Origin of the sequence: Loktanella sp. IMCC34160 (assembly GCF_004145845.1) — a bacterium.
Classification (GTDB): Bacteria; Pseudomonadota; Alphaproteobacteria; order Rhodobacterales; family Rhodobacteraceae; genus SELP01.
In genome coordinates, this window is record NZ_SELP01000001.1 from 508,416 (window position 1) to 565,010 (window position 56,595).

52 protein-coding genes and 1 tRNA gene (2 of these 53 running past the window's edge) are annotated in these 56,595 nt (G+C 65.4%); 27 read left to right on the forward strand and 26 right to left on the reverse strand.

The window, feature by feature from the left end; genetic code table 11:
• The 4 genes from EU803_RS02490 to EU803_RS02505 form a co-directional block, all read right to left on the reverse strand.
• On the reverse strand, window positions 1-1,212 hold the 5' portion of the coding sequence (locus EU803_RS02490; protein ID WP_129679417.1) for an aminotransferase class V-fold PLP-dependent enzyme. It extends 222 nt beyond the left edge of the window; 1,212 of the gene's 1,434 nt are visible here — the first part of the coding sequence; the start codon lies at window positions 1,210-1,212; its stop codon lies off the left edge, out of view.
• 127 nt (window positions 1,213-1,339) lie between these two features.
• Window positions 1,340-2,338 carry a LysR family transcriptional regulator gene (locus EU803_RS02495; RefSeq protein ID WP_129679419.1) on the reverse strand — a complete coding sequence of 333 codons (999 nt, stop codon included), beginning with the start codon at window positions 2,336-2,338 and terminating at the stop codon, window positions 1,340-1,342.
• Between the two features lie 70 nt (window positions 2,339-2,408).
• Window positions 2,409-3,413: a TraB/GumN family protein gene (locus EU803_RS02500; RefSeq protein ID WP_129679420.1), complete on the reverse strand. Its 1,005-nt coding sequence runs from the start codon at window positions 3,411-3,413 to the stop codon at window positions 2,409-2,411.
• Between the two features lie 69 nt (window positions 3,414-3,482).
• Window positions 3,483-3,830, reverse strand: coding sequence for a hypothetical protein (locus EU803_RS02505; RefSeq protein WP_129679422.1), 348 nt, complete (start codon window positions 3,828-3,830; stop codon window positions 3,483-3,485).
• Between the two features lie 352 nt (window positions 3,831-4,182).
• Here EU803_RS02505 and EU803_RS02510 point away from each other — a divergent pair, with 352 nt between their 5' ends.
• Both EU803_RS02510 and groL read left to right on the forward strand, forming a co-directional pair.
• Window positions 4,183-4,470 (forward strand): co-chaperone GroES, encoded by a 288-nt coding sequence (locus tag EU803_RS02510; protein ID WP_129679424.1) that lies wholly within the window; start codon window positions 4,183-4,185, stop codon window positions 4,468-4,470.
• Between the two features lie 45 nt (window positions 4,471-4,515).
• Window positions 4,516-6,153, forward strand: a complete 1,638-nt coding sequence (gene groL, locus EU803_RS02515; RefSeq protein WP_129679426.1) for a chaperonin GroEL — start codon at window positions 4,516-4,518, stop codon at window positions 6,151-6,153.
• A gap of 179 nt (window positions 6,154-6,332) precedes the next feature.
• Here the strand turns inward: groL and EU803_RS02520 are convergent, their stop codons facing one another.
• Together EU803_RS02520 and rlmB are read right to left on the reverse strand one after the other, a co-directional pair.
• Window positions 6,333-6,656 carry a hypothetical protein gene (locus EU803_RS02520; RefSeq protein ID WP_129679428.1) on the reverse strand — a complete coding sequence of 108 codons (324 nt, stop codon included), beginning with the start codon at window positions 6,654-6,656 and terminating at the stop codon, window positions 6,333-6,335.
• A 16-nt stretch (window positions 6,657-6,672) separates the two neighbouring features.
• Window positions 6,673-7,449, reverse strand: coding sequence for a 23S rRNA (guanosine(2251)-2'-O)-methyltransferase RlmB (gene rlmB, locus EU803_RS02525; protein ID WP_129679430.1), 777 nt, complete (start codon window positions 7,447-7,449; stop codon window positions 6,673-6,675).
• A 153-nt stretch (window positions 7,450-7,602) separates the two neighbouring features.
• Between rlmB and EU803_RS18490 the strand changes: the two genes are divergently transcribed.
• Window positions 7,603-7,686, forward strand: a tRNA-Tyr gene (locus EU803_RS18490).
• 71 nt (window positions 7,687-7,757) lie between these two features.
• Window positions 7,758-8,258: an ATP-binding protein gene (locus EU803_RS02530; protein WP_129679432.1), complete on the forward strand. Its 501-nt coding sequence runs from the start codon at window positions 7,758-7,760 to the stop codon at window positions 8,256-8,258.
• A 25-nt stretch (window positions 8,259-8,283) separates the two neighbouring features.
• Here the strand turns inward: EU803_RS02530 and EU803_RS02535 are convergent, their stop codons facing one another.
• Window positions 8,284-8,922, reverse strand: coding sequence for a glutathione S-transferase family protein (locus tag EU803_RS02535; protein ID WP_129679434.1), 639 nt, complete (start codon window positions 8,920-8,922; stop codon window positions 8,284-8,286).
• Between the two features lie 49 nt (window positions 8,923-8,971).
• Window positions 8,972-9,490, reverse strand: coding sequence for a hypothetical protein (locus tag EU803_RS02540; RefSeq protein WP_129679437.1), 519 nt, complete (start codon window positions 9,488-9,490; stop codon window positions 8,972-8,974).
• A gap of 87 nt (window positions 9,491-9,577) precedes the next feature.
• Here EU803_RS02540 and EU803_RS02545 point away from each other — a divergent pair, with 87 nt between their 5' ends.
• Window positions 9,578-10,579 carry a hypothetical protein gene (locus EU803_RS02545; protein WP_129679439.1) on the forward strand — a complete coding sequence of 334 codons (1,002 nt, stop codon included), beginning with the start codon at window positions 9,578-9,580 and terminating at the stop codon, window positions 10,577-10,579.
• 75 nt (window positions 10,580-10,654) lie between these two features.
• Here EU803_RS02545 and aqpZ read toward each other — a convergent pair whose 3' ends face one another.
• Entirely contained in the window at window positions 10,655-11,386 is a 732-nt protein-coding gene (gene aqpZ / locus EU803_RS02550) for an aquaporin Z (RefSeq protein WP_277985699.1), read from the reverse strand.
• 161 nt (window positions 11,387-11,547) lie between these two features.
• Here aqpZ and EU803_RS02555 point away from each other — a divergent pair, with 161 nt between their 5' ends.
• Window positions 11,548-12,954: a trypsin-like peptidase domain-containing protein gene (locus EU803_RS02555; protein ID WP_129679443.1), complete on the forward strand. Its 1,407-nt coding sequence runs from the start codon at window positions 11,548-11,550 to the stop codon at window positions 12,952-12,954.
• Between the two features lie 232 nt (window positions 12,955-13,186).
• Here EU803_RS02555 and EU803_RS02560 read toward each other — a convergent pair whose 3' ends face one another.
• Entirely contained in the window at window positions 13,187-14,074 is an 888-nt protein-coding gene (locus tag EU803_RS02560; RefSeq protein ID WP_165352755.1) for a LysR family transcriptional regulator, read from the reverse strand.
• 93 nt (window positions 14,075-14,167) lie between these two features.
• On the opposite strand from EU803_RS02560, the gene EU803_RS18495 reads away from it, so the two are divergent.
• The 3 genes from EU803_RS18495 (at window position 14,168) to EU803_RS02570 (ending at window position 16,174) form a co-directional block, all read left to right on the forward strand.
• Window positions 14,168-14,392 (forward strand): hypothetical protein, encoded by a 225-nt coding sequence (locus EU803_RS18495; RefSeq protein ID WP_165352756.1) that lies wholly within the window; start codon window positions 14,168-14,170, stop codon window positions 14,390-14,392.
• Window positions 14,393-14,553: 161 nt separating this feature from the next.
• Window positions 14,554-15,849, forward strand: coding sequence for an O-acetylhomoserine aminocarboxypropyltransferase/cysteine synthase family protein (locus tag EU803_RS02565; RefSeq protein ID WP_129679446.1), 1,296 nt, complete (start codon window positions 14,554-14,556; stop codon window positions 15,847-15,849).
• 97 nt (window positions 15,850-15,946) lie between these two features.
• Window positions 15,947-16,174 carry a hypothetical protein gene (locus EU803_RS02570; RefSeq protein WP_129679449.1) on the forward strand — a complete coding sequence of 76 codons (228 nt, stop codon included), beginning with the start codon at window positions 15,947-15,949 and terminating at the stop codon, window positions 16,172-16,174.
• Between the two features lie 49 nt (window positions 16,175-16,223).
• On the opposite strand, the gene EU803_RS02575 is transcribed toward EU803_RS02570, so the two are convergent.
• Entirely contained in the window at window positions 16,224-16,964 is a 741-nt protein-coding gene (locus EU803_RS02575; RefSeq protein WP_165352757.1) for an SIMPL domain-containing protein, read from the reverse strand.
• A 175-nt stretch (window positions 16,965-17,139) separates the two neighbouring features.
• Here EU803_RS02575 and EU803_RS02580 point away from each other — a divergent pair, with 175 nt between their 5' ends.
• From EU803_RS02580 to EU803_RS02605, 6 genes are all read left to right on the forward strand, one after another.
• Entirely contained in the window at window positions 17,140-19,821 is a 2,682-nt protein-coding gene (locus EU803_RS02580; protein ID WP_129679452.1) for a hypothetical protein, read from the forward strand.
• Window positions 19,822-19,901: 80 nt separating this feature from the next.
• A complete protein-coding gene (locus EU803_RS02585) occupies window positions 19,902-21,827 on the forward strand; it encodes a monovalent cation:proton antiporter-2 (CPA2) family protein (RefSeq protein WP_129679454.1) in 1,926 nt (641 codons plus the stop codon).
• Window positions 21,828-21,915: 88 nt separating this feature from the next.
• Window positions 21,916-23,010 carry a carboxynorspermidine decarboxylase gene (locus tag EU803_RS02590; RefSeq protein WP_129679456.1) on the forward strand — a complete coding sequence of 365 codons (1,095 nt, stop codon included), beginning with the start codon at window positions 21,916-21,918 and terminating at the stop codon, window positions 23,008-23,010.
• A gap of 27 nt (window positions 23,011-23,037) precedes the next feature.
• The gene (locus EU803_RS02595; RefSeq protein WP_129679458.1) at window positions 23,038-23,556 is read left to right on the forward strand and encodes a class I SAM-dependent methyltransferase; all 519 of its coding nucleotides are present in this window, start codon (window positions 23,038-23,040) and stop codon (window positions 23,554-23,556) included.
• A 33-nt stretch (window positions 23,557-23,589) separates the two neighbouring features.
• Window positions 23,590-24,834 carry a saccharopine dehydrogenase family protein gene (locus EU803_RS02600; RefSeq protein WP_129679460.1) on the forward strand — a complete coding sequence of 415 codons (1,245 nt, stop codon included), beginning with the start codon at window positions 23,590-23,592 and terminating at the stop codon, window positions 24,832-24,834.
• A gap of 233 nt (window positions 24,835-25,067) precedes the next feature.
• Window positions 25,068-25,520, forward strand: a complete 453-nt coding sequence (locus EU803_RS02605; RefSeq protein ID WP_242494276.1) for a winged helix DNA-binding protein — start codon at window positions 25,068-25,070, stop codon at window positions 25,518-25,520.
• A 63-nt stretch (window positions 25,521-25,583) separates the two neighbouring features.
• Here EU803_RS02605 and EU803_RS02610 read toward each other — a convergent pair whose 3' ends face one another.
• The 5 genes from EU803_RS02610 to EU803_RS02630 form a co-directional block, all read right to left on the reverse strand.
• The gene (locus EU803_RS02610) at window positions 25,584-26,303 is read right to left on the reverse strand and encodes a DUF1194 domain-containing protein (RefSeq protein ID WP_129679464.1); all 720 of its coding nucleotides are present in this window, start codon (window positions 26,301-26,303) and stop codon (window positions 25,584-25,586) included.
• Window positions 26,300-26,992, reverse strand: a complete 693-nt coding sequence (locus EU803_RS02615; RefSeq protein WP_242494255.1) for a DUF1194 domain-containing protein — start codon at window positions 26,990-26,992, stop codon at window positions 26,300-26,302. Before EU803_RS02615 ends, EU803_RS02610 begins: the two co-directional genes overlap by 4 nt.
• 20 nt (window positions 26,993-27,012) lie before the next feature.
• Window positions 27,013-27,441: a VOC family protein gene (locus EU803_RS02620; protein WP_129679468.1), complete on the reverse strand. Its 429-nt coding sequence runs from the start codon at window positions 27,439-27,441 to the stop codon at window positions 27,013-27,015.
• Between the two features lie 64 nt (window positions 27,442-27,505).
• Complete coding sequence (locus tag EU803_RS02625) at window positions 27,506-28,891, reverse strand: hypothetical protein (protein ID WP_129679470.1); 1,386 nt, start codon at window positions 28,889-28,891, stop codon at window positions 27,506-27,508.
• Between the two features lie 9 nt (window positions 28,892-28,900).
• The gene (locus EU803_RS02630; RefSeq protein ID WP_129679472.1) at window positions 28,901-29,851 is read right to left on the reverse strand and encodes a thymidylate synthase; all 951 of its coding nucleotides are present in this window, start codon (window positions 29,849-29,851) and stop codon (window positions 28,901-28,903) included.
• Between the two features lie 202 nt (window positions 29,852-30,053).
• On the opposite strand from EU803_RS02630, the gene thyX reads away from it, so the two are divergent.
• Window positions 30,054-30,962, forward strand: a complete 909-nt coding sequence (gene thyX, locus EU803_RS02635; protein ID WP_129679474.1) for an FAD-dependent thymidylate synthase — start codon at window positions 30,054-30,056, stop codon at window positions 30,960-30,962.
• A 141-nt stretch (window positions 30,963-31,103) separates the two neighbouring features.
• A complete protein-coding gene (locus EU803_RS18775; RefSeq protein WP_277985700.1) occupies window positions 31,104-31,751 on the forward strand; it encodes a HEPN domain-containing protein in 648 nt (215 codons plus the stop codon).
• A 227-nt stretch (window positions 31,752-31,978) separates the two neighbouring features.
• On the opposite strand, the gene EU803_RS02645 is transcribed toward EU803_RS18775, so the two are convergent.
• On the reverse strand, window positions 31,979-32,902 hold the full coding sequence (locus tag EU803_RS02645) for a Gfo/Idh/MocA family oxidoreductase (RefSeq protein ID WP_129679478.1): 924 nt from the start codon (window positions 32,900-32,902) through the stop codon (window positions 31,979-31,981).
• Window positions 32,903-33,010: 108 nt separating this feature from the next.
• Window positions 33,011-34,753, reverse strand: a complete 1,743-nt coding sequence (gene araD / locus EU803_RS02650; protein ID WP_129679480.1) for an L-arabinonate dehydratase — start codon at window positions 34,751-34,753, stop codon at window positions 33,011-33,013.
• 107 nt (window positions 34,754-34,860) lie between these two features.
• Between araD and EU803_RS02655 the strand changes: the two genes are divergently transcribed.
• The 3 genes from EU803_RS02655 (at window position 34,861) to pyrC (ending at window position 38,396) form a co-directional block, all read left to right on the forward strand.
• Window positions 34,861-35,778, forward strand: coding sequence for a LysR family transcriptional regulator (locus EU803_RS02655; protein WP_129679481.1), 918 nt, complete (start codon window positions 34,861-34,863; stop codon window positions 35,776-35,778).
• 62 nt (window positions 35,779-35,840) lie between these two features.
• Window positions 35,841-37,292 carry a xylulokinase gene (gene xylB, locus EU803_RS02660; RefSeq protein WP_207209150.1) on the forward strand — a complete coding sequence of 484 codons (1,452 nt, stop codon included), beginning with the start codon at window positions 35,841-35,843 and terminating at the stop codon, window positions 37,290-37,292.
• Between the two features lie 51 nt (window positions 37,293-37,343).
• Window positions 37,344-38,396: a dihydroorotase gene (pyrC, locus tag EU803_RS02665; RefSeq protein WP_207209151.1), complete on the forward strand. Its 1,053-nt coding sequence runs from the start codon at window positions 37,344-37,346 to the stop codon at window positions 38,394-38,396.
• 11 nt (window positions 38,397-38,407) lie between these two features.
• Here the strand turns inward: pyrC and EU803_RS02670 are convergent, their stop codons facing one another.
• Both EU803_RS02670 and EU803_RS02675 read right to left on the reverse strand, forming a co-directional pair.
• On the reverse strand, window positions 38,408-39,292 hold the full coding sequence (locus tag EU803_RS02670) for a LysR family transcriptional regulator (RefSeq protein WP_129679485.1): 885 nt from the start codon (window positions 39,290-39,292) through the stop codon (window positions 38,408-38,410).
• Window positions 39,289-39,936, reverse strand: coding sequence for a DUF2461 domain-containing protein (locus tag EU803_RS02675; RefSeq protein ID WP_129679487.1), 648 nt, complete (start codon window positions 39,934-39,936; stop codon window positions 39,289-39,291). Before EU803_RS02675 ends, EU803_RS02670 begins: the two co-directional genes overlap by 4 nt.
• A gap of 100 nt (window positions 39,937-40,036) precedes the next feature.
• Here EU803_RS02675 and EU803_RS02680 point away from each other — a divergent pair, with 100 nt between their 5' ends.
• Genes EU803_RS02680 through EU803_RS02690 form a run of 3 tightly spaced genes read left to right on the forward strand, consistent with a single transcriptional unit; the run spans window position 40,037 to window position 42,991 of the window.
• Complete coding sequence (locus EU803_RS02680) at window positions 40,037-40,693, forward strand: DUF1007 family protein (protein ID WP_129679489.1); 657 nt, start codon at window positions 40,037-40,039, stop codon at window positions 40,691-40,693.
• A complete protein-coding gene (locus tag EU803_RS02685) occupies window positions 40,681-41,580 on the forward strand; it encodes a hypothetical protein (protein ID WP_129679491.1) in 900 nt (299 codons plus the stop codon). The genes EU803_RS02680 and EU803_RS02685 overlap by 13 nt, the downstream gene beginning before the upstream one ends.
• Before the next feature lie 55 nt (window positions 41,581-41,635).
• A complete protein-coding gene (locus EU803_RS02690) occupies window positions 41,636-42,991 on the forward strand; it encodes an MATE family efflux transporter (protein ID WP_129679493.1) in 1,356 nt (451 codons plus the stop codon).
• Between the two features lie 150 nt (window positions 42,992-43,141).
• Here EU803_RS02690 and glyS read toward each other — a convergent pair whose 3' ends face one another.
• From glyS to EU803_RS02705, 3 genes are read right to left on the reverse strand one after another with little or no spacing between them, the layout of a single operon-like run.
• Window positions 43,142-45,367, reverse strand: coding sequence for a glycine--tRNA ligase subunit beta (gene glyS, locus EU803_RS02695; protein ID WP_129679494.1), 2,226 nt, complete (start codon window positions 45,365-45,367; stop codon window positions 43,142-43,144).
• Complete coding sequence (locus EU803_RS02700; protein WP_129679496.1) at window positions 45,367-45,900, reverse strand: DUF6446 family protein; 534 nt, start codon at window positions 45,898-45,900, stop codon at window positions 45,367-45,369. Before EU803_RS02700 ends, glyS begins: the two co-directional genes overlap by 1 nt.
• A complete protein-coding gene (locus EU803_RS02705; protein WP_129679498.1) occupies window positions 45,897-46,829 on the reverse strand; it encodes a glycine--tRNA ligase subunit alpha in 933 nt (310 codons plus the stop codon). Before EU803_RS02705 ends, EU803_RS02700 begins: the two co-directional genes overlap by 4 nt.
• A 197-nt stretch (window positions 46,830-47,026) precedes the next feature.
• Between EU803_RS02705 and EU803_RS02710 the strand changes: the two genes are divergently transcribed.
• On the forward strand, window positions 47,027-48,772 hold the full coding sequence (locus tag EU803_RS02710) for a trypsin-like peptidase domain-containing protein (RefSeq protein ID WP_347400075.1): 1,746 nt from the start codon (window positions 47,027-47,029) through the stop codon (window positions 48,770-48,772).
• A 232-nt stretch (window positions 48,773-49,004) separates the two neighbouring features.
• On the opposite strand, the gene EU803_RS02715 is transcribed toward EU803_RS02710, so the two are convergent.
• Window positions 49,005-49,649, reverse strand: coding sequence for a cell wall hydrolase (locus EU803_RS02715; protein ID WP_242494277.1), 645 nt, complete (start codon window positions 49,647-49,649; stop codon window positions 49,005-49,007).
• Between the two features lie 195 nt (window positions 49,650-49,844).
• Window positions 49,845-52,403, reverse strand: a complete 2,559-nt coding sequence (locus EU803_RS02720; RefSeq protein ID WP_242494256.1) for a putative PEP-binding protein — start codon at window positions 52,401-52,403, stop codon at window positions 49,845-49,847.
• Window positions 52,404-52,760: 357 nt separating this feature from the next.
• Between EU803_RS02720 and EU803_RS02725 the strand changes: the two genes are divergently transcribed.
• The 3 genes from EU803_RS02725 to glmM are packed head-to-tail and all read left to right on the forward strand — an operon-like array spanning window position 52,761 to window position 56,037.
• A complete protein-coding gene (locus tag EU803_RS02725) occupies window positions 52,761-53,681 on the forward strand; it encodes a dihydroneopterin aldolase (protein WP_129679504.1) in 921 nt (306 codons plus the stop codon).
• Window positions 53,682-53,707: 26 nt separating this feature from the next.
• Complete coding sequence (gene folP / locus EU803_RS02730; RefSeq protein WP_129680150.1) at window positions 53,708-54,685, forward strand: dihydropteroate synthase; 978 nt, start codon at window positions 53,708-53,710, stop codon at window positions 54,683-54,685.
• Window positions 54,686-54,690: 5 nt separating this feature from the next.
• Window positions 54,691-56,037 (forward strand): phosphoglucosamine mutase, encoded by a 1,347-nt coding sequence (gene glmM / locus EU803_RS02735; protein ID WP_129679506.1) that lies wholly within the window; start codon window positions 54,691-54,693, stop codon window positions 56,035-56,037.
• On the opposite strand, the gene EU803_RS02740 is transcribed toward glmM, so the two are convergent.
• Window positions 56,034-56,595 carry the 3' portion of a DMT family transporter gene (locus EU803_RS02740; RefSeq protein ID WP_129679508.1) on the reverse strand. It continues 341 nt past the right edge of the window, so only the last 562 of its 903 coding nucleotides appear in the window; its start codon lies off the right edge, out of view — the gene reads right to left on this strand; the stop codon is at window positions 56,034-56,036. The genes glmM and EU803_RS02740 overlap by 4 nt on opposite strands.

Genomic DNA, 56,595 nt, shown 5'->3' on the forward strand with positions numbered 1-56,595 from the left:
GACCTGATTGGAATGAATCTCGTTCAGAACCGAAATGCCCGGATGCGCCGAGACCTTGGCGGCGATGCGCGCGGCCAGCCTGCAATGCCGGGCGACAAGTTCGCGGACGCCGGCCCGCCCCAGATGCCTGAGAATGGCATAGCTTGGAATGCCACGCGCCCGGCGTGACAGTTCGGGTGTGGAATCGGAGGGTTCCCAATGGGCCGTGGTATCCGGAAGATAGGCCCCGCGCGCAGACATGGAGGCCACCAGCGGCGCGCGATCGCGCACGATCACCATGCCCGCGTCAAACGGCGCATTCAGCCATTTGTGAAGATCGACGGCCCAACTGTCTGCGTCGCCGACATGGGCGAGCCGGTCGCGCAGGTCCGGCACAGCGGCGAGCCAAAGCCCAAATGCCCCGTCCACGTGAACCCAGCCCTTCTTTTCCCTGACAAGGGGTATCAGCTCTGCAAACGGATCGAAGGCGCCGGTGTTGATCTGCCCGGCCTGAAGAACGACGAGGGGCGGGGCATCGCAGTCCGCCAGCGCCTTTTCAAGCGCGGCGGGCTTGATCCTGCCTTCCGCGTCGGTCGCGACCCTTTTTGCGCGGGCCGCCCCAAGGCCCGCATAGCGAAGGGCGGCGAAGGGTGCGGAATGCGCGTCGGCCCCGATAAGGATCGGAAACTCGGGCGCGCCGAACAGCCCGTCAGCCTCCACATCCCAGCCACGGGCGGCAAGCAGCGCATGCCGCGCCGACATGATGCCGACCATATTGGCCACTGTTCCCCCGGTGACCAGCCCCGCGCCACTTTCGGGAGGCAGAGACAGCAGGTCGATCACCCAGTCGCAGACGGCGCGTTCCATTCCGGTGACAGCGGGCGTTTCGAACGACGATCCGGCGTTCTGACCCCAGGCCGAAACGAGAAAGTCAGCCGCGACCCCGACAGGATGCGATCCGCCGAGCACATAGCCATAGAACGACGGCCGCGCCATGCTGTGGATCGCGCCTTCGGCGTCGCGAATGATATGTGCGATCACCTCGTCTTCGGGGCTGCCGGTCTCGGGCATCCCGGTCAGGAATTTCGCCACCGCGCTGTCCAGATCGACGGTCGGTCGCGCGGGTGCATCGGGTAGGTCTTCGCGGTAACGTTGGGCCGCAGCAGCGGCATCGGTCAGCGCCTGGGCTTGCGCGTCGGTAAGGCCGCGTCCCCTGTTGTTCCGGTCTGCCATTGGGTGCCTCGTCCTTTAAGGGGTGGCGCCAGTATGCCGGATTTTCAAAAGAATTGCGCCTGCAATATTTTGGCATCCGCTTCGCGCATGCGACGGGCGAGGCCGGGATTTCTGCCGCATTCGAAATCTAGGTCGAGCCTGCGTTCGTCTCGCTTGCCAGCATTTCGAACCGTCCGGCCAGCCATGGGTAGCGCGTGATGGTCTGGTCGATGATCTGCCGCTGCACTGCCCCGCGCAGCCCGGTTTCGATCAGGGCGCGGATCGGGGCGGGCAGGTCTTCGCGGCAGATCAGGGCGATGGTCCGGGAAAATGCCCGTCCCGGCACGGGCGCGGCGCATAGCTCGCCGTGATAGCGCTGGGCGCGGGCGAAGGTCAGCGCGGTGGTGATGGTCCACCCCCGCCCGGCCGCGACCATGGCAAGGATGGCGTGGGTGCTTTCGAACTCCATCCGTTGCGGGAACCGCGCGCCCAGCCGCCGCAGCTGCGCCTCGATCCGGCGGCCGATCTGCTGTTTGCGGCTGTAGCGCAGAAGCGGCAGGGCGTCGGCCTGCCCCTGAAGGGCGGTCAGGTCGGGGGCGGGGCCGGGCAGGGACCGGGGCGTGACCAGGATGAAGGGGTCGCGCAGGATCGCGTCTTCGATCAGCCCCGGCGCTTCGCGGTCCATCGCGGCGGCGATGCCCACGTCCACCTGTTCGGTTTCCAGAAGCTCGATCACCTCGTGCGAGGGGCGCGAGAGCATGGAAAAATCGCAGCGCGGCATGGCAGCGGACAGGTGCTGCACCAACGCGGGCGCGACATCGGTGTCGAAGTCTTCCAGATGGGCGATGCGCAACAGGCGCACCACGCTGGCCAGATCGCCGGACCACAGGTCCGACACCCCCATCCGCAACAGCCACATCGCCTCGTCCACCCGCCGCAGCAGGGTTTCACCGGCGGGGGTCAGCCGCATCGGCCGCCTGCCGTGATCCAGAAGCGGGGTGCCAAGCGCGGTTTCAAGGCAGGTCAAGTGGTGCGACGCGGTGCTGATCGACACCCCAAGGCTGTCGGCCCCGTCGCGCAGCGTGCCGCAGCGGGCGACGGCCTGAAAAGCTTCCAGCCATTTGAGGCTGAGCGGGGATCGTTCCATGGCCTGTTCATCCCGGACACCTGACCCGCACAGTTTCGGGTTTTTCGAAACTGCGTCAAGCGCGGCGCGGTCAGCCGTCCAGCCTGGTCAGGGTCCAGCCGTTCGCCTGCAACAGCGACAGAACGCCGGTATCGCCGGGCAGGTGGGCCGCCCCAAAGGCGATGAAGACGGGGCCGTCGGTTGCCGACGCCGCCGTTTCGATCACCGGGATCCAGGCGATGTTTCGGTCGGTCAGCATTGTCTGTTCCATCTCGGCAAAAAGGGCGTCGAATTCTTCGGCGGTCATCGAAGGGACGAACCGTCCGGTGATCTTGGCCAGATACCAGCCCCGGATCGGCTGCCCTTCGAAATAGGCGTCGGTCAGGGCGACCATCATCGCATCCTGAACGTCATTGGGCATCAAGCTGGCCTCCAGCCCGGTGACCTGTTCCTCGAAGGTGCCGGAGGCAAGGAAATCGAGTGTGGTGCGCCAGTCTTCCAGCGATTGCACTTGGGTGCCCGTGTCGGCCACCGCGTTCATCAGCATGGTATCAAGCCCCACGTCCCCGGCGGCCATCGCGGCGGCGGCACAGGGGGCCATCGACAGGTTCAGCGACAGGAACCACGGCTGCATCTTGGCGGCCATGAAGCCGGGAATGCCCCGGGCGATCGCCGCCTGCTCAAGAGCCGCCCAGATGTCCGGCGCCAGCAGGTCGGGCAGGGTCGGGCCTTCGGTGATGGTGAACAAGGGCGGGTTCGACACGATGTGCCGCTGAAGCGCGCGCTGATCTTCCAGCGTCGCTTCGACCAACAGAAGATCCGCCCCGGAAAGGTCGGGAAAGGCCATGCCGAAAACCTTGGGCAGCCGCCGGTCGGGCAGGTGGATGGTGCCAAGGATATGCAGCACCTCCTCGCCCCTGGTCGCCTCCCAATACAGGCCATCGGCGAAAGGGGTCTGCGCGATCAGTTCGGACAGGTCGGTCAGTTCCCCTTGGGTCAGCATCTCGGTGATCGGCGGGCCGTCGCACAGCGCGGCAACCGGGGTGCCGAGGCCGGCAGAAAGGGCGAGGGCGGCAAGGGAACGAAACAGACGCAATGGACAAACCTTTATGCAAGCCGGGGCGTGCGGGAAGGCTAGCGGCGGGCCGGTCCGGTGTCCACCGGATCAGCCCGCCTGACGGGGCTCGCCGCCCGGGCCGCGCACCAGCCGCCAACCCAGCCGCATCAACGCCTGTCCCAGCCGCACCCGCAGGCCGGGGCGCGGGGCAGGGCGGGCATCGCGGGCAAAGCGCGGGTCACTGGCCAGTTCGATCAGAAGCGCCCGATGCTGTGCCATGGGGACATCGGGAATGGGCGCATCGGCGGGGCCATGCGGCGCGGCGTGCAGGTCGGGCCAGAGGTCAAGCCGCTGCGCCTGTCCGCGCCGGACATGGGGGCGGTCCTTGTGCCGTGGATCGGCGGGAAAGGGGGCGGGGACGACACGATGGTCGACCACGAAGATCGGGGAAAACATTGGAATGGTCCTGGAAAAGGGTCTGTTCAAGACGAAGGCGGACAGGCAAGCGGTCCGCCATAGGGCTGCAACCGGCCTAGCAGGCGGTAAAGTTATAACCTCTCGACATTGCAGCCTCCTTTTCCGGCCCGGAGTTCGGGCGGTTTGTGCGGCGGTGATAGCCCGGTCACGCGATTCCGCAAAGCCCCTTTGGAACTCTCCTCTCGATTGCGTGACTTTTTTGCCCCTCCGGTTCTTGACAGAGGCGGGGCCGTCCCATACCTCTCCGCCGTTAGCACTCGACCTGAATGAGTGCTAACGGCCCCGGAGGAGGGGTCTGACAGAGATAATTGACAGTCAAGGAGCTGCAACGATGGCTTTCAAACCGCTGCACGACCGCGTTCTGGTCCGCCGCGTCGAATCCGACGAAAAAACCAAGGGTGGTCTGATCATTCCCGACAGCGCCAAGGAAAAGCCCGCCGAAGGCGAAATCGTGGCCTGTGGCGAAGGGGCCCGCAAGGATTCCGGCGAACTGATCGCGATGGCCGTCAAGGCCGGTGACCGCGTTCTGTTCGGCAAGTGGTCCGGCACCGAAGTCACCGTCGAGGGTGAAGACCTGCTGATCATGAAGGAAAGCGACATTCTCGGCATCATCGCCTGAGATACGCCCCTTCCCTGAAACCAACTTTAGACGAGGAATACAGCAATGGCTGCTAAGGACGTCAAATTCGATACCGATGCCCGCAACCGCATGCTCAAGGGCGTCAACACCCTTGCCAACGCGGTGAAGGTGACCCTGGGCCCGAAAGGCCGCAACGTGGTTCTGGACAAGTCGTTCGGTGCCCCGCGCATCACCAAGGACGGTGTGTCTGTCGCCAAGGAAATCGAACTGGAAGACAAGTTCGAGAACATGGGCGCCCAGATGGTGAAGGAAGTTGCTTCCCGCACCAACGACGAAGCCGGTGACGGCACCACCACCGCCACCGTTCTGGCCCAGGCCATCGTCAAGGAAGGCATGAAGTCGGTTGCCGCTGGCATGAACCCGATGGATCTGAAGCGCGGCATCGACATGGCCACCGTCAAGGTCGTCGAAGCCATCCGCGCCGCCGCCCGCCCGGTCAACGACAGCGCCGAAGTTGCGCAGGTCGGCACCATCTCCGCCAACGGCGAAACCGAAATCGGCCGCCAGATCGCCGAGGCGATGCAGAAGGTCGGCAACGAAGGCGTCATCACGGTTGAAGAGAACAAAGGTCTTGAAACCGAAACCGACGTCGTCGAAGGCATGCAGTTCGACCGCGGCTACCTGTCGCCCTACTTCGTGACCAACACCGACAAGATGATTGCAGAGCTTGAAGACTGCATGATCCTGCTGCACGAGAAGAAACTGTCTTCGCTGCAGCCGATGGTTCCGCTGCTGGAATCGGTGATCCAGTCGCAGAAGCCGCTCCTGATCATCGCCGAAGATGTCGAAGGCGAAGCCCTCGCGACCCTCGTTGTGAACAAGCTGCGTGGCGGTCTGAAGATCGCTGCCGTCAAGGCACCGGGCTTCGGCGATCGCCGCAAGGCCATGCTGCAGGACATCGCGATCCTGACCGGCGGTCAGGTGATCTCGGAAGACCTCGGCATGAAGCTGGAAAGCGTCACCATCGACATGCTTGGCACCGCCAAGAAAGTGTCGATCACCAAGGACGAGACCACCATCGTCGACGGTGCCGGTGAAAAGGCCGAGATCGAAGCCCGCGTGGCCCAGATCCGCAACCAGATCGAAGAAACCTCTTCGGACTACGACCGTGAAAAGCTTCAGGAACGTGTGGCCAAGCTGGCTGGCGGTGTTGCCGTCATCCGCGTCGGCGGCATGACCGAAGTGGAAGTCAAGGAACGCAAGGACCGCGTTGATGACGCTCTGAACGCAACCCGCGCTGCTGTGCAGGAAGGTGTTGTCGTTGGGGGTGGTGTCGCACTGGTTCAGGCTGGCAAGAGCCTTGAAGGCCTCAAGGGCGCCAACAGCGATCAGGACGTCGGCATCAACATCATCCGCAAGGCCATCGAGGCTCCGCTGCGTCAGATCGCAGAGAACTCGGGCGTTGACGGTGCGGTTGTCGCTGGCAAAATCCGCGAGAGCAACGACCCGACCTTCGGGTTCAACGCGCAGACCGAAGAATATGGCGACATGTTCAAGTTCGGCGTGATCGACCCGGCCAAGGTTGTGCGGACCGCGCTTCAGGACGCAGCTTCGGTTGCTGGCCTGCTGATCACCACCGAAGCCATGGTTGCCGACAAGCCGCAGAAAGACGCCCCGGCGGGCGGCATGCCCGACATGGGCGGCATGGGCGGCATGATGTAATCTGCCGATCCAACGGATCATGGGGAAGGGGCTGCCGAAAGGCGGCCCCTTTTCTATTGTGGGATCGGAACTGTCGACAAGGCACGCGGCCGCCCGGGTGGGCGTGGAACACGCCCGCCTTGGGGGCGGGCGGGCGTGTGCCGGGCCGCTGCGCGACCCGGCGAGGCGATCTGCCAACCTCAGTCGAAGATATCTTCGATCCCGTCCCAGATTTCCTCGGCGATCTTGCCCCACAGCCGGAACCCGTTGCGGGACTTTCGTTTCGCCTTGCGGGGGCGGTCCGGCGGGTCATGGGGCATGGACCGGGCCGGATGGGCCGGGGCCGACCGGTGTGCGGGAATCGATTTCCGGGCCGACGAGTCGTCTTTCCGCGGAATGCGCTTCAGGTCGTGCAGGGGCGCACCGCAGCTGGAACAGGCCAGTTCGTGCCGCACCTTGCCGCGCAATTCCAGCACTGCGCGATTTCCGCAGTAGCAACAGGTCGCGATCTTGGTTACCGGCACCGGCGCCTCCTATCCATCAGCCTTTCGATGCATATAGGGCGACCGCCGCCGCGTTCGAGACATTGAGCGACCCGAACCCGCCGGCAAAGTCGATCCGCACCAAGGCGTCACAGGTGGTCTTGGTCTTGTCGCGCAGCCCTGGCCCCTCGGCCCCAAGGACCAGCGCCACGGGCCGGTCGCGCTGCCCCTCGATCGCCTGTTCGATGGTCTGCTCTGCCTCGCCATCCAGACCGAGCACGAGGTAGCCCATGTCCTTCAGCGCCTCCATCCCTTCGGCCAGATTGCGGATGCGCAGATAGGGTTGCCGTTCCAGCGCGCCGCTGGCGGTCTTGGCCAGTGCCCCGGTTTCGGGGGCCGAATGGCGCTGCACGCCGACGACAGCCAGGGCACCGAACACCTCGGCCGAGCGCAGGATCGCACCGACGTTATGCGGGTCAGTCACCCGGTCCAGAAGGACGATCCGGGCCGGGCGGTCGCCCGCTGGGATCGCCACATCCTCCAGCCGCCCCCAATCCAGCGGCTTGACCTCGAGCGCGGCACCCTGATGGACGCTGTCGGCGGGGACGGGGGCCGCGAATTTGCGCGGGTCCGAGATCTCGGGCGTCATGCCGGAGGCGGCGATGGCATCGGCCAGTTTCGCCTCGGCGTTCAGGGTCACGACCAGCCGCAGCCGGGTCCGTGCGGGGTTCAACAGCGCGTCGCGCACCGCGTGCAGCCCGAACAGCCAGACGGTTTCGGCGGCGGCCGCCCGCTTGGCCTGTTCCTTTTCGACGACCCACTTGGGTTTCTTCATGGCAAATGCGCCTTGTGATTTCACGGTTCCCCCTGAATGCGACGGGCCGCGCCGGGGTGCAAGGGAAAGCCGGAAAAGGGGGTGAATTTCGCCTTGACGGGGCTACGTGCTGCGCATATTCAGCCCCTCGCAACGGCCCTTCGGGCGCCGTTCGGGCGACGAGCTGCAAGGTGCGGCAGCGGACTGTAACTCCGCCGGGGAGACCCATGCCTGGTTCGATTCCAGGGTCGCCCACCATCCCCCCCAAATTCAAAACGATGGTGATGCCGCGATTGCGCGGGCCGGGGTTGTTCGGCATGGTTGCGCCCATGACCACGACCCGTCCCATGCTTCACCTGTTCTGTGGCAAGATCGCTGCGGGCAAGTCGACCCTTGCGGCGCGGATCGCAGCCGAGTCGGGGGCGGTCCTGATTTCCGAGGATCACTGGCTTGCCGCGCTTTACGGGGCCCAGATGACCAGCCTTGCCGATTATGTCCGTTGTTCCACCCGGCTTCAGGCGGCGATGGGGCCGCATGTGGCGGGGCTGCTGCGGGCCGGAGTCTCGGTTGTTCTCGATTTTCCGGCCAACACGCCGGGGCAGCGGGCATGGATGCGGCGGGTGCTGGACGACAGCGGGGCGGATCACCGGCTGCACCTGCTGACCCCGCCCGATGCGGTCTGTCTGGACCGGCTGCACGCCCGCAACGCGGCGGGCGACCACCCCTTTGCCGCGACCGAGGCGCAATTCGCGCAGGTGTCAAAGCACTTCAGCCCGCCCACGGAGGACGAAGGGTTCACCGTGGTGCCCCACGGGCCGGACCAGCGATAGCCCCCTTGGGTTAGAAAGCCGGACCCTAATATGAACCTCTGAGGTCTTCGTAGGAAACCATCGCATGGTCGCGATAGGCGGGTCGGGTTTGCAGGCGATCATAGTATTGACCGAGATTGGCTAGCGCCGGTCGCGACCAGTTCAGGCTATGGTATCTGTGCAGGATGTGTCCGCAGGCGATGTCGGCGAAAGTAAACCGCTCACCATCCAGCCACGGTCCATCGCCGATGCGTTGGTCCAGCATCGCTGCCAGTGGGATCAGCCGTGCGGTCGCGTCGCGCAGGATGGCCGGATCGCGGGTGTCCGGGGACAGGCGAACATCATAGACGAATACCTCCAGAACCGCCTCGGTGAAGGTGCCCTTGCCCCATTCGGCCCAAGTATCAAGAGGGGCCCTCCGGGCCGGGTCTGCGGGCCAGAACTCGTCGGACCCATAGCGCGCCGCGAGGTATCGCAGGATCGCGGCGCTTTCGAACAGGCAGAGGTCTCCGTCGATCAGAACGGGGACGCGGCCCATCGGGTTCATTTTCAGGTAATCACCGGTTCGGGTTGAGGCATGGCCATGGCCATAATCCTCCCGGTCATATTTCAGGCCCAGCTCGGCAATGGTCCACATCACGAGTTGAACGCTGGAAGAATTGCGCCGACCGAGAACCTTGATCATCAACGTCACCTGTTGCCTGCATATGCCCCGTCAGGGCCGCCGATCCCTGCTAGGGGATCAGCACCTCGTTCCGGTTGAACTGCGCGAAATCCATGGTGCCGTCGTCGAAATAGATCTCGACATAGACGCTTTCGACGCTGTCCGGCGGCAGGGTCACGTAGGGTAGGAAATTCACCATATCAGTGATCGAATTCGGGCTGGCCGTGTCCGCATAGCAGGGTTCCAGCGGAAAGACGGTTTCGGCAGGGGCGCCGTTCAGCCCGTAACGGACCTCCCACAGGCCGCAGCGCCAGGAGAGAAGATGGGTGAAATACAGCAGGTCCTGCCCCTCGTACAGCCGGACCGCGACCCAATTGCCCTTGGTCATGCCAAGGATCGGTTTGATTTCCACGGCAGTGGTGAATTTGCCGGTTGGCACCTGCGGTTCCGGTTCGCGGGCCGACAGATCGTCCAGCGCGGTTTCGGCGGCGGCGGGGGCAGCGGCCATAGTGTCCGGCGCCATGCCATCGGGCGCGGGCGTGATCCCCAGCGCGGTTCCGATCAGATAGGGCAGCATCAATTCCCACATGGTCAAATCCTTCCTGTTATCGCGGCTTTCGCCGGGCAGGCCCCGGCCCTATAGTGGTCCCAAAATCAGTGCGGGTACGAGCAGACTATGGCGCGAAAGAAAGCTTCTGGCCAGAATTTCAACATCATGGTGGTGGGGCAGGGCGGTCGCCTGCAATACGAGGCGCTGTTGTTTGCGGCCTCTTTGCGAGCGAAATCGCCGGGGTTTTCGGGTCGGTTGATCGTGGCGGAACCGCAACCCGGCCCGCGCTGGATGAAAGACCCGCGCATCGCCGCGCCGGTCCGCGATGCGCTGGCGGATCTGGGGGCCGAGATTGTCCCCTTCGAGAACCGGCACTTCGGAGAGGTCTACCCCTATGGCAACAAGATCGAGGGGCTTGCGGCCCTTCCCGCCGGGGAACCTTTCGTCTTCTTCGACAGCGATACGCTGATCCTTGACGAGCTGACCGCGCTGCCCATTGATTTCAACCGCCCCGCCGCGTCGATGCGGCGCGAAGGCACCTGGCCCGAGGAAGAGCTGTACTGGCCGGGCTACACGGTTGTCTGGAAATCGCTTTACGACAAATTCGGACTGGAGTTTGAAAGCACGCTCGACCTGTCGCAACCCGATGAATACTGGCAGCGCTACCTCTATTTCAACGCGGGCTGGTTTTTCGGCGCGGACCCGGCGGTGTTCGGTCAGCGGTTCACCGATTGGGCGGTCGAGGTGCGCGACAACCGGCCCGAGGAACTGGCGGTGCAATCGCTGGACCCCTGGCTGGATCAGGTGGTGCTGCCGCTGGTCATCCATTCCTTCGGCGGTGGGCGGCCGGGCCCGGATCTTGCGGGCCTCGACGGCGACGTGACCTGCCACTACCGGATGTTCCCGCTGCTTTACGCCCGCGAAAGCGACAAGGTGGTTCAGGTGCTGGAAGAGGTCACCGCGCCGAACAGGATCAAGAAGGTGCTGAAGGGCTACGAGCCCATCAAGCGGATGGTGTATCAGGGCCGGGGGCAGAAGGTGCGGGCACTGTTCGACCAGAACGACCTGCCGCGCCCGGAAAAGAAGATCCGCAACAAGATCAAGGCCGAAGGGTTCTGGATGCGGTAGGGCGATCCGGCCGGTGGCTTCAAAGGATACGCCCGCCCCAAGGGGCGAGCGAACACTGCTCCTCTTGCCGGGTGCCTACTCTGCCGTATCAGCGTCGAGCGTGCCGGTCTTGAACAAAAGGCCCGCCGCGACGGCGCCGATAATCGGGGCGACGATAAACAGCCACAGTTGGGCAAGCGCGGTGCCGCCCGCAAAGAGAGCCGGACCGACGGATCGCGCTGGGTTCACCGACACGCCGGTCACGTTGATGCCGACCAGATGGATCACCACCAATGCCAGACCAATTGCCAGTCCGGCCATGGCAGCCGGTGCGCCCTTGGCGGTCGCCCCCAAGATGACGACCATGAACAGGAAGGTGGCGACAACCTCGAACACAAAGGCAGACAGGGTGCCATATTCGCCCAGATAACCCGGCCCCCAGCCGTTCTGGCCAAGGCCGTTGGCAGCAACGGAATAGTCCGCCTTGCCGGTCATGATCAGCATCAGCACGAGCGCTGCGGCGATGGCGCCTGCGACTTGCGCGATGATGTAACGGACGGCTTCGGCCATGGTCATTCTGCCCGCGGCGACCGCGCCCAGGGATACTGCGGGGTTGATATGGCAGCCCGAAACGGGGCCGATGGCATAGGCCATCCCGACAAGCGCCAGCCCGAAGGCAAAGCTGATACCGGCAAGCCCGATGTCCGCGCCGCCGATGACCGCAGCCCCACACCCAAACAGCACGAGCGTGAACGTGCCGATGAATTCCGCGACTTGTTTCTTCATGGTTTGTCCCTTCCGAAGATTTCCCTGCCAGAGTGGCGGGATGCGCGGCCACCGTCAGAGGGAAAAATCCGCAGGCAACGTCATCCGGGCGCGGCCGGAGGAGCGATTGGGGCGTGGCGCACAGCTTGCAACCTTGGGCCTTCCCCTTGATTTCCCGACCCTTCGGGCCTTTGTTGTGGGCAGGTAACCCGGAGGGCGGTACGATGCGCAGGCTTTGGATTTTCGTGGTGGCGGCGTTTCTGGCCCTGCCGGTGCAGGCGCAGGACCGGGTGCCGGGATCGCTGGCCGAGGTGCAGCTGTCCTTTGCACCGATCGTGCGCGAGGCGGGCCCGGCGGTGGTCAATATCTACGCCCGGCGCGTGGTCCGCAGCCAAAGCCCCTTCGCCGATGACCCCTTCTTTTCCCAGCTGTTTCAGGTGGAACCGCGTGAGAGGGTGCAAAACTCGCTCGGGTCTGGCGTGATTGTCAGTTCGGACGGGATCGTGGTGTCGAACAACCATGTGGTCGGTAATGCCGATGAAATCCGGGTCGTGCTGTCGGATCGGCGGGAATATTCGGGCCGGGTTCTGCTCTCGGACCCGGAAACCGACCTTGCGATTATCCAGTTGAACGATGCGCGCGACCTGCCCGCGCTGGAATTCGCCAATTCCGACCGGGCCGAGGTGGGCGATCTGGTGCTGGCCATCGGCAACCCCTTCGGCATCGGCCAGACCGTTTCCAGCGGCATCGTGTCCGGGCTGGCCCGGTCGGGCGGCGAGATGGACCGGGGCCGGGGCTATTTCATCCAGACCGACGCGCCGATCAACCCCGGCAATTCCGGGGGTGCGCTGGTGGATATGCAGGGGCGGCTTCTGGGCATCAACACCTCGATCCTGACCCGGTCGGGCGGGTCGAACGGGATCGGTTTCGCGATCCCCGCCAATCTGGTGGCGCAATATGTGGCGCAGGCGCAGGCCGGGGCCACGGAACTGGAACAACCCTGGGCGGGGCTGGTGGTGCAGACGGTGGACGCGGGCCTTGCCGAGGCGCTGGGCATCGACCCGCCGCAGGGGATCATCATCAACGACATGCATCCCGACAGCCCATTCGGCGACGCGGGCCTGCGGGTAGGGGATGTGATCATCGCGCTGGGCGGGCTGCCGGTGGATACGGCGCAGGAGCTGAATTTCCGGATGAAGACGCTGGGTGTCGGGGCGATCACTGATGTGACCATCGTACGGCGCGGGCGCGAAAGGGTCCGGGCGCTGGAACTGGTCGCGGCGCCTGCGCAGCCCGCGCCCCCCGCCCCGCCGCCCGCCGCCGACCCGGACCCCTCTGCCGGGACCATCACCGGCACCGACACCCCGTTCGACCGGCTGGAGGTCGCGCCGATCACCGACCGGCTGCGCGCCCGGCTGGGGCTGCCGCGCGATCTGTCGGGGGTTCTGGTGACCGATGCGCCGGGGCGGCGGGGGCAATTCCGCGAGGGCGATATCTTTCTGTCGCTCAATGAAACCGCCACACCGGATGTGCCCAGCCTGATGCGGGCGATCCGCGACGGCGGCAACAGCTGGCGGGTGGAATACCTGCGAAACGGCCGCCGGTCGGTCCTGTTTCTGCGCAGCTTCTGATCCTGTACGGTGGGCCAAGACCCACCCTACCCGGGGGCGCTTCGCCCCCCACCAGATCGTTCATGACCCCCCGAGGATATTTTGAACCCAAAGGAGAAGGGACGCTGAGCCCAGCCCCCTTCTTTGGGTCAATAAATATCCCGGGGTGAATGGCCCGGAACGGGCCAGAGGGGCAGAGCCCCTGATGTAAGGTGGGTCTTGACCCACCGCCCCCTGAAGTCGACCGATACCTCTACTTGTAGATCGCGGCGTAGCGGGGGGCGAAGAACTGGACAAATGTCCGGACTTCGGGCCGCCGGTAGGCTTCGGGCGAAATCATGATTTCGTGCTGGGCGGACAATTCCTCGACCGGTGGAAAACAGGGGATAAGCTCGGGCAGGCTTTCGGCCATCCGCAGGTTCACGATGCCCAATCCGCGGCCGGAACTTATGGCCGCATGGGCCAATTCGATTTCGTGGAAGGTCGCCAGAATTTGTTCGGGGGCCACCCGCGCCACCAGCCAATCATGCAGCGCATTGCTGATATCCTCGCGGACGAACGTCACGAACCGATGACCGGCCAAATCGTCGGACGACACGGGCAGGCCGTATCTGTCCGCATAGGATTTTGACCCGAAAAGGGTGAACTGCGCAGTGCTGATCTTGCGCCGGATCAGGTCGGGGTGCTGCGGTGACCGCGATATCCGCATGGCCACATCCGCCTCTCCCTTCATCAGGTCGAGGACGGCGCTGCTGGAGATAAACCTGAATTCAATCTCGGGGTGCACTTCGGCGAAGTCGTTGAAGATCTCGACGACCCGCGCGGACATATTCGCGGAAAAGAAGGTCAGCCGGATGGGCCGGGCGGCGGCAAGATCCGAGGCCGTGTCGCGCAGGGTGTTTGCCGCGGCTTCGACCGCCTCGGCCTTTGGCAGCAGGGCCAGCCCGTGCTGGGTCGGCCTGAACCCGCGGGTGTCCCGGTCGAACAGCGTCAGGCCCAACTCGTGCTCGAGCGCGTCAATCCGCCGGGCCACGGTCGGTTGCGCCATGCCCAGAACCTTGGACGCAGCAAGGGTCGAGCCGGACCGGCAGACCGCCAGGAAGACCCGCAGATCGGACCAATTGTTGAATTGGCTCTTCATTTTTGTAGAGCAACACAACTTTGCAGCGGATACCAGCATATTCGGGGCGGGCGTAGGCTTTGAAGGGTCAACCGAACACCGGAGGAGATGAAAATGGCCTTTCTGGATATCGCCCGCAGCCCGATCCCGTCCTTTCACCTGACCGACCTGATCCGCCGGCCGGCCGGGTGGGTCGCCGACTGGTTTCGCCCCGCAGCTGTCGAAGACAACCGAGAACGCCGGGATTTCATCCGCGACATGATCGACGCCAACCCCGATGCCTTTGCCAGCGAATATGACGTGCAACAGATGATGAGCCATTTCCCCGGCCATTTCTGACGTCGCACGCGGGGGCGGCTGGCCGGACATGGGCCAGACCGGGACATTCGTCCTGTGCCCGCCGCCAATCCGGGACGCCCGTTCCGAAATCAAGCTGTCCCATTGCAGGGGGGAAACGATCCTTCTAGGCTCCGCCGCGACCAACATGAAAGGGAGCCCCCATGTCCGACGGACCCACCTACGGTTTCGACACGCTGCAAATCCACGCGGGCGCCAGCCCCGATCCGGCCACCGGCGCGCGGCAGGTGCCGATTTACCAGACCACCGCCTATGTCTTCAAAGATGCCGATCACGCGGCCCGTTTGTTCAACCTGCAAGAGGTCGGCTACATCTACTCCCGCCTGACCAACCCGACTGTCGCGGCGCTGGCCGAACGGATCGTGACGCTGGAAGGCGGGGTCGGGGGCTTCTGCTGTTCCTCGGGCCATGCGGCGCAGATCATGGCGCTGTTCCCGCTGATGGGGCCGGGCCTGAACATCGTCGCCTCGAACCGCCTGTATGGCGGCACCATCACCCAGTTCAGCCGCACGATCCAGCGCTTCGGCTGGTCCTGCACCTTCGTCGATTTCGACGATCTGGATGCGGTGAAGGCGGCGATCGACGACAACACCCGCGCGGTGTTCTGTGAATCCATCGCCAACCCCGGCGGCTATATCACCGATCTGGACGCGATCTCGGCCGTGGCCGATGCGGCGGGTGTGCCGCTGATCGTCGACAACACGTCGGCTACCCCCTACCTGTGCCGCCCGATCGAACATGGCGCGACCATCGTCGTCCATTCGACCACGAAATACCTGACCGGCAATGGCACCGTCACCGGCGGCTGCGTCGTCGACTCGGGCAAATTCGACTGGGGCAAATCGGGCAAGTTCCCGTCGCTGGCCGCGCCGGAACCGGCCTACCACGGGCTGAACTTCTTCGAGGCGCTGGGCCCGATGGCCTATACCTTCCACGGCATCGCCGTGGGTCTGCGCGACCTTGGCATGACCATGAACCCGCAGGCGGCGCATTACACGCTGATGGGGATCGAAACCCTGTCGCTGCGGATGCAGAAGCATGTGGAAAACGCCGAGAAGGTCGCCGCCTGGCTGGAGGCCGATCCGCGCGTCGATTACGTGACCTACGCCGGCCTGAAATCTTCGCCTTACAATGACCGCGTGGCCAAGATCTGCCCCAAGGGCGCGGGCGCGCTGTTCACCTTCGCGGTGAAGGGTGGCTATGACGCCTGCGTCAAGCTGGTCGATAGTCTTGAGCTGTTCAGCCATGTCGCCAACCTTGGCGACACCCGGTCGCTGATCATCCATTCGGCCTCGACCACGCACCGGCAGTTGACCGAAGAACAACAGCGCGCCGCAGGCGCCGCCCCCGAGGTGGTGCGCCTGTCGATCGGGACCGAAGACCCCGATGACATCATCGCCGATCTGGATCAGGCGCTGACCAAGGCCACGTCGAAGTAGGGAATCCCGGACTGGTCGTGACCGGTCCGGCCCGTTCAGAATGATGCCGCACCCCAGTATTCCGGGGTGCGGTTTTTCATTTTGAAAGGAACGACAGATGTGCCCGATTGATGTAGGCTCTGACCCCTCCACCCCGTCCGACGGCGGCCCGGCCCCCGATGGCGGAACCAAGACCACGACGACCACCGAAGGCGGCACCACCGTCACCACGAAAAGCGGCGGATCGTCGGGCAATGTGTCGATCAAGATCGTCAGCCCCGGCGGCAAGGTGATCCGCATCCTTGTAAACGGCAAGACCGGCGAGATCATTCATATCGAGAAATAGCCCCCCGGGTGCTGAAGGCCCGCCCGATCAGGGGCGGGCCTTGCTGGACTCAGTTCGCCTCGGACAGCTCAAAGACCATCGAGATGCTGGAGTAGATGGTGATTTCACCCGGGGCGACGGGGACTGCCATCTGCGGGGCGGACCGGGACGAGGCCATTTCCATGACAGGCGCGGCCATCGCGCCATAGCCGCCGCCATCGCTGATCGACCCGTCGGTGATCCGAACCACCGTCCCCAGCTCCATCCCCGCCGCATCGGCGTACAGCGCGGCAAGCCGCATCGCCTCGGCCACGGCACGGCGGCGGGCCTCGTCCCTGACGCTGTCTTCGTCCTGAAGCCCGAAGCGGATGCCCTGCACCATGTTGGCCCCGTCCCCGACGGTGGCGGACAGAACCTCGCCCACGGCGTTGATGTCACGGATCTTGGCGGTGATCGTATTGGTCGCGGTAAAGCCCACGATGTTGGAATAGTCGGTCCCGCCCAACAGGTTCTGCCCATAGCGGGGGGTCAGCCGGATCGAGCCGGACTGCACATCGGCCGCGGCCACGCCCTTGGCCGCCAGCCCTTCCAGCACTGCCGCTGTCCGCGCCGATGCCTCGTCCATGGTGGCTGCCTCCGTCTCGGCCTCGACCCGGACGCCAAGGGTCACGGTGGCCATGTCGGGCGGGACAGAAACCTCTCCCTGCCCGGAAATGTCGATTGAACGCAGCGGACCGCCGTCATCGGCCCAAGCGGCGGGGCCGACAAGAAGGGAAAGCGTGGCAAGGGTGACAATCATCAAACGGCGCATGGGAAACTCCTTTTCTGCCCGGTTGTTCGAATGGTTCACCCCTATGACGCATCTGGCAACCCGGTCCTTGGGTCCGGGCGGGGGATTTCCTTGGACTGGGCGGGAAGTTGCTCTAGCCTCGGGTCGCGCGCGGGGATACATTCCGTGCCTGAATGAACAATGCTAAAGCCCCCTCATGACGCCAAATTTTTCCCTTTCCCTTTCGGCTGACGGTATCCGCCTGTTGCGGCGTGCGACCGGCGGCTGGACCCTTGTTGGCGAGGTGGCGCTGGATCACCCTGACCTGCAGGGCGAACTTGGCCGGTTGGCCGAAGTGGCCGCGCGGCTAGAGCCGGGCGGGGTGCGGACCAAGCTGCTGATCCCGAACGACCAGATCCGCTATATGGCGCTGGATACCACCCGCGCCGAGGACGCCGACGTGCGGGCCGCGCTGGATGGGGCGACGCCCTATGCGGTGTCCGATCTGGTCTATGATTACACCAAAGGCGGTGGCCGGACCTATATCGCCGCCGTGGCCCGTGAGACCCTGGACGAGGCCGAAGCCTTTCTGGCCGATCTGCCGTTCCATCCGGTCTGTTTCGCCGGGGTGCCAGAGCCCTTCACGTTCAACGGCGAGGTGTTCTTTGGCCAGACCAAGGCGGCGGCCAGCGTGCTGCGGGCGGGGGACACCGTTGAACGCGATCCCGAGCCGGTGGCGGTGATCGGGGTCGAGACCCTGCCGGAGCCTGAACCGTTGGCCGTGGCGGAACTCGGCCCTGAACCCGAGCCGATTCCCGCCCCGGAGGCCGCCCCGGAACCGGATGACGCTCCGATGGCGGAAGACGTGCCAGAGCAGGAAGACGCGCCGGTCGAGGAGGACGCGCCGGAGGCAGAGCCACCGGCCGAGGAGGTCGTTTTTGCCAGCCGGGCCAAGCCGCTGGTCGCCGACCGCACCATGCCGCCGTCCCCGGCCAAGGCGACGCCCGCGCCGAAGACCGATGCGGGCGAGCCGATGTTCGCCAGCCGTGCCCGGCCGGACCCCGCCGCGCCAAAGGTGGACGGGGCAGGGGATGGCGCGCCGCCCCTTGCGGTGCCGGGGCGCGAGGCAACTGGCCCGCGCCTGAGCATTGGCGCGAAAGACGCGCCGCCCGCCGCGCCCGCCCGCCCGGTCCGGACCGATGCGCCGGTGTCCGACACCGCCCCGACCGTCGCCCCGGTTGCCGAAGGTGTGGCACCGCCGGTGTCGCCCGCTGCCTTGGCGGCAACGATGGACCCGGTCGAAGAGGCGGCGGAAGCCCCCGCCGATCCGGAGCCCGCGGGCAAGCCGGGCCTGTTCCGAAGCCGCCGCAAGGCGGGCAAACGTCCGGCCCCCGCTGTGCCCGAGGAACCGGAAGAAGAGGCCGAACGCCTGACCGTTTTCGGGGCCCGCAAGCGGGGCAAAGCCGGCCATGTCGTCGGCGGCAAACCCAAGTATCTGGGCCTGATCCTGACGGCGATCCTGATCCTGTTCCTTCTGGCGGTGGCTGCGCTGGCCACCGTGGGAACCGAAACCATCGCCCGTTGGTTCGGGTTCGGGGATGCCGCTGTCGAGGTCGCTGCCACGGGTGCGGAGGGCGATCTGGTCGCCGTGCCCGTGGCGATCCCGACCCCGGCTGAGGACTTCCCGAACCTGCCCGCGCCGGAAGAGGAAGCATTGGCCGATGTGGCTGATGCGGAAGACCTGCTTCCGCCTACCGGGGTCGCGCCAGAGGAAGACCTTGCCGCCCTTGATCCGGAGCTTGCCGCAGAGCCGGAGACTGCGATGGCGGTGGAGCCTTCGCCGGTCAATCCCGGCATCCTGTCCCCGGCCGAGGTGCAGCGCCGGTACGAAGCGACCGGGGTCTGGCAGCGCGCGCCGCGCCTGCCGCTGATGCCCCGCGTCGAAGGCACCGACGATGTGTTCCTTGCCGCCGTCGATCCGCACAGCCCCTCTGCCGACGCCATCGCCCTGCCAGCGATTGCCCTGTCCGCCCCCGATCCCGTGATCCCCTTTCCGGTGAACCCGCCGCCCGCCGATGCCGTCTTTGAACGCGACGCGCGCGGTTTCATTCTGGCCACCACCGTCGGCACCCGCCTGCCTGACGGTCTGATCGTTTATGCCGGCCGCCCGGCCGTTGTCCCGCCCGCGCGGCCGGACATCGCCCCGACGCCCGGTGACGATGCCACCGAAGACCCCACGACCGAGGAGGTCGCGCTGCCCGAAGGCCCGCAGGTCACCCCCGGTGGGGTGTCGCTGGCCGGGCTGCGCCCGCGCCCGCGCCCCGGCGATTTCTCGGACTCGGCGGAACGGGACACGCTGGGCGGGTTCACCCGGGCCGAATTGGCGGGGTTCCGGCCCCGCGCCCGGCCCGAAGACCTTGCCCCGCCGCCACCACCCGCCGATGCGGACGCGATTGCCGCTGCCCTTGCCGGGGCCATCGATCCTGCGGCAGAGGCGACGGATCTGGCGGTGGCGGTGTCTGTCCGGCCCGACGCACGGCCGCGCAATTTCGACCGGATCGTCTCGGCCGCCCGGTCCAACCCGCAGCCCGCCCCGGCGGCGGCCGCTGCCCCGGCGCCCTCTGCCTCGGCCTTCGTGGCGCCGAATGGGCCGGTTCCCGGCGGCGTTGCCCGCGCGGCGACCGAGGACAACGTACTGCGCCTGCGCGACATCAACCTGATCGGGGTGTCGGGGTCATCGTCCAACCGGACCGCCATCGTGCGCCTGTCCAACGGCCGGATCGAGGTGGTCCGCGTCGGCGACCGTCTGGACGGTGGTCAGGTCAGCGCGATTGGGGAAAACGCACTGTCCTATGTCAAACGGGGACGGACGATTACATTGGAAATGCCGCGCGGCTGAGGCTGTCCGTCGCGAAACTGTCATTCCGGGGCGCTAGCTGCCGGGTGGTGTTTCGCGCCGGGGAATGAAAGACTGGGACCATGGAAAGCTTTCTGTATCAGGCAACGATCTATCTGGGCGCCGCGGTCATCGCGGTGCCGCTTGCCGCGCGCCTTGGGCTTGGGTCCGTGCTTGGCTACCTTGTGGCGGGGATCATCATCGGCCCGGTGACCGGGCTGGTCGGGAGCGAGACGCAGGATTTGCAGCACTTTGCCGAATTCGGCGTGGTCATGATGCTGTTCCTGATCGGGCTGGAGCTGGAGCCGCGCACGCTTTGGGCCATGCGCACGCGCCTGCTGGGCCTTGGCGGCTTGCAGATTTTCATCACCGGCGGGGTCATCATGTGGGTGGCCATGTTGGCCGGGGAAACCACCCAGACCGCGCTGGCCGTGGGCATGATCCTTGCCCTGTCATCGACCGCCATCGTGCTGCAAACCCTGACCGAAAAGGGGCTGGTGCAGACGCAGGGCGGCCGCAACGTGTTTTCCGTCCTTCTAAGCCAGGATATCGCGGTAATCCCGATGCTGGCGATCCTGCCCTTGCTGGCGGTGCGTTCTCCGGTGCTGCTGAACCCCGACGGGTCGATGTCGCGGGCCTCGGACCCGGATCATCATGGGGACGGGCATGGGGTGTTTTCCCTGCTGGAAGGGATGCCCGGTTGGGCGGTGACACTGGCGACGCTGGCCGCCGTCGCGCTGATCATCCTTGCAGGTGTGTTCCTGACCCGGCCGGTGTTCCGTTATATCCACCACGCCCGCCTGCGCGAGATGTATACGGCGCTGGCCCTTCTGATGGTCGTTTCCATCGCCGTGGTGATGGAGGTCGTGGGCCTGTCCCCGGCGCTGGGCACCTTCCTTGCCGGGGTTGTCCTTGCCAACTCTGAATTCCGGCACGAGCTGGAAAGCGACCTTGAACCGTTCAAGGGTCTGCTGCTTGGGCTGTTCTTTATCACCGTGGGGGCGGGGTTCGATTTCGGGGCCTTCTTCAAGGACTGGGGCGATATCATCGGGCTGACGATCCTGCTGATCGGGATCAAGGGTGTCATCCTGTATTTCCTTGCCCGCCTCTGGCGGCTCAAGCCGCATGACCGCTGGCTGTTCACCCTCAGCCTCAGTCAGGCGGGGGAGTTCGGCTTTGTCCTGATTTCCTTCGCGCTGGCGGCCGGGGTGCTGACGCCGGGCATGGGGCAGAAGCTGCTTCTGGTGATCGCGCTGTCGATGCTGATCACCCCGCTGTTGTTCATCCTTTATGAATACCGGGCCCGCCGCATGAAGACCGAGGTGGAGGCGGAACCGGACGAGATCAACGAGGACGGGCCGGTGATCATCGCGGGGATCGGCCGGTTCGGCCAGATCGTGAACCGGCTGGTGCAAAGCGCTGGCTTCAAGACCGTGGTTCTGGATGCCGACCTTGAGACAGTCCAGATGATGCGGAAATTTGGGTTTCGCGGGTTCTTTGGCGACCCGACCCGCCCTGACCTGCTGAAGGCCGCCGGGATCGCCGAGGCGCGGGTGCTGGTGGTGGCGCTGGACGACAAGGCGGCAGCGGTCCGGCTGGTGTCCTACGCCCGCAAGGAACGGCCCGACCTGCATATCGTCGCCCGTGCCCGCGACCGTGTGCATGTGTTCGAACTCTATCAGGCCGGGGCCAATGACATCGTGCGCGAGCTGTTCGACAGCTCGCTTCGGGCGGGGCGTTATGTTCTGGAAAACCTTGGGCTGTCGGACTACGAGGCGGCGCAGGCCGAGGACATGTTCTATCACCACGACCGCGAGAACATGATCGAACTGGCGCCGCTGTGGAAACCCGGCGTGCCGGTGGAACAGAACCCGGACTACATCAGCCGCGCCCGCGAGTTGAACAACGAGTTGGAGACCGCGCTGGCCAGCCGCCAGCAGCGCAACGAGAAAGCCCCGCAGCGGGGCGGACGACGGGGCCTTGTCTCGTCCGGCGAAAAACAGGGCTAAGCGGCGGATTTTCCTTGCGTGGCGCGGATAACGGCCCTATCCGGGCCGCCACTTTGGTCCTGCTCTGATCTTTGGGGGGATTTAGACGATGCAGACGCCCTATTACCTGATCGACAAGGCGCGGCTTCTTCCGAACATGGAAAAGATTGCGTGGCTGCGGGAAAACTCGGGCGCCAAGGCGCTTTTGGCGCTGAAATGCTTTGCCACCTGGGATGTGTTCGACTTCATGTCGGATTACATGGACGGGACCACATCGTCGTCGCTGTACGAGGTCCGGCTGGGGCGCGAGAAATTCCCGGGCGAAACCCATGCCTATTCCGTCGCCTATGCCGATCACGAGATCGACGAGGTGATCGGCCATTCCGACAAGATCATTTTCAACACCATCGGCCAGTTGGACCGGTTCGACACGCAATCGGCCAACCATGTGCGCGGGCTGCGGGTGAACCCCGGCGTGTCGACCAGCGGTTTTGACCTTGCCGACCCGGCGCGGCCGTTTTCGCGGCTGGGCGAACATGACCCCGAAGCGATCGCCAAGGTGATCGACCGGGTGTCGGGCTTCATGTTCCACAACAACTGTGAAAACGCCGATTTCGACCGGTTCGACAACATGCTGTCGCTGATCGAACAGCGCTTCGGCCACCTGATCCGCGACATGAAATGGATCAGCCTTGGCGGCGGCATCCATTTCACCGGCGAAGGCTATCCGCTGGACCGGCTGGCCGACCGGCTGAAACGGTTTTCGGATACCAATGGCGTGCAGGTCTATCTTGAACCCGGCGAGGCGGCGATCACCAAGTCGACCACGCTAGAGGTGACGGTTCTGGATACGCTGTTCAACGGCAAGAACCTTGCCATCGTGGACAGCAGCATCGAGGCGCATATGCTGGATCTGCTGATCTACCGCGAAAGCGCCAAGATTAGCCCGAACGAAGGCCCGGAAGAGTGGATGATTTGCGGCAAGTCCTGCCTTGCCGGGGATATCTTCGGCGAGTTCCGCTTTGCCGACCCGATCCGCCCCGGCGACCGGATCAGCATTCAGGACGCCGCCGGCTATACCATGGTCAAGAAGAACTGGTTCAACGGCGTCAAGATGCCCGCCATCGCGGTGCGCGAGCTAGACGGCACCGTGCGTCTGGTGCGCGATTTCGGATACGAGGATTTCGCGGCGGCATTGTCCTAAGCCTCGTATCGATCGGGAGAAGGCCACATGTCTTTTGACTATGATCGTCTGTATCGCGATACGCCCGATGCGCTGGGCCCGCCGTCGAAGCCCTTTGTGGACTTCTTCAAGCGGGTTGCCGGACGGGGGCTGACCGTCCTTGACCTGGGCTGTGGGCAGGGGCGTGACGCCCTGTTCATCGCGCGGATGGGGCACCCGGTGCTTGGCGTCGATATCGCGCCGCACGGCATCGCGGCCCTGAACGCGGCAGCGCAGGCCGAGGGCATTCCGGCACGGGGCGTTGTCGCCGATATCGTGGATTTCCAGCCCGAAGCGATGTTCGATGTGCTACTTCTGGACCGGACATTGCATATGCTGGCCGAAGGGCCGCGGCTGTCGGTACTGGCGCGGCTGCTGGATCATGTTGAACCGGGTGGCTGGGTGCTGATTTCTGACGAAGCGCCGAATATGCCGGGGATCAGGCAGGTGATCGCGGGCCACGGCGCTGGCTGGCGGACGGAATACGAAAAGGCCGGTTGGCTCTTCCTGCAACGTGACGCAGACTAGGATTGAAACTCTAACCAAAGGGGGTTTGGCCCGTTGAAAAAGAATGTTCTCATCATCGGCGCAGGTGGCGTCGCTCAGGTCGTGGCGCATAAGTGCGCGCAGAACAACGATGTGCTTGGCGATATTCACATCGCCAGCCGGACGCTTGCGAAATGCGAAGCGATCCTTGAGTCGGTCCGTGAAAAGGGCGCGATGAAGCAGGAGGGCGTTCTTCAGGCCCATCGGGTTGACGCGATGGACAGCGCCTCTGTCGCCGCGCTGATCCGGGACACCGGCAGCCAGATCGTGATCAACGTCGGATCGGCCTTTGTGAACATGACGGTGCTGGACGCCTGCATCGAGACCGGCGCCGCCTATATCGACACCGCAATTCACGAAGACCCGGCCAAGATCTGCGAGACCCCGCCGTGGTATGCCAACTACGAATGGAAGAAGCGCGACCTGTGCGCCGAAAAAGGCGTGACCGCCATTCTGGGCGCGGGGTTCGATCCGGGCGTGGTCAACGCCTTTGCCCGCTTTGCCATCGACATGATGGACGAGGTCAAATCGATCGACATCGTGGACATCAACGCGGGCTCGCACGGCAAGTATTTTGCCACCAACTTCGACCCCGAGATCAACTTTCGCGAATTCACCGGGGTGGTCTACTACTGGGAAGACCAGCAGTGGAAAGAGACGACCATGTTCGCCTCGGGCCATGACTGGGACCTGCCCGTCGTCGGCACCCAGCGCGCCTATCAGTCGGGTCATGACGAGGTGCATTCGCTGGCCACCAATTATCCGCAGGCCGATGTCCGGTTCTGGATGGGGTTCGGAGACCATTACATCAACGTCTTCACCGTGCTGAAGAACCTTGGCCTGTTGTCGGAACAGCCCGTCACCACCGCCGAAGGGCTGGAGGTCGTGCCGTTGAAGGTGGTCAAGGCCGTGCTGCCCGACCCGTCCAGCCTCGCGCCGAATTACACCGGCAAGACCTGCATCGGCGATCTGGTGAAGGGCGTGAAGGACGGCGAACCGTTCGAGGTCTTCGTCTACAACGTCGCCGACCACAAGGAAGCCTATGAAGAAGTGGGCAGCCAGGGCATTTCCTACACCGCTGGCGTGCCGCCGGTGGCGGCGGCGATGCTGGTGGCGACGGGAGAATGGGACGCGGGCACCATGAAGAACGTCGAGGAACTGGACCCCAAGCCGTTCTTCACCATCCTGGACCAGATCGGCCTGCCGACCCGGATGCAGATCGGCGGTCTGGGCGGCGAAGACAAGCCCTGGAACGCCTGATGATTTGCCCCGGCGGCGCGGGTTCGCTGCCGGGGCTTGTTCCGCCTTTGCGCGGCCCGGACCCGCAGCGCGCGCCGCTTTTGCGAAAACTTGATCTCACTTAACCGATTGTTGGGGCTTTTGGCCCAAACCTGTCTTCGCCACGACATGACGGAGACGAGTTGATGAGCCTATATTCCGACCTGCGCGACGCTGCCAGTGCCGCCGGAGACCGCAGTCATAACGCCGCCTTCATGGGCAGTTACCTTGAAACCCTGACCCTGGTCGAACGGCTGCATCGGCTGCTGCTGGACGTGATCAAGGATGAATTCGAACGGCTGGGGGTTCTGGAAGTGAACCCGGTGCAGGCGCTTCTTCTGTTCAACATCGGCGACAACGAAGTCACAGCCGGGGAGTTGAAAACGCGCGGCTACTATCAGGGCTCGAACGTCAGCTACAACCTCAAGAAGCTGGTGGACATGGGATACATGCACCATCAGCGCTGCGAGATCGACCGCCGGTCGGTGCGGGTCCGACTGACCGAAAAGGGCCGGCATGTGCGCCGCGTGGTGGCCGACCTGTTTTCGGCCCATTCGGACGGGCTTCAATCCCGCGCGATCCTCGACATGGACGGGATCGAACATATCACAGCGGCGCTGCGCCGGGTGGAACGCTATTGGGCCGATCAGATCCGCTATATCTATTAAGGCAGGCAAGACCAGAGCGAGCAAGGGCGCGAGGAGGGGGCAACTCTCTCGCGCCTCTTGCTGTCAGGGCAGGGGGGCCATGCCGATGGCCAGCGTCTGCAATTCGCGGATCAGCTTGCGGCGCATCGCGGCCTCGTAGTCGTCGAACCCCAGCGCGGTTTCGATAAAGGCGCCCGGGCCCCGGATCACGTAGCTTTGGAAATAGGCCGAAAGTTCCTGAATCTCTTCGGTCCGCGGGTCGCCTGCGTAGATGTCCACATCCGCCCCGATCACCAGCGCGTTGACCACCATGCCGGGCGGCAGGGCCGCATCGGGGATGTCCTGCGGGCGGATACCTGTATTGGATTTGCCGTCGCCCGATATGTCGAGGGTCTGTCGCCAGCAGTCCCCTTGCCCGCGCAACAGCCCGATCCCCGTCTCGACCGCCGCGCCAAGGGCGGTGGTGACGGGCTGGCCCGCCGGCCGGGGGTGGCCGCGCAACACCGTCGCGGCACTGGCAATCGCGACGGGGTCGGACAGGTCCGACCAAGGCAGGATGACCCGCTGGTAATTCGGCCCTGACCATTCGTAGACGGTGATCCGCACCGGTGCACCACCATCGCCCAGAAGCGCCTCGACCACCTCGGGCGCGGTCAGGGCGGCGGCCAGCCCATCCAGTTGCAACCGGTATTCGCGGGCGTCGACCGACCCCGACACATCCAGCCCAAGCGCCAGCGCCTGACGACAGGCGGCGTCAGCCGGGGTGGCCGCAAACAGCGCAAGGGCGAGGGTGGCAGCCTTCATCCCGCCCCGTCCCCGGCCCCAGTGGGGCGGGCGCCGATCATCTGCGACTGCAACTCGCGCAGAAGCTTGCGGCGCATGGCGCGTTCAAAATCCTCGAACCCATCGGCGACCTCGACGAAAGATCCCGGTCCCTGCCGGACCTCGTCCATGTAAAACCCGATCAGCCGGTCCGGGTCTTCGTAATCGCCCGCGTCGATCACCAGCCCGTTCACCGTCACCCCGTCCAGCGGAAAATGGGCATAGGCCTCGGTCGGGCCGAAGCCTTCGTTGTTGATACCGTCGCCGGACAGGTCGATGGTCTGGAACAGACAGTCGGGCCCGTCACGCAGCACGCTGGCCGCATGTCCCAGCGCATAGCCGACGGCGGTTGGAAAATCGTCGTGGGCGCGGCGGCTGGACGCGATCCGGTTCGACACGATCAGCAGATCCGCCTCGGACCGGATCAGCCGCCAGGGCTGGATCGTGATCTGGTTATAGCGGCCCGACCATTCATAGATGGCAATCGCCACCGGATCGCGGCCCGCCAGAAAGGCCTCTTGCACCTCCGGGTCCAGAAGTGCGGCGGACAGGCCCAGCCGTTGCAGCCGGTCTTCATCGGCATCGACGCTGGACGACACGTCCAGCGCCAGAACCAGCGCAAGGCGACAGGCCGATGCCGGACCCGTCGCCGCGGCGCAGAGGGCCGCCAAGGCTATGGCGGCCCCTCGGATCACCAGTGGCCCGTGTTTTCCATCGAGGCCCAGGGCTCGGCCGGGGGCAGGCTGTCGCCCTTCTGCAAAAGCTCGATCGAGATATTGTCGGGCGACCGGACAAAGGCCATGTGCCCGTCGCGCGGGGGGCGGTTGATCGTGACCCCGTTGTCCATCAGGAGCTGGCAAATCGCGTAGATGTTGTCGACCTCATAGGCGAGGTGGCCGAAATGGCGGCTGTCCGAGGGCAGCCCCTCGTCCCCGTCCCAATTGTAGGTCAGTTCGACCGGGCAGTCCTCTTGACCCGGAGGCGCCATGAAAATCAGGCTGAACCGCCCGCCTTCGTTGTCATAGCGCCGGGTCTGTTTCAGCCCGAGAAGTTCGTAGAATGCCATCGAGGCCTCAAGGTCTTTGACCCGGACCATCGTGTGAAGGTAGCGCAGTGCCATCGGTATTCCTTTCCCTGAATCGGGCAAAGGGTAGCATGGCAACGGGCGGGCGCCAGCCCCGTGGTCAGAAGGTGGACCGAATTCCGATCTGAAGGCTGGTTTCCGCGGTGTCAAAGCGGCTGACGTTGCTCCGGGTGATCTGCCGCGTCAGGGTCAGCACCGGCGCAAACCCGGCGTAGGACCAGTCTGCCGGGGTCACCTCGACCGAGGCGAAGCCCATCGTATCCTGCCGCCCGCCGGGAACCACAAACACCACCGCGTAATCGGGATAATCCGACATGGCCCCGCCAAGGGTGAACCGCATGCTGGCCGGGCCAATGGCCTGCGCCGGGGCAAAGGACAGCTGCGCGGTTGCCACATCCGACCGGTCGTTTGGGGTCGGACTTTCGGTGTGTCGCAGGCTGAGGCTGGCCGCGTATTGACCCGGCATCGCCCCGTCCGCGACCCATGTCAGCCCGCCGCCAATGGTCCCGATCCGCGCATCCCGTGCCCCGTCGCCATCCCAACGCATTTCCATGCTGGAAAAGACCTGAGCGGCGGCGCGGTCAGACAGGGTATAGGTGCCGTCAGCCGAGAGCTTTGCAAAGCTGTAGCTGACCTCTGCCTCAGCCCCGCCCCAGACCCGGCCGAAATTGACACCCCAGCCATAGCCAAGCGCGTCGGTGACCCGACGGTCCCCATATCCCAGATCGGCGACAAGATAGGCAAAGTCGCCGTTTTCAGCCTCGGGCGCGGTTTCGCGGGCTGCGTCCGACAGCCGGACTGCCCGCCCGATCATCCGCGCCGTCAAGTTTTGTTGCCGTGTTTCACTGCTGCTCAGCCGGTAGCGCAGTGCAACGTCCCCCCGCGCCTCGATCCCGGACAGGGCCTGTGCGTCGCCACTAAGGACCCCGATAAAGGGCAGTCCGTCGATGATGCTGTAGGCGCTTTCGCTGCCCCCGTTAAGGTTGGACGAGGGCGTGGCGGCGAAGGCAAGGTCGATCCGCAACGGGTTCCGGTCCGCAACCAGCCGATAGTCCCGCGCGGTCTGCCGGGCCTGCGCATCGTTCGGCGCGTGGATCGCGGCGCGGCGCAGCCAAATCTGCGACTGGGTGAATCTTTCGGCCCGCATCGCGGCCAGCGCGGTCAGCCGCGCGGCTTCGTACTTCTCGGTCTCGGTGGTCGAGAGCGCGTAGGCGCGTGCCCCGGCTTTTTGCCCGCCCGCGGCGTCACCCAGTTGCGGCAGTGCCGCAGCCAGAAGAACCCATGCGGTCCGGTCATCGGGATTGGCCTGCAACAGCCCAAGCGCCAGTTCCCGCGTCAGTTCGGGGTTGCCCGACAACAGCGCCTCTTGCGCAAGTCGCCGTCCACTGTCGAGGTCCAGCGCGATCCGGTCCTGCGCCGTAGCGGAAAAGGCCAGCCCCGCGAAAACCACAAGGCTGGCCAGAAACCGTTTCGACCGGGAAATCACCGGCCCGGACTAGTTGGCGTCAACGCAGATCGGGGCATCGCCCGGCTGACCGCATTGCATCAGCACGAAGATCCCGAATTCGTTTTCGTTGTCGATCCCGTCAAGGAAGTTCTCAAGGAACACCGACCCGGCGACCGCCGTCGCGCCATCACCACCGAAGATTCCGCCATAGGTGCCGATGTTTAGCTGCCCCGCATCTTCGGCTACTCCGTTGAAGGTCCCGCCCGGCGTGATCTCGGCAGGGATCAGGAAGACATCGGGCAGACTTGCGCCCAGTTCGCCCAGATCGACGGCATTCAGATTGACCCATGTCCGGTCGGTAATGACACCGTTAACGGCCCCATCCCCGAAGTCGGCGTTCAAAAAGACGTTGCCTGTGACCTGCGCGGGCTGGCCGGGCAGGACAGAGGGGCTCGGGCTGCCCGAAGGCGTGAGAAGCTGTGCCCCATCGGCATCGAGATTGGTGATGCCGGCATAGGACCCGGCATAGCTCACCAGGCCGCCCGGGCTGGTGTAGTCGGCATTGCGCCCATAATAGGTGCCGCCGAAGTATTTGGTGAACTGTCCACCATCCATGGCGACCACCGCCTCGACCGCGCCGTCAAAGCTTTCCGCGACAATGGCCACGAACATCCGGTCCAGCGGGTCATCCTGATAGCTGTAGGCAATGTATCCCGGAACATCCAAGGCCGGGTTGCGGTCATATTCGACAAGGGGAACATCGCCGTTGGTCTGGTCCAGCGCCGCGAGGTCGATCAGCAGAAGCCCGGTCGAGGCGTTATAGGCGACCGCGCTGATGTCGCCGGACAATGCGGCGGGGATCACGTTCGGGTCGGGCACGTCAGGCTCGTTCGGGTCGGTCGGCGTTGTCGGTGTCGTATCCGCAAAGATGAACGGTTGCCCGTCGCCGCAGGCCGTCAGCAGCGCAAGGGTGCTCAGGGTCAGGAACTTTTTGAACATCCGGGGCCTCTCTGCTCTGCCTCTTTCGAATTCGGCGTCAGAATCCGCGCCTTGGGGTTGAAAGTCAACGTTGGACTGGTGGTTTCGCCATCAGGCGGGGCGATGTGCGGCAATTCGGCGTCAAACCACAGCATATGGAGGTTCCGCCACGCCCGCCTGTCACATATAGTGGCGGCTGAATCATTCAGCCGGAGGACCCCCGATGCCCGTCACCCCCGAACAGCAGTCCGAGATCGACGCGCTGCGCGCCAGCCCGAAACAGACCCTGCGGGCCGTGTCCGAAGGGATGGAGGCGCATCTCTACAAGGTGAACCAGGTGCTGGACCACGGCTTTGTCCGGGTCATTGATTACATGGGCGACGATGCCGCCATCTGTCAGGCGGCGCGGGTCAGCTATGGCAAGGGCACGAAGTCGGTGCAGAACGACGCCGGCCTGATCCGCTACCTGATGCGGCACTGGCATTCGACCCCCTTCGAGATGTGCGAGATCAAGCTGCACGTCAAACTGCCGGTCTTCGTCGCCCGCCAGTGGATCCGGCACCGGACCGCCAACGTGAACGAATACTCCGCCCGCTATTCGATCCTCGACCGGGAGTTCTACATCCCCGAACCGGACGCGCTGGCGGCGCAATCGGTGGTCAACAATCAGGGCCGGGGCGAGGCGCTGTCGGGGGAAGAGGCCGCGCGGGTGCTGGAATACCTCAAGGGCGACGCGGCGCGCTGCTATGACCATTACGAGGAGATGATCGGGCAGGAGGGGCAACAGGGGCTGGCCCGCGAACTGGCCCGGATGAATCTGCCCGCCAACATCTATACCCAATGGTACTGGAAGGTGGACCTGCACAACCTGTTCCACTTCCTGCGGCTGCGGGCGGACGCCCACGCGCAATATGAAATCCGGGTCTATGCCGAGGAGATCTGCAAGCTGGTCGCCGATTGGGTCCCCGCCGCCTATGGCGCCTTCGAGGACTACCGGATGGGCGGCGCCACACTCTCCTCGCGCGCGATTGACTGCGTGAAACGTATGCTTAAAGGTGAAGAGGTCACGCAGGAAAGCTCTGGCATGAGTAAGGGCGAATGGCGGGAGTTCATGGAGGTGGTTGAGGGGTGAACTTAGGCAATGGCAGGCGAATTCACAAGGTTCGAATTGGCTCACGAAAGGGCCGAACATTTTCTTTTTCTATACGATTTGGTTGCAGATCGCCGAAAACGGAATGTTCGTTCTGATTGGGCAAAGAGTTTCAAGAAATTCATGCATTGGCCTTCGAGGCAAAGGGTCTTGAGGGTTGACGGTCGAGATAGCATTTTGATTCTCAAGGATGCACCACACGGCCTGACGCGTGAGAGATTCAATCATAGCTATGCCTCAGAGCTCCTGAGATCGGCCGTCGTTTCATCAGTCTCGTCAATGGATCGCTATCTACACGATGTCGCAGTAACTAGATGTTTTTCATTCTTGAACGGAGCGGAGAGGGATATTCCCAAAAAGCTGCGCAGATTTGAGTTTCCGGCTCACAATGCATTCAAGGCCACACGGACATTGCGCCAAGATCCAAAGTCGAGGCCGGGTAATCTGCTCAAGAGAGCGCTACAGAATAAGTTGCATTCTATTACATTTCAAAGCTCAAACGGTGTTGGTGAGTTTGCTCAGTTAATAGGCGAAAAAGACTTCTGGAGAAGAGTCCGCGACGATATGAACGGTCAAAGAAGTGTGGAAGAGGTTCAGGCGCAGCTGAACAGAATAGTGGAGAGGCGCAATTGCATTGTTCATGAGGCGGATCTCTACAAGCAAGTGAAAGCGCGAAAATATGCACTTCGCGATATTGACCGAGCTTTTGCGGATGAAAGCGTGTTCTTTATCAAGGAGTTTGTTGGTGCCATAGAACGCGTCTTGAGCTAGCGAAGGCGCGTTCCGCCCACACCCTCGGGCCGGGCGCGTTGATGTGGGGTTCGCGGGGTGCGAGGAGGTGTCGCGCCTGCCGTGCCTACCTATCGGACCCCTTCACCCGCCCAATATCTGAGTGGCCCGCCTTCGGCGTGACGGCGGGCGCGTTCCGCACCCACCCTCGGGCCGGGCGCGTGGGTGTGGGTTCCATGGGCCGCGATTAGGTGTCGCGCTTGTCGCGTCTACCACTCGAACCCCTCGACCCTGATCCGTTCCCCCAGCAGGAACGCATCGGCCACGTGCCGCAGGGGCGAGAGGTCCATGTCCGTTCCCCCCGTTTTCACCAGCCGCGCCATCTGCGCATAAAGCGTCGGGTATTCCCCCAGCGCCCCCTCGGGCCGGGCGACGGGCGTGCCGTTCACCGTCATCTCGGCCCCGCCCTTGTCCAGCACCATCGTGCCCTCCTCCGTCTCGGCCTCGATCCGCCACGCCGGCGCGCCGGGTTCCAGCCAGTCCAGTTCCATCCCCACCTCGGCCCCGCCGGGGTGGTGGAAGGTGCAGCTGGCCGCGATGGGCGTGTGCCGGTTCTCGGGGAACATCAGCCGTGCCCGGGTCAGGTGCACCGGGACGGGCAGGATCTCGGTCAGGATGGACAGGGCGTTGACGCCTGGATCGAACACCCCCAGCCCGCCGGGTTCGAACACCCAGTCCTGCCCCGGATGCCATTGCCGCACGTTTTCCTTCCAGGTGATCTGCAGCCGCCGCAGGGTCTTGTCGGCCAGCCATGCCTTGGCCGCGGGCACCATATCGGCGGCCCGCGAATGCCATGTGGCAAACAGGCAGACCCGTTGTTCCGCCGCCAGCGCCGCCAGCGCGTGGCATTCCGCCAGCGTCGCGCCGGGTGGTTTTTCCAGCATCACGTGCCGCCCCGCCGCGATGGCCTGTCGGGCGTAGTCGAACCGTGGCACAGGCGGCAGGCAGAGCGAGACAACCCGCACCTCGGGGTGGGCGTCCAGCATGGCGCCAAGGTCGGTATAGGCCGCGACCCCGTCGACCGTGCCCCGGCGTGACACCGTGGCCGCAAGCGTCCAGTCCGGGCTGTCGGCGATGGCCGGAACGTGCTGATCCACGGCGATCTTGCCGATCCCGACGAGGGCGATGTCCATCAAGGTGATCTCCTGTTCAGTCCTGTCGTATGGTTCGGGCGACCAGCCCGGACCGCTCCGCCCATGGGGGCGCAATGCCGCGTGGCCAATCTGGTGATTGGCCGGGTGCTAATGACTGTCCTTGCCCACGGCCCGCCCCCGGCAGCCGCGCAGGAAATCAAGGTCGGCCCCGGTGTCCGCCCCCTGCACGTGCTGCTGGTGCAGCCAGTCGTAGCCGCTTGCCGGTTGGTCGTGGGTCGGGGCCCAGTCTGCCAGCCGCGCGGCCAGTTCCGCCTCGCTGATGTCCAGATGCAGGCGCCGCGCCGCGACGTCCAGTTCGATCATGTCGCCGGTCCGCACCACGGCCAGCGGCCCGCCCGCCGCCGCCTCGGGCGAGGTGTGCAGGACGACCGTGCCATAGGCGGTGCCCGACATCCGCGCGTCCGAGACCCGGACCATATCGGTGATCCCCTTCTTCAGCACCTTCGGCGGCAGACCCATGTTGCCCACCTCGGCCATGCCGGGATAGCCCTTGGGCCCGCAGTTCTTCAGGACCATGACGCAGGTCTCGTCGATCTCCAGCGCGTCATCGTTGATCTTGGCCTTGTAGTCGTCGATGTCTTCGAACACGACCGCGCGGCCCCGGTGTTTCATCAGGTGCGGCGAGGCGGCAGAGGGTTTCAGGACCGCCCCGTTCGGCGCGAGGTTCCCCTTCAGCACCGCGATGCCGCCCTGTTGGGTCAAGGCCTTGTCCAGCGGCAGGATCACGTCCTCGTTCCAGTTGGTCACATCCTTGACTTCGTCCCAGATGGTCGCCCCGGAGACGGTCAGCGCGTCGCGGTGCAATTGCCCGGCCTCGCCCAGCCGTTTCAGCACGACCGGCAGGCCACCCGCGTAGAAGAACTCTTCCATCAGGTATTTGCCCGAGGGCATGAGGTTCACGATTGTGGCCACGTCGCGCCCGCAACGGTCCCAGTCGTCCAGCGTGATGTCGGCGCCGACCCGGCCCGCGATAGCCAGAAGGTGCACGACCGCATTGGTGGACCCGCCGATGGCGCCATTGGTGCGGATCGCGTTTTCAAAGGCCTGTTTGGTCATGATGTCAGAAGGTTTCAGGTCGTCCTTGACCATCTGCACGATCCGCCGCCCGGACAATTGCGCCATGGTCCGCCGCCGGCTGTCCACCGCCGGGATTGCCGCGTTGCCGGACAGGGCCATGCCAAGCGCCTCGGCCATCGACGCCATGGTGCTGGCGGTGCCCATGGTGTTGCAGGTGCCAGAGGACCGGCTCATGGAATTTTCGGCCTCAAGGAATTCTTCGGGCGTCATTTCGCCGGCCTTCACGGCCTCGGAGAACTTCCACAGGTGGGTGCCGGAGCCAACCCGCTCGCCCCGGAAATAGCCGTTCAGCATCGGCCCGCCGGTGACGACGATCGAGGGGATATCGGTCGACGCGGCGGCCATCAGCAGCGATGGGGTGGTCTTGTCGCAGCCGACCAGAAGCACCGCGCCGTCAATCGGCTGGCCGCGCAGCTGTTCCTCGATCGACAGGGCGGCAAGGTTGCGGAACATCATCGCCGTGGGGCGAAAGGTGCTTTCCGAGGCCGAAAAGACCGGCACCTCGACCGGGAAGCCACCGGCCTCCCAGATGCCTGCCTTCACCTTTTCCGCCAATTCCCGCAGGTGCCCGTTACAGGGGGTCAGGTCGGACCATGTGTTCATGATCCCGATGATTGGTCGCCCATCGAACAGGTCGTGCGGGTAGCCCTGATTTTTCAGCCAGCCCCGGTGATAGATCGTGTCGCGTCCGGTGCCTTCGTACCATTCCTGCGACCGAAGTCGGCGGGGCCAGGGGGCGGGTGTAAAGCTCATGGGATGTCCTGCTGGTTGCGGGGGATGGGGCAGGGGTAGCAGGGCAAGAGGATAACATTCAATTTCATTATATGGCGATCGGAATAACAAACATGGTATGTGGGGGCATGACCCTCGCCCATCGCCTGAAGCCAACCCATCTGGCCCTGATGCTACACATCGGGGAAACCGGGCAGCTGCAACGGGCCGCCGCGCTGTCGGCCATGTCGCAGCCCGCCGCCTCGCGCATCCTGTCCGAGGTCGAGGCACAGGCGGGTGGCCCCCTGTTTGACCGCCACCCCAAGGGCATGGTGCCGACCCCGCTGGGCGAGGTTCTGCTGCGCCACGCGAGCCTGATCCTTGAAGGGTTCGAGGCGATGGAGGCGGACCTGCGCCGGGCGGAAAACGGAGAGGCGGGCCATGTCCGCGTGGGCGCGGTGACCGGCCCTGCCGTCGGTGTTCTGATGCCCGCCGTGCAGGCCGTTCGTGCCGCCGCGTCGGGGATCGAGATGACGATCGAGGTCGCCCCGTCGGTCGAATTGATGCGCGGGCTGTCCGAAGGCCGGTTCGATTTCACCATCGGCCGCCTGCCGCCCGGATATGACGGGCGCGATTATCACCTGCACCCGGCACGGCGCGAGGAGGTGGCCCTGCTGGTCCGGCCCGAACATCCGTTGGCTGGTCAGCGCAGTCTGCCGCTTCGGGCGCTGCGGGGCGCGGATTGGGTCATGCAGGAACTGGGGTCGCCGATCCGGCAGGCGGTCGAGGCGGCCTTCATGGCGCGGGGGCTGGATGTGCCCGCGCGGATCACCAATTCCTCCTCCCTGCTGGTGGCGCTGACCCTGTTGGAGGCGACCGATGTGATCGCCCCCCAGACCGCCGAGGTGGTGCAACTGTTGTCAGCAGACCGGATCGGAGCGCGGCTGGTGACGCTGGACCTGACCGATCCGATCGCCGTGTCGCCCTGTTTCGTGATCCGGCCCCGGCATCGCAGGCTGTCGGCCGCGGCGGATCGTCTGTTGCGCGCGGTGTTCGAGGCGCTCTGATCCCTATGGCAATTGCCCGCATGTCGGGCATATGTTCGGGGGTGACTACTGGGAGACATGCCGTGACCTATCTGGGAATCGATCTGGGGACCTCGGGCCTGCGGGCGCTATTGGTGGAGGAGGACGGCACGACCCTTGGGTCCGCCGAACGGCCCTATGCCCAATCACATCCGCATCCCGGCTGGTCCGAGCAGGATCCGGCCCTGTGGGTCGCGGCGCTGGAAGGGGCCGTCGCCGACCTGCGCGCCAGCTGCCCCCGCTTTGCCGATCTGAAGGGGATCGGTGTTGCGGGCCATATGCATGGCGCGACCCTGCTGGACGGGGCGGGCGCGGTGCTGCGCCCCTGCATCCTGTGGAACGACACCCGCAGCCATGCCGAGGCGGCGCGGCTGGACGCGCTGCCGGGCGTGCGCATCCTGTCGGGCAATATCGTCTTTCCGGGCTTCACCGCGCCCAAACTGGAGTGGGTCCGCGCCCATGAACCGGCGGTTTTTGACCGGGTCGCAAAGGTGCTTTTGCCCGCCGCCTATCTGAATTTCTACCTGACCGGGGACACCGTTGCCGACATGTCCGACAGCGCCGGCACCTCCTGGCTGGATGTGGGCGCGCGGGACTGGTCGGATGTTCTGCTAGAGGCCGGGTATATGCGCCGCGACCAGATGCCAAGACTGGTGGAGGGGTCGGACCGGGCCGGAGAGTTGAAGCCCGACATCGCCGCCCGCTGGGGCCTGACCGCGCCGGTCACGGTTGCGGGCGGGGCGGGGGACAATGCGGCGGCGGCCTGCGGCATCGGCGCCCTGTCCGAGGGGCAGGGGTTCGTGTCGCTGGGTACCTCGGGCGTGCTCTTGGCCGCGCGGGACGGATATGCGCCCGCGCCGGACACCGCGTTGCACACCTTTTGCCACGCGGTGCCGGGGCGCTGGTACCAGATGGGGGTGATGCTGTCGGCCACCGACAGCCTGAACTGGCTGGCGCGGATCACCGGCGACAGTCCCGCCGGGCTGACCCGCGCGCTGGGCGATGACCTGCGCGCGCCGGGCGCGGTGCGGTTCCTGCCCTACCTGTCGGGCGAACGGACACCCCACAATGATGCGGCCATCCGGGGCAGTTTCACCGGGTTGGCCGGGGCAACCACGCGCGAGCATCTGACCCGCGCGGTCCTGGAGGGGGTGGCCTTTGGCCTGCGCGACAGTCTGGAGGCCCTGAAGGGCACCGGCGCCCGTCTGGACCGGGTCTTTGCCATCGGCGGCGGGGCGGCGTCGCGCCTGTGGGTGCGGATTATCGCAACGGTGCTGAACCTGCCGTTGCACCTGCCCGCCGGGGGCGAGTTCGGCGCGGCGCTGGGCGCGGCGCGGCTGGGTCAGTGTGCCGCGTCCGGGACCGCGCCCGAGGCCGCGATGACCGCGCCCGAGGTCGGCGAGACAATTGCGCCGGATGCCGGTCTGGTCGCCGCCTTCGACGATGGCTATGCCGCCTTCCGCGCCGCCTATCCCGCGATCCGGGCGGTGCAATAGCGGCGCTGCAACCCTATGGTCAGACGCCCGGCATAGGTGTATTGGGGCGCCATGACACAGGATCCGATCACCCGACTGACCATTCGCCGCCCCGATGACTGGCACCTGCACCTGCGCGACGGGGCAATGCTGGAAGGGGTGCTGTCCTATTCCGCGGCCCATTTCGGACGGGCGATCATCATGCCCAACCTTGTGCCGCCCGTGGTCACCGCCGAACAGGCCACCGCCTATCGCGACCGGATCATGGCGGCGCTGCCCGATGGCATGTCCTTCACCCCGCTGATGACCCTGTACCTGACCGAAGAGACTGACCCGGCGGATGTGGCCCGCGCCCATGCCGAAGGGATCGCCACGGCGGTGAAACTTTACCCGGCGGGGGCGACGACCAATTCCGCCTCGGGCGTGCGTGACTTTGACAAGGTCCGCCCGGTGCTGGAAACCATGGCCGAGATCGGGATGCCCCTGTGTGTGCATGGCGAGGTGACGGACCCGACCATCGACATCTTCGACCGCGAGGCGGTGTTCATCGACCGGGTGCTGAAACCGATCCGCAAGAAAACCCCGGACCTGCGCGTGGTGATGGAACATGTGACCACCCAGAACGCGGTGGATTACGTTCGCGACACCCACAAGAACCTTGCCGCGACGATCACCACCCATCACCTGATCATCAACCGCAACCATATCCTCGCCGGGGGGATCAAGCCGCATTACTACTGCCTGCCCGTGGCGAAACGCGAAACCCACCGGATTGCATTGGTCGAGGCCGCGACAAGCGGCGACAAGCGGTTCTTTCTTGGGACCGACAGCGCCCCGCATACGGACCCGGCCAAGTTGCAGGCCTGCGGCTGTGCGGGCTGCTTTACCGCGCCCAACACCCTGTCCTGTCTGGCCGAGGTGTTCGAGGCGGCGGGCAAGCTGAAACAGCTTGAAGCCTTCACCTCGCTCAACGGGCCGCGGTTCTATGGGCTGGCGCCGAACGAGGAGACGGTGAGTTTGGTCAAGGGCGATCCGGTCGATTATCCCGAACGGATCGACACCGGGGCCGGGCCGGTCACGGTCTTTGATCCCGGCTTTCCGCTGCACTGGCGGGTCGAGGTCTAAGACCGACGCCCCTAGCCGTCCGCGACCTTCTGCGCCTCTGTGAGCAAGGCGGCCATCACCGGCGTATGCGGTTCGCGGTAAGGGGCGATCAGCCCCACCGCGTGATGTTGCCGCCGCCCGGTCAGGGGCACCACCTGCAAGGGTTTTCCGACCGACAGAAATTCGGCCATCTTGGTGGGCAGGATCGTCATCCAGCGGCCCGTCGCCACATGGGCCACCAGAACCACGGTGGAATTGCTTTCGACGGTCGGTCCGGGCGTCACCCCGGCCTCTGCCAGATGCTGGTTGATGATCCGGCGGTTCTGCATGTCCGGGGTCAGAAGGCACAGGGGCTGGCCTTCCAGTTCGGCCCATTTAACCCCCTCGCGGCCCGCGAATTCCGATGTCTCGGCGCAGACCAGCGTATAATCCTCGCGGTAAAGCGGCACGCTGGTGACCCGGCCCAGCGGTTCGTTGTCCAGATAGGTGATGCCGCCGTCAATCTCGAGGTTGTCGAGCATCGACAGGATCTCGGCACTGGTTCGCGACAGGATGGTGAAATGGACGCCGGGGTGGCGCGCCTGAAAGGTCGCGGACAGCTCTGCCGCCTTGGTCAGCGCGGTGGGGATGGCGGCCAGCCGCAGGTCGCCCGACAGCCCCATTTTCACGGCGCGCATTTCCTGCCGCATGGTGCGCACGTCGCCCACGATCTGCCGCGCCCAGTCCAACACCCGCGCCCCTTCCGGCGTCAACCCGCCATAGCGCGACCCGCGCCAGACAAGCTGGACCCCGAGTTGCGATTCCAGCGCCTTGATCCCTGCCGACAGGGTCGGCTGGGTGATCCCAAGGCTTTCGGCGGCCTTGCCAAAGTGTTCCTCGCGCGCCAGCGCGATGAACATTTCCAGCTTGTCGATCATGCGCAGGCCACCTGCAGCAGGAACTCGTTCATCGGTTTCAGGTCACGGAAGGCCGACAGGATCGCGTCAGGCACCGGTCCAACCCCAAGGGGCCGGGTGGCGACGCAGGCCTTCATCCGCAACAGATCGGCCTGCGGGTGGTCGGCGGGGTAGGGCGGTGGCACCTTTTTCAGCGCGGGTTCGCGCAGGGTAAACCCGGCCTTGGCCAGACCGCCGAAGATGTCGGCGACCCGGTCGGCGTCCAGATCCACGAACTTGCGCCAGTTTTCCAGCACCGGCTTGTCAAAGGCCAGGATCCCACCGCCCGCGATCACGTAGTCGGGCGCAAGCCCGAAGAAATAAGCAGGGGTAGCGGGGGCCTGCGCGTCTTCGACCTGCCAAAGCATATGAAGATGCGGCTTATACGGGGTCTTGTCCTTGGAAAACCGCACGTCGCGATGGGGCCGGAACAGCTTGGGCCGGACCGGTGCGCCTGCGATGTTCGACAGCGGGCCGACCAGTTCTGTCAACAGCGCCTCTGCCGCCGGTTTCAGGATCGTGTCATACGTCTGCCGGTTCGCCTCCCACCATTCCTTGGTGTTGTTCTCGGTAAGGCGGGTATAAAACGCCCGGCCCGTGTCGATCATCAGGTCATAATCGGTCATTCCCGCCCTTTCCGGCGTCTGGCAGTTCCCCGCCGATCATGGCCAACCGCGCGACCGCTGTCCATTGAGGATTGGCGCGCTTGGCACTAGCTTGCCCATCATGAAACCACAGCTGATTGCCGCAACCCTTGCGCTTGCTACCCTTGCCGCGCCCCTGCGGGCGCATCCGCATGTCTTCATCGATACCTCGGTCACCGTTGTCTTCGATGACGCGGGTCGTGTCGCGGGGGTCCGGTTGGTCTGGCTTTACGATGATTTTTTCTCGCTTCTCCTGACCGAGGATATGGGCCTTGATCCCGATGGCGACATGGTCCTGACCGAGGCGGAATTGCAGGAACTGTCGGATTTTGTCCTGGACTGGCCCGAGGGGTTCGCCGGCGATCTGACGCTGGAGCATGGGGGCGTGGCGTTGCCGCTTGGGCCGCGGCAGGCGGCGCAGGTACGTCTTGTCGACGGGCGGATGGAGGAAAGCCATTACCGCCCGCTGCAAACCCCGGTTGCGGCCAGTGACGCGCCGCTGATCGTCGCCCCCTATGATCCCTACTACTACACCGCCCATATCGTGGACGAGGTGATCGGTCTGGAGGGCGGCGCGGGCTGTGCCGCCCGGTTGCACCCGGCCGATATCGCCGCCGCCCAGACACAGGCCGAACAGATCCTGTTTGGCCGGTCCATCGACCAGTTCGGCCCCGAGGAAAACCTGCCCGAGGTGGGCCATCTGTTCGCCGACCGGGTCGAGGTCACATGCGCGCCCTGACCGCGCTTCCCGCCGCGGCCCTTCTGGGGGTTGCGGTCTGGCTATGGGGCTTTGGCGGGGCTGACCGGGTCGCCTTCTGGGCGGCGTCCGGTCAGCGCGAGGCACAGGACGCCATGGCAGGCGCGCTGCGGGCGCTCAAGGCCGGCGATCTGGCGGCCGTCTGGGCACTGTGGGGGGTGGCCTTCGCCTATGGCGTGGTCCATGCGGCGGGGCCGGGTCATGGCAAGCTGGTGATCGGCGGGGTCGGCGTCGGCAGCCGGGTGCCGGTCGGGCGGTTGTCGCTTCTGGCCCTTGGCGGATCTCTGGCGCAGGCGGCCAGCGCGGTGGTGCTGGTCTATGCCGGTGTCCTGCTTCTGGGCTGGTCGCGGACCTATATGCAGGGGCTGGCCGACCGGGTCATGGCGCCGCTGTCCTATGGGTTGATCGGGCTGGTGGGACTGTGGCTGGTCTGGCGCGGGCTGCGGCACTGGCGGCGCGCGGGCGGCGTGGCGGACCACGCCCACCACGGCGAGGGGGAGACCTGCGACCACTGCGGCCATGCCCACGGCCCAAGCCTGCAACAGGCGCAGGACATGCGCAGCCTGTGGGACGCGCTGGCGGTCATCGGGACCATCGGCATCCGGCCCTGCACCGGCGCGCTGTTCCTGCTGATCCTGTGCTGGCGGATCGGCGCGGATTGGGCCGGGATCATAGGCGCCTTCGCCATGGGGCTGGGGACGGCGACAATCACCGTCGTGGTTGCCATCGCGGCGGTGGGGTTTCGCGAAAGCGCGCTGGCGCAGGTCGCGGCCAGCCGGGGCGCCGCGCGGGCCATGGCCGGGGCCGAGGTTCTGGCCGGGGCTGTTGTTGCTGTGCTTGCGCTGCAACTCGCGCTGCGCGTGATCTGACAGCCGGGGCACGACCCCTCTGGACCACGGCGCGGTCCCGTCCTAAGGCTTGGCGATGACCACGACAGCCACCTCTCTCCGGGCCGAGACCCGCAGCCTTCTGGGCCTTGGAATGCCTTTGGTGGGCAGTTTCGTCGCGGGGTTCCTGATCCATATGACCGATACGGTGATGCTGGGATGGTATTCCATCCTCAGCCTCGCGGCGGCGACCATTGCCACCTCGACCTGGTTCATCCTGTTCATCATGGGGGCAGGGTTTGCCCATGCGGTGATGCCGCTGGTCGCCGCGGCCGAGGCCGAGGGCGACACCACGCAGGCGCGGCGGGCCACCCGCATGGGGCTGTGGCTGTCGGTTGCCTATTTCGCCCTGGCCTTCCCGCCGCTCTGGTGGTCCGAAGCGGTCCTCTTGTGGCTGGGCCAGACGGCAGAGGTGGCGGCCGAAGGGCAAAGATACCTGCGTATCGCCGTTTTCGGCATGGTGCCCGCGCTTCTGGCGCAGGTGCTGCGGTCGTATCTGTCGGGGCTGCAACTGACCGGGGTGCAGCTGTGGGTCACCGTGTCGGGCGTGTTCCTGAACGCGGTAGTGAACTATGCGCTGATCTTCGGCAACCTTGGGGCGCCGGAACTGGGGATCGAAGGGGCGGCCATCGCCTCGGTCCTGATCCAGTGCTTCACCCTGATCGTGCTGGCCATCTATGCGCAGGTCAAACTTCCCGACTACGTCCTGTTTCAGCGGATCTGGCGGCCCGACTGGCAGGCGCTGTGGCGGCTGTTCGTGCTGGGAGTGCCGATCGGGCTGACCTCGCTGGCCGAAGGGGGGCTGTTCAACGCCTCGGCCATCATGATGGGCTGGATCGGGGAAAAGGAACTGGCGGCCCATGGCATCGCACTGCAGGTCACCGCGCTGACCTTCATGTTCCACGTGGGCATGAGCCAGGCCGCGACGATCCGTGCCGGCGGCGCCTTTGGCCGGCGGGACGAGGCGGCGTTGCGGACCGTGGGCAAGGCCGCCCATCTGATCGCTTTTGCCTTCGGGGTCGCGGTTGTGGTGATTTTCGTCGCCATCCCCGGGCCGCTGGCCGGGGCCTTCCTTGACCCGACCGACCCGGCCCGCGACGCGATCATCGAGATCGGGATCGTGCTGATCCTGCTGTCGGCGCTGTTCCAGTTCGTCGATTCCGGGCAGATCGTGGCCCTGTCGCTGTTGCGCGGGGTGCAGGACACCAATGTGCCCATGTGGCTGGCCACGCTCAGCTATTGGGTGATCGGCGTGCCCGCCTCTTACATCATGGCCTTCGTGCTGGGATGGGAGGAGGTGGGGCTCTGGCTTGGCCTGACGGTCGGGCTGGGCTGCGCGGCGATCAGCCTGTCGGCGCGGTTCTGGCTGCACACGGTGCGGATCGCCCGATAGGGGAAGGGTGGGTTGAAACCCACCTTACGGGACTTCTCCAATACAGGCGCACGCGCGCCGTGAGGGCGGGCGGGCGTGTGCCGGGCCGCTAGGCGTCCCGGCGGCTGTGACAAAAGCTGATTGTAAGGTGGGTTTTAACCCACCACCCCCCTAACCTTCGATCCGGGTCAGATCGGCGACTGACAGGCAGATCGTCCGGATCCGGGACAGAAGGTTCAGCCGGTTGCGCCGCACCACGGCGTTGTCGGCGTTCACCTGCACCGCCTCGAAGAAGGCGTCGATGGGCGCACGCAGCCCGGCCATGGCCCCCATGACGGCGCCGAAATCCTCGGCCTCCATCGCCGGGCCAATCGCGGCCTCTGCCCCGTCCAGCGCGGCAAACAGCGCGGTTTCCTCGGGCCCTTCGGCGAACTTTGCGTCGGCGCCAAAGGAATATTCCACCCCGTCCTTTTCCTCGGCCTGAGACAGGATGTTGTTGGCCCGCTTGAAGCCCTGGATCAGGTTCTCGCCATCCTCGGTCGCCATGAAGGCCGAGAGGGCCTGCGCGCGTTTGACCAGCAGGGTCAGGTCGTCATTGCCCTGCATGGCCACGCAGGCGTCGATCACGTCATGGCGGATGCCCTGGTCCTTGAGGAACACCTTCAGGCGGTCGTGGAAGAAGGCCAGAAGGTTTTCGGATGTGTCCGGAATCTCGGTCCGGGCCTGTTCGACTGCGTCGGGGGTGTCCCCGTCGAACCGGTCGATCACCGTGCGCACGGCGGCCCCGAAGACCCCATGATCGGCGATTTCGTCCAGCATCTCGTTCAGCAGCTGATGCGCGGTTTCGTCATGCCCATTCTGCCGTGCCCGCAGGCGCAGAAGTTGTCCGTCGAAATAGCGGTCCAGCGAGAGGCGCAGATCGTTTTCCAGCACCAGCCGGATCACCCCCAGCGCGGCGCGGCGCAGGGCGAAGGGGTCTTTCGACCCGGTGGGCTTTTCGTCGATGGCCCAGAACCCGGTCAGTGTGTCCAGCTTGTCGGCCAGCGCCACGGCGACGGCCACCGGGTCGGACGGCACATCGTCGCCTTGCCCCATCGGTTTCCAATGGTCGCGGGCGGCATTGGCCACATCCGTCGCCCGCCCGGCCTCGAGCGCGTAGTAGCGGCCCATGACCCCCTGAAGTTCGGGGAATTCGCCCACCATTTCGGACCGCAGATCGGCCTTGGCGATCATTGCGGCCTCTTCGGCCTTGTCCGCATCGGCGCCCACGGCGGGGGCAATGTCACGGGCAAGTGCCGCGATCCGGGCGACCCGGTCGGCCTGACTGCCCAGCTTGGCGTGGAAGGTCACATTGGCCAGACCGTCGGTCCAGTTGCCCATGCCTGCCTTGGCCACCCGCAGGTCATTTTCCCAGAAGAATTTCGCATCCGACAGCCGCGCCGACAGAACCTTCTGGTTGCCCGCAAGGATGGTCGCGCCCTTGTCGGCGGTCTCCATGTTGGCGACGGTGACGAAGCCTTCGATCCGGCCCGACTTGGGGTTGCGGACCGAAAAGAACTTCTGGTGTTCCTTCATCGAGGTTTGCAGCACCTCGGGCGGCAGCCCAAGGAAATCCACGCCGATTTCGCCCAGAAGGACCACGGGCCATTCGACCAGCCCCGCGACCTCGGCCAGAAGGCCCTTGTCTTCGACCACTTCCATGCCGCGTGCAAAGGCCATGTTGGTGGCGTCGTGCCAGATGTGGTCGGCCCGCTCCTCGGTGCGAAGGATCACATGGGCCTTCTTCAGCTTGGCCTCGTAATCGTCAAAGCCGCTGACGGTGATCGTGCCCTCGGACAGGAAGCGGTGGCCGCGGGTGGTATTCCCGGCGGTGATCCCGTCGATTTCAAACGGCACGACTTCGGCCCCGCCTTCGTCGGTCAGCAGGCAGATGATGGAATGCAGGGGGCGGACCCAGCGCAAAGACCCCGCGCCCCAGCGCATCGCCTTGGGCCAGGGGAAGTTGCGGATGGTGGGTTCCAGCACCTCGGCGATGATCTCGGCCGCTTTGCGTCCCGGTTTTTCGATCACGGCAAAGTAGGCCTCGGCCTTGCCCGCCGGGCGAATTTCCAGCTGTTCCTTCGACAGGCCGGTCGCGCGCAGGAAGCCCTCGATCGCCTTGTCGGGGGCGGTGGTGGCAGGGCCCTTGCGCTCTTCGCGGACGGGTTTCGATTCCGCGTCCAGCCCCTCGATCGACAGGCAAAGCCGGCGCGGCGTGGCAAAGCCGGCGGCGCCCTTGTAGGTCAGACCGGCCTCGACCAGCCCGTCGGTGACCAGCCGCCGCAGGTCATCGGCGGCGCGCGCCTGCATCCGGGCGGGGATTTCTTCCGAGAAGAGTTCAATCAGCAGATCAGGCATTAGCGCAGTCCTTCGGGGACAGGGGGGCACCCTTCGGGGGCCGGGTCGCCGTCAAAGACGACCTCTCCGCAGTGGTTTAGTTGGGGCCAGACATAGCCGCGCCCGTCAGGGAAGACAGCGACGACCCGGTCAAAGCCATAGGGTTCGTTTTCGCGGCTCAGGAACGCGACAGCCTCGCCGCTTTCAAGGGCCTCGCCGATGGCGCGGGCGTCGAAGCAGGAAAACCACGCGGGCGCGACCAGCGGTTCGGCGGTGTCGTAGATTTCGTAGGTTTCGGTCAGCATCGCCAGCGAATGGCCGGTGGTGAAACAGGCGCGGAACCGCAGGGGGCTGCTGTCGCTGTCGATGGCCTGAAAGTTGTCAAAGACGATCGGGTCGCGGGCATCGGTGCCCACAAGGGTCAGTTCGACCCCGCCCGCGTCTTCGGCCGACACGTCATCGTAGAAGGCGTAGACCTGCAGGTAATACATGGCAAGGCCAGCGATAAGCGCGCTCATGGCGATCCCCAGAATGGCAATACGGGTGCTGTTCATTGTGCCGCCCCGGCGGTGTAGCCGCCCGCTTCGGTCTGGACAAAGGCATCGGCGCACAGCTTGGCCAGCGCCCGGACCCGCCCGATATAGGCCTGCCGTTCAGTGACCGAGATCACCCCGCGCGCGTCCAGCAGGTTGAACAGGTGGGACGCCTTGATGCACTGGTCATAGGCCGGGTGGGCCATGACGATGCGCTTGCCGGTCTTGGGGTCGTCGGCGGGGGTGTCCAGAATGCGCTGGCACTCGGCCTCGGCGTCCTTGAAGTGCTGGAACAGCTGGTCGGTGTCGGCGGCGTCAAAGTTGTGACGGCTGTATTCTTCCTCGGTCTGGCGGAAGATGTCGCCATAGGTCAGGGCGATGGGCGCGTCCGGATCGTTGAACGGCATGTCCATCACGTGATCGACGCCCAGCACATACATCGCCAGACGTTCCAGCCCATAGGTCAGCTCGCCCGAGACCGGGTGGCAGTCGTGGCCGCCGACCTGCTGGAAATAGGTGAACTGGCTGACTTCCATCCCGTCGCACCAGACCTCCCAGCCAAGGCCCCATGCGCCCAGCGTCGGGCTTTCCCAGTCGTCTTCGACAAAGCGGATATCGTGCAGGGTCGCGTCGATCCCGATCGCCTGAAGCGACCCAAGGTAAAGGTCCTGAAGATCCGGCGGGCTGGGTTTGATGATGACCTGATACTGGTAGTAATGCTGCAACCGGTTCGGGTTTTCGCCATAGCGCCCGTCGGTCGGACGGCGCGAGGGCTGCACATAGGCCGCCGCCCAGGCCCGCAACCCGAGGCTGCGCAGGGTTGTGGCCGGGTGGAAGGTGCCCGCGCCGACCTCCATGTCATAGGGTTGCAAGACGGCGCATCCCTTGGCGGCCCAGTAGGACTGAAGCCGCAGGATGATTTCCTGGAACGAACGGGGTTTGTCGGACATGGGGCTTTGCTTCCTGCATCTGCTTGGCGCCTCAATAGGACGGGCGGCGGATGGGGTCAATCGGACGCGCCGCCGTGAAAATACGGGCAATTGCGGTTGCGGGGCAGATTCCTGCTGCACAGGCCGTCTGGTCTGCTAGTTTGTCCGGCGAACAACGCCCGGCACGGGGCGGAACAAGACATTCGGGAACGGGTATGATGCGGAAATTCGCGGTTTTCATTGTGACGGTTTTCTTCGGCGTGCAGGCCGTGGCTCAGGACATTGCCTGGGTCCAGGTCGAGGCCCAGCCGACCCTTGCGCAGGCACAGGACCGGGCGCGCGCCTATGCGCAGCGGCTGGACAATGTGAACGGCTACTATATCGGCTCTGGCTGGTACGGGATCGCGCTTGGGCCCTATGGGGCGGCGGATGCCGAACGGCTGCTGTCCGATCTGCGTCGGTCGGGCCAGATTCCCGCCGACAGTTTCATCGCCGATGGCCGCCGCTTCCAGCAACAATTCTGGCCGGTGGGCGTAGGCGCGGAAACCACCGCGCAGCCGCTGCCGTCCTCGGTGGCCGAACCCGCCGCGACGGACGAACCTGTCGTGCTGGCGGAGCCGGAGCCCGAAATTGCGATCCCGGACGAGACCCCGCGCGAAGCCCGCGCCTCGGAGGCGGCACTGACACGCGAGGAACGGATGGACCTGCAGGTCGCCCTGCAATGGGCGGGCTACTACAACAGCGCCATCGACGGGGCCTTCGGGCGCGGGACCCGCGCTTCGATGCAGGCCTGGCAGGAAGCCAACAACCACGAGCCGACCGGGATCCTGACCACCGGGCAGCGGGCCGAGCTGTTCGCGCAATACAACGCCGTTCTGGACGGGATGAACCTGACACTGACACGCGACGCGGCCGCCGGGATCGAACTCTTGGTGCCCGCCGGGGTCATGGGATTCAACGAATACGAACCGCCCTTCGCCAAATATGGGCCGACCGGCGATCTGCCGGCACAGTTGCTGCTGATCAGCCAGGAAGGCGACCAGAACCGGCTTTTCGGTCTTTATGAAATCCTGCAGACCCTGGAAATCATCCCGACCGAGGGGCCGCGGTCCCGCGATAGCGACAGTTTCACCATCGACGGGCAGAATGACAGCCTGCACAGCCACGCGCAGGCCAGTCTGCGGGACGGGCAGATCAAGGGGTTCATCCTTGTCTGGCCCGCCGGAGACGAGGAACGGCGCAGCCGGGTTCTTGCCGAAATGATCGGCAGTTTTGCGGGTATCGACGGGGTGCTTGACCCCGCCATCGCCCCGGCGGACGACGATCAGGCGATCGACCTTGTGTCGGGGCTGCAAGTGCGGCAGCCGCGCCTGTCGCGCTCCGGGTTCTATATCACCGGCGACGGGGCGGTTCTGACCACGGCCGAGGCCGTGGGGCAGTGCGAGAGCCTGACCATCGACGAAACCCACGAGGCCGAAGTGGCGCATGTGGACGCGGCGCTTGGCATCGCGGTGCTGCGGACGCGGGACGATCTGGCGCCGATGGGCGTGGCCGAGTTTCAGACCGCCATTCCCCGGCTTCAGGATCAGGTGGCGGTGGGGGGCTTCCCCTATGGCGGCGTGCTGTCGCTGCCGACCCTGACCTTTGGCAAGCTGGCCGATATCCGGGGCCTGAACGGGGAAGAAGAATTGCAGCGGCTGGCCCTGACCGCACAGCCCGGCGATGCGGGCGGCCCGGTCTTCGACAATGGCGGCGCAGTGCTGGGGATGCTTCTGCCCAAGGCAGAGATGAACGGCCAGATGCTGCCGCCCGAGGTGAGCTTTACGCTCGACAGCGACACCATCGTCGCCGCGCTTGAAGCTGCCGGGGTCGAGGTGCAGACCACCGATAGCCTGGCCTATATGCCGCCCGAAACCCTGACCCTGCGGGCCGCCGACATGACGGTTCTGGTCAGCTGTTGGTAGGGCAGGGTAGCTGCTGGGTAGCGCGACCTGAACTGCAGATGGTGGGTTGAAACCCACCTTACCCGGGGGCGCTTCGCCCCCCGGACCCCCAGAGGATATTTCTAACCCAAAGAAGAAGGGACGCTGAGTCCAGTCCCCTTCTTTGGGTTGCAAATATCCCGGGGTGAATGGCCCGGAACGGGCCAGAGGGGCAGAGCCCCTGAAACGTAAGGTCGGACTTAACCCACCATCCCTAGTTCGACGCAGTGCGCGTCGGTTGCCGGTAGAACAGGTGCGACCCGATCGCGGCGGTCTGGGGGAAACTGCGCGCCCAACGCGGGCTGACCGCGCGTGTGTGATAATGCGTTGCCCCGCTGGTCAGGTCGCGCGGCGCCCCGTCCAGAAGCAACCGGGCCACTTTGCCCACCCGCACCCATGCGGCGGGTTCATGGATCGTTTCGGCATTTCCGTCGCAGGTATAGGTGAACTGGCAGGCGTAGCGCCGCCCGGTTCCCTGATGCACGACGCCACAGACCGATCCGGGGAAGCTGGAGCTTTCGACCCGGTTCAGGATCACTTCGCCCACGGCGAACATGCCGCGGACGCTTTCGCCGCGGGCTTCGAAATACAGGGCCTCTGCAAGGCATTGCCACTGGTCGCCGCCGCTCGCCGCCGGGACCGAGGCAAGATAGCCCTCGTCATAGGCAAAGCCGCTGGGTGCGACGACAGTGTCGGCGGCATCGGCGCGGGGCGGTGCGGTCAGTGCGGACAATCGTGCCGAGGGCACGATCCCGATGGATTGCCGCTCCTGTCCAAGAAGCTCGCCCAGCCGGGTCGCCAGAAGCTCTTCCGCCGCCACAGGCGCCGCAAGAAGCCCAGTTCCAAGCACGGCAATCATCGCCGTGCGGAGTGTCCGAAGTCCGCGTTGAAGGGTCATCCGCCCATCCCAGGTTCCACGCGGACAGCCCCCGCGCAGGCAGAGGTTCCGTAAACGACCGGGTCCTATCCGTCTACCCTTTTAGGTCTGCACCCAAGACATTCCCGGCATGTGTCATCCGGGACATTCAATATGCTGCGGAGATCCTTGAAAAACCTACGAAATGTTGAGTTCCAACCGATCTGCAATTGCCAGTTGTGCGGCGGAAAGCCGCGCAAGGGGCACCCGGAAGGGCGAGCAGGAGACATAGTCGAATCCCTGTTTTCGGCAGAAGTCGATGGCCGACCGGCTGCCGCCATGTTCGCCGCAGACCGACAGGATCACCTCCGGACGGCCGGCCCGGCCCCGTTCGGCGGCCATCGACAAAAGCTCTCCGACCCCGTCGATATCAAGGGTGTGGAACGGGTCTTCCTCGTAGACATGCGCCTTGACATAGGCCGACATGAAGCGCCCCGCGTCGTCGCGCGACAGCCCGTAGGTCATCTGGGTCAGGTCGTTCGTCCCGAAGGACAGAAACGCCGCGTGTTCGGCGATATCGGCGGCCCGCAGGCAGGCGCGCGGCGTTTCCACCATCACCCCCAGCCGGTAGTCGAACTCGGCCCCGGTTTCGGCCTTGACCGCCGCCGCAACCGCATCGATCCGAGTCTTGACGATCTCGACCTCGCGCATGGCGCTGACCAGCGGGATCATGATTTCCGGGACGACAGGGGCGCCACTGGCGCTGGCCTCCACCGTGGCCTCAAAGATCGCGCGGGCCTGCATGTCGTAGATCTCGGGATAGGTCAGGCCCAGCCGGACCCCCCGCATCCCCAGCATGGGGTTATATTCCGAAAGCGCCTCGACCCGCGCGTTCACATCGGCCAGCGCAAGGCCCAGTTGTTCGGCCAGATCGCGCATCCCTGCCTTGTCGACGGGCAGGAATTCGTGCAGCGGCGGATCGAACAGGCGGATGCAGACCGGCTTGCCCTGCATGATCTCGAACAGGGCGGCGAAATCGGCCCGCTGCATCGGCAGCAGCCGGTCCAGTACCGCGCGCCGCTCGGTCTGGCTGTCGGCAAAGATCATCTCGCGCATGACGACCAGTCGGTCGCCTTCAAAGAACATGTGCTCGGTCCGGCACAGGCCGATCCCCTGCGCCTTGAAGTTGCGGGCGGTCTGGGCGTCGGCCGGGGTGTCGGCGTTGGCGCGGACCCCGATATCGCGGAACTCGTCCGCCCAGGCCAGAAGGGCGCGGAACTCTTCATCCAGTGCCGCCTCGATCATCGGCGCCTCGCCGGCCAGGATATCGCCGCTGGTGCCGTCGACGGTGATCACGTCGCCTTCGGCAAAGCTGCGGCCGTCGGGGGCGATCAGGCGTTTCTTCTTGCGGTCGATGGTCAGGTCCGAGGCCCCCACCACGCAGGGCAGGCCAAGGCCCCGGCCGATCACCGCCGCGTGGCTGGTGATGCCGCCGCGCATGGTCAGGACCGCCTGTGCGGCATGCATCCCGCGGATATCCTCGGGCGAGGTTTCCCAGCGGACCAGAACACAGGGTTCGGACCGGGCCGCGCTGGCCTGCGCGTCATTGGCGGTAAAGACGATCCGGCCCGAGGCCGCGCCGGGGCTGGCGGCGATACCGCTGGTGATCCGGTCGCGCGGGGCAGTGGGGTCCACCTGCCGGTGCAGCATTTCGGACAGGGCCGCGGGGTCGACCCGCATCACCGCCTCTTCGCGGGCGATGATCCCGTCATCAGCAAGGGCCACGGCCACCCGGACCGCCGCCCGGGACGACCGGGGCACGCGGACGGCATCAAGGATCGCGATCTTGCCGTCCTCGATGGTGAATTCGATCTGCATTTCCTCCCGAAGGCGGGTGCGGCAGATCTCGCCAAAGCGGGTCAGGGCCTCGAAGACCTCGGGCTGGGTTTCCTCGACCGACGGGCCGCGCGGGTCGCGGGTCAGGAACATGGCCCCGGTCCCGGCGCCCAAGGCCTCGCGCCCCTGACTTTGGGCAAGATACCGGCCCTTGATCCGTTGGCCGCCTGTCGCCTCGTCGATGAACTGGATCACGCCAGAGCCGCATTCGCCCGGACCCACCCCCAGCGCCATGGCCTGCACGACAAGGCCAAGCCCGGCGTTGGCGGGGGCGCCCTTGGCCTGCCGCAACAGCCGGGCGGACGTCCCGTCCCAGGCCCGCGCCATCGAGCGTAGCACCTCGGCCAGTTGGCAGGCCGGGTCCTGCGGGAAGGCCTCGTCCATCTCGTATTCATAGGCATCCAGCGCCACGCGCAGATTGGCGCCGGTGGGATGTTCGGGGATGTCGAACACCTCGGGGTCCAGACGCGCCACGTGGACTGCGTAGGACTGGATGAACCGCAGGTAGATGGCGGTCGCCTCTGCCTCGCCCATGCGGGCGCACATTTCGGCATGGCGGGCATCGGTCATGCCGATGTTCAGGATTGCGCCGGGCCCGCCCCAATCGGGGTCTTCGCTTGACGGGCGGACGGACAAAAGCGGGTCTGGCCCGAAGGGGGCAAGCACCTGTTTCAGGTCGGGCATCTGGCCCTGCGCGATCCCGCGCACCGCGTCGAAGGACAGGGCGACGGTGGTGGGCACCGGCATCTCCAGCCGGATCAGCCGCTGCAGGCATTTCGCGCGCCCCCCGTGCACCGAAGGCGACATCGGCGCATCCACGGTGATCAGGGTAACGGGCGGGTAAATGGTGTCTTGCTGCAATGCGGCATCCTCCGGCTAGGCGCACCATAGCCCGCAAGCGATTCGCGGCAAGAAAAGAATTGCAGGGAAGGGGGATGGTGGGTTGAAACCCACCTTACGCTAGTGGGGCACTGCTCATCTGGCGCCACCCGGCGATTTCCGCCGGACTATTCGGGGTAAAATGAGAGTCCATTCTTCTTTGGGTTCTAAATATCCTCTGGGGGTCCGGGGGGCGAAGCGCCCCCGGGTAAGGTGGGTTTCAACCCACCATCCCCCGACCTGCGCCGGTTTTCCGCCGCTGCCTGCCGCCTTGGGGCGCTTGTTCCGTCCGTCCCCGGATAGTATGCCCGGACAAGAACAACGACGGACCCGGACCCGATGACTGACGATATCCGCATGGCCTTTGCCCATCCCGCCGAGCGGGCAGAGGCAAGCGCCACCCAGCCTTGCGACCGCATTTCGCTGCGTGACTACGTGGTCGAGGTGGAAATCGGCGCCTTCGAGCAGGAGCGCGGCCATCTTCAGCGCGTCCGTTTCAACATCGTGGTCGAGGTCGCGCCGCAACAGGCTGCCGCCGAGGACGATGTGGACCGCATCCTGTCCTATGATGTGCTGACCGAGGCCATCGCCCATGAACTGGGCGTGGAGCGGATTAACCTGCTGGAAACCCTTGCCGCCCGCGTTGCCGAACGGATCCTACTGGAGCCACTTGCGCAGCGTGTCTTTGTCCGGATCGAGAAATTGGACCGGGGGCCGTTTTCGCTGGGGGTCGAGATCGTCCGGGCGCAGGGCGAAGAGGCCCGCGCGGGACAGGACCACGTGCAGGTGCCGCATCCGCGCCTTGTCTACCTGTCGAACGCGGCCATCGGGTCGGACCGCATTGGTGCCTGGATCGACGAATTGTCGGCCGACAGTGCGCCGCTGATCTTTTGCGTGGGCGCCCCCGACCTGCCCGCGCCGCAGGCCGCCGCCGCCCTGCCACAGCGCCGGATCGACCTTCTGGCGCTGGAACAGAATGCCTGGATGCTGGCCGGGCGCGACCGCCGCTGCATGGTGGTGGCCACCCGAACCGAACTGGACTGGGCGATGAAAAACGGCCAGATCTGCGTCTGGGCCCCATCCAAGATCGTGCTGGATGCGGTCGACGGCCCATCGGCCAGCCCGCGCGATGCGCTGGCCCTGATGGGCTGGTTCGCCGGGCAGGTGGAGGCGGCGGAACTGCTGGTGATCGGGGCCGAGGCCCCGGACAGCGACATGCCGGTGCGGGCGCTGCCCCTTGATGCGGAGACGCTGCTGTGACCAAGGAGTATTTTCGCCCGATCCCGATGACCGACCCGCATCGCCCCGAGGGCGCGCTGACCCTTGCCGGCGGCTGGTGCTGGTTCGACCGGGTGGAAGTGCTGCGCCGGGACCGCGCGCCCGAGCTGATCGCCGCCGCCGATCTGCCTGACATGGTGAAGGCCCGGCTGACCGCCCCACGTGCCAGTGTCGGAACCCTGTCCATGGACCGCCCCCGGATCATGGGCATCCTGAATGTCACCCCGGACAGTTTCTCGGACGGGGGGCTGTTCAACGCGCCCGAGGCGGCGCTGGCGCAGGCCCGCGCGATGCAGGCGGCAGGTGCCGACATCATCGACGTGGGCGGCGAAAGCACCCGGCCCGGCGCCCGCGAGATCGGGGTAGAGGAAGAGATCAGCCGCACCGCCCCGGTGATCGGGTCGATCCGGGCGGGCAGCGATATCCCGATTTCCATCGACACCCGCAAATCCATGGTCGCCCGCGCCGCCATCGGCGCCGGGGCCAGCATGGTCAATGATGTCGCTGCCTTTACCTTTGATCCGGCGCTGGCGGGGATCACCGCAGACAGCGGGCTGCCGGTTTGCCTGATGCATGCGCAGGGCGATCCGCAGACCATGCAGCAAGACCCGCGCTATGACGATGTCGTGCTGGACGTCTACGATTTTCTTGAAGACCGGATCGCGGCGGCCGAGGCGGCTGGGATCGACCGCGCCCGGATCGTCACCGACCCCGGCATCGGCTTTGGCAAGACTTTGCAACATAACGTGACGCTTCTGCGCCATCTTTCCCTCTATCATGCGCTTGGCTGCCCGATACTTCTGGGCGCCAGCCGCAAGCGGTTCATCGGCACCATCGCGGGCGTGGACGACGCGCGCGACCGGATGCCCGGATCGCTTGCCGTGGCGCTGGCCGGGGTGGCCCATGGCGTGCAGATCCTGCGCGTCCATGATACCGGGGAAACAAGACAGGCGCTGAGCCTGCACATGGCATTGAGTGGGGCGTAGACGACATGACACGCAAGCTGTTCGGAACCGACGGGGTGCGCGGCACCGCGAACACATACCCGATGACCGCCGAAATGGCGCTGCGGATCGGGGCCGCTGCGGGCCGCTATTTCCGCAATGACGGGTCGAACGAACACCGGGTGGTGATTGGCAAGGACACCCGCCTTTCGGGCTACATGTTTGAAAACGCGCTGACGGCGGGGCTGACCTCGACCGGGATGAACGTGTTTCTGCTGGGGCCGGTGCCGACCCCGGCGGTGGGGCTTCTGACCACCTCGCTGCGGGCGGATATGGGGATCATGGTGTCGGCCAGCCACAACCCGCACCACGACAACGGGATCAAGTTCTTTGGCCCCGACGGGTTCAAGCTGTCGGATGAGGCCGAGGCCGAGATCGAACGGCTGACCGAGGAGGGGACCGAACCCGCGCAGGCCAATAACATCGGCCGGGCCAAACGGATCGACGATGGCCGGTTCCGCTATGGCGAGCGGATCAAGGGCACCTTCCCGGCGGGGATGCGGCTGGACGGGCTGAAGGTTGTGGTCGATTGCGCCAACGGCGCGGCCTACAGGATCGCCCCCGAAGTCCTGTGGGAACTTGGGGCTGATGTGGTGCCCGTGGGTGTGTCGCCCAATGGCACCAACATCAATGACAACTGCGGATCGACCAGCCCGCGCACGGCGGCCGAGGCGATTGTCACCCATGGCGCGGACGTGGGCATCTGTCTGGATGGTGACGCCGACCGGGTGATGATCCTTGATGAAAACGGGCGCGTCGCCGATGGCGACCAGATCATGGCTCTGATGGCGGGCCGCTGGGCCGATGCCGGGCGGCTGGCCCACGGCACGCTGGTGGCGACTGTGATGTCGAACCTTGGGCTGGAACGTTACCTTGAAGGGCGGGGCCTGCATCTGCAACGTACCAAGGTCGGCGACCGCCACGTGGTCGAGGCGATGCGCGCGGGGGGCTTCAACCTTGGCGGGGAGCAGTCGGGCCATATCGTGATGACCGACTATGCCACCACTGGCGACGGACTTTTGGCGGGCCTTCAATTCCTTGCCGCGATGGTCGAGACGGGCAAGCGCGCCTCCGAGTTGTGCCATGTCTTCGAGACTGTCCCGCAGATGTTGAAAAATGTCAGGTATTCGGATGGAAAAGACCCGCTTTCGGACCAGAAGGTTCGAAAAGTGATAGCCGAGTCCGAGGGGCTTTTGTCCGGCAAGGGCCGGTTGCTGATCCGCCGGTCGGGGACAGAGCCGCTGATCCGGGTGATGGCCGAATGCGAGGATGACGGGCTACTAACTCAGGTGGTCGAGGGGATCGTGGCCGAGGTGCAGGCCGCGGCGGGCTAGGCCCGGGGTCCGAATATCCGCGTCGGTCGGCCGCGCCACTGGCTGACCGCCAGCCCAAACAGGATCAGCCCAAGCGCCACGAAGAACCGCCACGGCAGGTCTTCGGACAGCACCAGCCAGCCGAAGACGACCGACCACAGTGGCACCTGATAATTGACCAGCGTCATGAAGACCGCCCCGGCGCTGCGGATCACCAGCACCCGCAACAGCGCGGCCAGTGCCGTCGGCACAAATCCAAGGAACAGGATCGCCCAGCCCGACCGCGCGCCAGTCCAGCTGGGGACGCCTTCGACCAGCAGCATCGCCGGGATCAGGATCGCCGCGCCCACGACCAACGTGAAGGCCGCCAGCGTGATCGGGTCCACCGGCGGGCAGCGCCGGGTCATGACCGAGGACACGGCATAAGAGACGGAGGCCCCGATGCAGGCCAGTTGCGCCAGCGGTTCCGCCCCCTGTCCCAGCGCCATCAGCCCCGGTCCGATCAGCACCAGCGCCCCGGCAAAGCCGATCACCACCCCCAACGCCTTTTGCCCGCTGAGTTTTTCGTCGCTGAACACA

Coding starts and splice junctions, on each gene's coding strand:
- EU803_RS02610 (WP_129679464.1), bottom strand. CDS start 26,303: ATGAAGGCTGCCACCCTCGCCCTTGCGCTGTTTGCGGCCACCCCGGCT.
- folP (WP_129680150.1), top strand. CDS start 53,708: ATGACCGACCCGCATCGCCCCGAGGGCGCGCTGACCCTTGCCGGCGGC.
- EU803_RS02685 (WP_129679491.1), top strand. CDS start 40,681: ATGCGCGCCCTGACCGCGCTTCCCGCCGCGGCCCTTCTGGGGGTTGCG.
- rlmB (WP_129679430.1), bottom strand. CDS start 7,449: ATGAAGAAACCCAAGTGGGTCGTCGAAAAGGAACAGGCCAAGCGGGCG.
- EU803_RS02705 (WP_129679498.1), bottom strand. CDS start 46,829: ATGTCCGACAAACCCCGTTCGTTCCAGGAAATCATCCTGCGGCTTCAG.
- EU803_RS02540 (WP_129679437.1), bottom strand. CDS start 9,490: ATGTGGGAATTGATGCTGCCCTATCTGATCGGAACCGCGCTGGGGATC.
- groL (WP_129679426.1), top strand. CDS start 4,516: ATGGCTGCTAAGGACGTCAAATTCGATACCGATGCCCGCAACCGCATG.
- EU803_RS02630 (WP_129679472.1), bottom strand. CDS start 29,851: ATGTTCAAAAAGTTCCTGACCCTGAGCACCCTTGCGCTGCTGACGGCC.
- EU803_RS02715 (WP_242494277.1), bottom strand. CDS start 49,649: ATGATTGCCGTGCTTGGAACTGGGCTTCTTGCGGCGCCTGTGGCGGCG.
- EU803_RS02590 (WP_129679456.1), top strand. CDS start 21,916: ATGCAGACGCCCTATTACCTGATCGACAAGGCGCGGCTTCTTCCGAAC.
- EU803_RS02505 (WP_129679422.1), bottom strand. CDS start 3,830: ATGTTTTCCCCGATCTTCGTGGTCGACCATCGTGTCGTCCCCGCCCCC.
- EU803_RS02555 (WP_129679443.1), top strand. CDS start 11,548: ATGCGCAGGCTTTGGATTTTCGTGGTGGCGGCGTTTCTGGCCCTGCCG.
- EU803_RS02670 (WP_129679485.1), bottom strand. CDS start 39,292: ATGATCGACAAGCTGGAAATGTTCATCGCGCTGGCGCGCGAGGAACAC.
- EU803_RS02575 (WP_165352757.1), bottom strand. CDS start 16,964: ATGCGCCGTTTGATGATTGTCACCCTTGCCACGCTTTCCCTTCTTGTC.
- EU803_RS02585 (WP_129679454.1), top strand. CDS start 19,902: ATGGAAAGCTTTCTGTATCAGGCAACGATCTATCTGGGCGCCGCGGTC.
- EU803_RS02580 (WP_129679452.1), top strand. CDS start 17,140: ATGACGCCAAATTTTTCCCTTTCCCTTTCGGCTGACGGTATCCGCCTG.
- EU803_RS18495 (WP_165352756.1), top strand. CDS start 14,168: ATGGCCTTTCTGGATATCGCCCGCAGCCCGATCCCGTCCTTTCACCTG.
- EU803_RS02565 (WP_129679446.1), top strand. CDS start 14,554: ATGTCCGACGGACCCACCTACGGTTTCGACACGCTGCAAATCCACGCG.
- thyX (WP_129679474.1), top strand. CDS start 30,054: ATGCCCGTCACCCCCGAACAGCAGTCCGAGATCGACGCGCTGCGCGCC.
- pyrC (WP_207209151.1), top strand. CDS start 37,344: ATGACACAGGATCCGATCACCCGACTGACCATTCGCCGCCCCGATGAC.
- EU803_RS02680 (WP_129679489.1), top strand. CDS start 40,037: ATGAAACCACAGCTGATTGCCGCAACCCTTGCGCTTGCTACCCTTGCC.
- EU803_RS02605 (WP_242494276.1), top strand. CDS start 25,068: ATGGGCAGTTACCTTGAAACCCTGACCCTGGTCGAACGGCTGCATCGG.
- EU803_RS02700 (WP_129679496.1), bottom strand. CDS start 45,900: ATGAACAGCACCCGTATTGCCATTCTGGGGATCGCCATGAGCGCGCTT.
- EU803_RS02655 (WP_129679481.1), top strand. CDS start 34,861: ATGACCCTCGCCCATCGCCTGAAGCCAACCCATCTGGCCCTGATGCTA.
- EU803_RS02675 (WP_129679487.1), bottom strand. CDS start 39,936: ATGACCGATTATGACCTGATGATCGACACGGGCCGGGCGTTTTATACC.
- EU803_RS02530 (WP_129679432.1), top strand. CDS start 7,758: ATGACCACGACCCGTCCCATGCTTCACCTGTTCTGTGGCAAGATCGCT.
- EU803_RS02560 (WP_165352755.1), bottom strand. CDS start 14,074: ATGAAGAGCCAATTCAACAATTGGTCCGATCTGCGGGTCTTCCTGGCG.
- glyS (WP_129679494.1), bottom strand. CDS start 45,367: ATGCCTGATCTGCTGATTGAACTCTTCTCGGAAGAAATCCCCGCCCGG.
- EU803_RS02510 (WP_129679424.1), top strand. CDS start 4,183: ATGGCTTTCAAACCGCTGCACGACCGCGTTCTGGTCCGCCGCGTCGAA.
- EU803_RS02620 (WP_129679468.1), bottom strand. CDS start 27,441: ATGGCACTGCGCTACCTTCACACGATGGTCCGGGTCAAAGACCTTGAG.
- EU803_RS02545 (WP_129679439.1), top strand. CDS start 9,578: ATGGCGCGAAAGAAAGCTTCTGGCCAGAATTTCAACATCATGGTGGTG.
- araD (WP_129679480.1), bottom strand. CDS start 34,753: ATGAGCTTTACACCCGCCCCCTGGCCCCGCCGACTTCGGTCGCAGGAA.
- EU803_RS18775 (WP_277985700.1), top strand. CDS start 31,104: ATGCATTGGCCTTCGAGGCAAAGGGTCTTGAGGGTTGACGGTCGAGAT.
- EU803_RS02495 (WP_129679419.1), bottom strand. CDS start 2,338: ATGGAACGATCCCCGCTCAGCCTCAAATGGCTGGAAGCTTTTCAGGCC.
- EU803_RS02595 (WP_129679458.1), top strand. CDS start 23,038: ATGTCTTTTGACTATGATCGTCTGTATCGCGATACGCCCGATGCGCTG.
- EU803_RS02535 (WP_129679434.1), bottom strand. CDS start 8,922: ATGATCAAGGTTCTCGGTCGGCGCAATTCTTCCAGCGTTCAACTCGTG.
- EU803_RS02570 (WP_129679449.1), top strand. CDS start 15,947: ATGTGCCCGATTGATGTAGGCTCTGACCCCTCCACCCCGTCCGACGGC.
- EU803_RS02725 (WP_129679504.1), top strand. CDS start 52,761: ATGACTGACGATATCCGCATGGCCTTTGCCCATCCCGCCGAGCGGGCA.
- EU803_RS02690 (WP_129679493.1), top strand. CDS start 41,636: ATGACCACGACAGCCACCTCTCTCCGGGCCGAGACCCGCAGCCTTCTG.
- EU803_RS02710 (WP_347400075.1), top strand. CDS start 47,027: ATGCGGAAATTCGCGGTTTTCATTGTGACGGTTTTCTTCGGCGTGCAG.
- glmM (WP_129679506.1), top strand. CDS start 54,691: ATGACACGCAAGCTGTTCGGAACCGACGGGGTGCGCGGCACCGCGAAC.
- EU803_RS02645 (WP_129679478.1), bottom strand. CDS start 32,902: ATGGACATCGCCCTCGTCGGGATCGGCAAGATCGCCGTGGATCAGCAC.